This is a genomic window from Streptomyces sp. NPDC090499 (assembly GCF_044769305.1).
In the GTDB taxonomy this organism is placed as follows: Bacteria; Actinomycetota; Actinomycetes; order Streptomycetales; family Streptomycetaceae; genus Streptomyces.
On the sequence record NZ_JBIVXP010000016.1, the window covers coordinates 1 to 56595 of the forward strand.

The 56595-nt window shown below is 72.0% G+C and carries 49 protein-coding genes and 2 pseudogenes (1 of these 51 only partly in view); 27 read left to right on the forward strand and 24 right to left on the reverse strand.

Translation table 11 applies throughout. From position 1 onward, the window contains the following. The first annotated feature begins 149 nt into the window (after positions 1–149). The gene (locus ACIQVL_RS38980; protein ID WP_403477734.1) at positions 150–1043 is read left to right on the forward strand and encodes a GNAT family N-acetyltransferase; all 894 of its coding nucleotides are present in this window, start codon (positions 150–152) and stop codon (positions 1041–1043) included. 151 nt (positions 1044–1194) lie between these two features. Here ACIQVL_RS38980 and ACIQVL_RS38985 read toward each other — a convergent pair whose 3' ends face one another. The 4 genes from ACIQVL_RS38985 to ACIQVL_RS39000 all read right to left on the reverse strand — a co-directional run bounded on the left by ACIQVL_RS38985 (position 1195) and on the right by ACIQVL_RS39000 (position 4358). Beyond that, positions 1195–2082: a Gfo/Idh/MocA family protein gene (locus tag ACIQVL_RS38985; RefSeq protein ID WP_403477735.1), complete on the reverse strand. Its 888-nt coding sequence runs from the start codon at positions 2080–2082 to the stop codon at positions 1195–1197. 47 nt (positions 2083–2129) lie between these two features. Then, positions 2130–3113 (reverse strand): ATP-grasp ribosomal peptide maturase, encoded by a 984-nt coding sequence (tgmB, locus tag ACIQVL_RS38990; RefSeq protein WP_403441433.1) that lies wholly within the window; start codon positions 3111–3113, stop codon positions 2130–2132. Between the two features lie 15 nt (positions 3114–3128). Further along, positions 3129–3320, reverse strand: a complete 192-nt coding sequence (tgmA, locus tag ACIQVL_RS38995; protein ID WP_089102565.1) for a putative ATP-grasp-modified RiPP — start codon at positions 3318–3320, stop codon at positions 3129–3131. A 165-nt stretch (positions 3321–3485) separates the two neighbouring features. Next, complete coding sequence (locus ACIQVL_RS39000; RefSeq protein ID WP_403441436.1) at positions 3486–4358, reverse strand: fructosamine kinase family protein; 873 nt, start codon at positions 4356–4358, stop codon at positions 3486–3488. A 304-nt stretch (positions 4359–4662) separates the two neighbouring features. On the opposite strand from ACIQVL_RS39000, the gene ACIQVL_RS39005 reads away from it, so the two are divergent. The 4 genes from ACIQVL_RS39005 (at position 4663) to ACIQVL_RS39020 (ending at position 8351) form a co-directional block, all read left to right on the forward strand. Further along, a complete protein-coding gene (locus ACIQVL_RS39005) occupies positions 4663–5379 on the forward strand; it encodes a tRNA-dependent cyclodipeptide synthase (protein ID WP_403477736.1) in 717 nt (238 codons plus the stop codon). Between the two features lie 107 nt (positions 5380–5486). Next, positions 5487–6875, forward strand: a complete 1389-nt coding sequence (locus tag ACIQVL_RS39010; protein WP_403477737.1) for a glycoside hydrolase family 43 protein — start codon at positions 5487–5489, stop codon at positions 6873–6875. A gap of 235 nt (positions 6876–7110) precedes the next feature. Beyond that, entirely contained in the window at positions 7111–7548 is a 438-nt protein-coding gene (locus ACIQVL_RS39015; RefSeq protein WP_403477738.1) for a hypothetical protein, read from the forward strand. A 107-nt stretch (positions 7549–7655) separates the two neighbouring features. Further along, positions 7656–8351 carry a class F sortase gene (locus ACIQVL_RS39020; protein WP_403477739.1) on the forward strand — a complete coding sequence of 232 codons (696 nt, stop codon included), beginning with the start codon at positions 7656–7658 and terminating at the stop codon, positions 8349–8351. A 57-nt stretch (positions 8352–8408) separates the two neighbouring features. Here ACIQVL_RS39020 and ACIQVL_RS39025 read toward each other — a convergent pair whose 3' ends face one another. The 6 genes from ACIQVL_RS39025 to ACIQVL_RS39050 all read right to left on the reverse strand — a co-directional run bounded on the left by ACIQVL_RS39025 (position 8409) and on the right by ACIQVL_RS39050 (position 15032). Next, a complete protein-coding gene (locus tag ACIQVL_RS39025) occupies positions 8409–9416 on the reverse strand; it encodes a LacI family DNA-binding transcriptional regulator (protein ID WP_403477740.1) in 1008 nt (335 codons plus the stop codon). Positions 9417–9418: 2 nt separating this feature from the next. Further along, positions 9419–10720: an alpha-galactosidase gene (locus ACIQVL_RS39030; protein WP_403441452.1), complete on the reverse strand. Its 1302-nt coding sequence runs from the start codon at positions 10718–10720 to the stop codon at positions 9419–9421. 17 nt (positions 10721–10737) lie between these two features. Further along, positions 10738–12273 carry an alpha-N-arabinofuranosidase gene (locus tag ACIQVL_RS39035; protein WP_403477741.1) on the reverse strand — a complete coding sequence of 512 codons (1536 nt, stop codon included), beginning with the start codon at positions 12271–12273 and terminating at the stop codon, positions 10738–10740. Positions 12274–12437: 164 nt separating this feature from the next. Continuing rightward, positions 12438–13883, reverse strand: a complete 1446-nt coding sequence (locus tag ACIQVL_RS39040) for a glyceraldehyde-3-phosphate dehydrogenase (RefSeq protein WP_403441458.1) — start codon at positions 13881–13883, stop codon at positions 12438–12440. A 471-nt stretch (positions 13884–14354) separates the two neighbouring features. Further along, entirely contained in the window at positions 14355–14669 is a 315-nt protein-coding gene (locus ACIQVL_RS39045; protein WP_403477742.1) for a hypothetical protein, read from the reverse strand. Between the two features lie 174 nt (positions 14670–14843). Then, the gene (locus tag ACIQVL_RS39050; RefSeq protein ID WP_403477743.1) at positions 14844–15032 is read right to left on the reverse strand and encodes a hypothetical protein; all 189 of its coding nucleotides are present in this window, start codon (positions 15030–15032) and stop codon (positions 14844–14846) included. Between the two features lie 163 nt (positions 15033–15195). Between ACIQVL_RS39050 and ACIQVL_RS39055 the strand changes: the two genes are divergently transcribed. The 5 genes from ACIQVL_RS39055 to ACIQVL_RS39075 are packed head-to-tail and all read left to right on the forward strand — an operon-like array spanning position 15196 to position 20561. Next, positions 15196–16398, forward strand: coding sequence for an exo-beta-N-acetylmuramidase NamZ domain-containing protein (locus ACIQVL_RS39055; protein ID WP_403477744.1), 1203 nt, complete (start codon positions 15196–15198; stop codon positions 16396–16398). Between the two features lie 53 nt (positions 16399–16451). Continuing rightward, positions 16452–17441, forward strand: a complete 990-nt coding sequence (locus ACIQVL_RS39060; RefSeq protein ID WP_403441468.1) for a GNAT family N-acetyltransferase — start codon at positions 16452–16454, stop codon at positions 17439–17441. After that, a complete protein-coding gene (locus ACIQVL_RS39065; protein WP_403477745.1) occupies positions 17438–18739 on the forward strand; it encodes an ABC transporter substrate-binding protein in 1302 nt (433 codons plus the stop codon). The genes ACIQVL_RS39060 and ACIQVL_RS39065 overlap by 4 nt, the downstream gene beginning before the upstream one ends. Beyond that, positions 18733–19695: a carbohydrate ABC transporter permease gene (locus tag ACIQVL_RS39070; RefSeq protein ID WP_403477746.1), complete on the forward strand. Its 963-nt coding sequence runs from the start codon at positions 18733–18735 to the stop codon at positions 19693–19695. Before ACIQVL_RS39065 ends, ACIQVL_RS39070 begins: the two co-directional genes overlap by 7 nt. Then, complete coding sequence (locus ACIQVL_RS39075) at positions 19692–20561, forward strand: carbohydrate ABC transporter permease (RefSeq protein ID WP_403441475.1); 870 nt, start codon at positions 19692–19694, stop codon at positions 20559–20561. The genes ACIQVL_RS39070 and ACIQVL_RS39075 overlap by 4 nt, the downstream gene beginning before the upstream one ends. A gap of 45 nt (positions 20562–20606) precedes the next feature. Here the strand turns inward: ACIQVL_RS39075 and ACIQVL_RS39080 are convergent, their stop codons facing one another. From ACIQVL_RS39080 to ACIQVL_RS39090, 3 genes are all read right to left on the reverse strand, one after another. Next, positions 20607–21983 carry an alpha/beta hydrolase-fold protein gene (locus ACIQVL_RS39080; RefSeq protein ID WP_403477747.1) on the reverse strand — a complete coding sequence of 459 codons (1377 nt, stop codon included), beginning with the start codon at positions 21981–21983 and terminating at the stop codon, positions 20607–20609. A gap of 51 nt (positions 21984–22034) precedes the next feature. Continuing rightward, on the reverse strand, positions 22035–23414 hold the full coding sequence (locus ACIQVL_RS39085; RefSeq protein WP_403477748.1) for a hypothetical protein: 1380 nt from the start codon (positions 23412–23414) through the stop codon (positions 22035–22037). A 1022-nt stretch (positions 23415–24436) separates the two neighbouring features. Beyond that, positions 24437–25042, reverse strand: a complete 606-nt coding sequence (locus ACIQVL_RS39090) for a GPP34 family phosphoprotein (protein WP_403441483.1) — start codon at positions 25040–25042, stop codon at positions 24437–24439. 288 nt (positions 25043–25330) lie between these two features. Here ACIQVL_RS39090 and ACIQVL_RS39095 point away from each other — a divergent pair, with 288 nt between their 5' ends. After that, positions 25331–26185 (forward strand): PaaX family transcriptional regulator C-terminal domain-containing protein, encoded by an 855-nt coding sequence (locus ACIQVL_RS39095; RefSeq protein WP_403441485.1) that lies wholly within the window; start codon positions 25331–25333, stop codon positions 26183–26185. 10 nt (positions 26186–26195) lie between these two features. Here the strand turns inward: ACIQVL_RS39095 and ACIQVL_RS39100 are convergent, their stop codons facing one another. Further along, the gene (locus ACIQVL_RS39100; RefSeq protein WP_403477749.1) at positions 26196–26609 is read right to left on the reverse strand and encodes a RidA family protein; all 414 of its coding nucleotides are present in this window, start codon (positions 26607–26609) and stop codon (positions 26196–26198) included. Between the two features lie 140 nt (positions 26610–26749). Between ACIQVL_RS39100 and ACIQVL_RS39105 the strand changes: the two genes are divergently transcribed. From ACIQVL_RS39105 to ACIQVL_RS39120, 4 genes are read left to right on the forward strand one after another with little or no spacing between them, the layout of a single operon-like run. Beyond that, positions 26750–27232 (forward strand): cupin domain-containing protein, encoded by a 483-nt coding sequence (locus ACIQVL_RS39105; RefSeq protein ID WP_403441490.1) that lies wholly within the window; start codon positions 26750–26752, stop codon positions 27230–27232. Next, positions 27229–28155, forward strand: a complete 927-nt coding sequence (locus ACIQVL_RS39110; RefSeq protein WP_403441491.1) for an acyl-CoA thioesterase — start codon at positions 27229–27231, stop codon at positions 28153–28155. The genes ACIQVL_RS39105 and ACIQVL_RS39110 overlap by 4 nt, the downstream gene beginning before the upstream one ends. A gap of 46 nt (positions 28156–28201) precedes the next feature. Continuing rightward, positions 28202–29908, forward strand: a complete 1707-nt coding sequence (locus tag ACIQVL_RS39115; protein ID WP_403477750.1) for an AMP-binding protein — start codon at positions 28202–28204, stop codon at positions 29906–29908. Positions 29909–29919: 11 nt separating this feature from the next. After that, positions 29920–32304: a bifunctional salicylyl-CoA 5-hydroxylase/oxidoreductase gene (locus tag ACIQVL_RS39120; protein WP_403477751.1), complete on the forward strand. Its 2385-nt coding sequence runs from the start codon at positions 29920–29922 to the stop codon at positions 32302–32304. A gap of 2 nt (positions 32305–32306) precedes the next feature. Here ACIQVL_RS39120 and ACIQVL_RS39125 read toward each other — a convergent pair whose 3' ends face one another. Both ACIQVL_RS39125 and ACIQVL_RS39130 read right to left on the reverse strand, forming a co-directional pair. Further along, positions 32307–33794, reverse strand: coding sequence for a sensor histidine kinase (locus ACIQVL_RS39125; RefSeq protein ID WP_403441498.1), 1488 nt, complete (start codon positions 33792–33794; stop codon positions 32307–32309). Next, positions 33791–34516, reverse strand: a complete 726-nt coding sequence (locus ACIQVL_RS39130; protein WP_403477752.1) for a response regulator transcription factor — start codon at positions 34514–34516, stop codon at positions 33791–33793. Before ACIQVL_RS39130 ends, ACIQVL_RS39125 begins: the two co-directional genes overlap by 4 nt. A gap of 393 nt (positions 34517–34909) precedes the next feature. Between ACIQVL_RS39130 and ACIQVL_RS39135 the strand changes: the two genes are divergently transcribed. Beyond that, the gene (locus ACIQVL_RS39135; protein ID WP_403441502.1) at positions 34910–35434 is read left to right on the forward strand and encodes a transglycosylase SLT domain-containing protein; all 525 of its coding nucleotides are present in this window, start codon (positions 34910–34912) and stop codon (positions 35432–35434) included. Here the strand turns inward: ACIQVL_RS39135 and ACIQVL_RS39140 are convergent. Then, on the reverse strand, positions 35418–36035 hold the full coding sequence (locus ACIQVL_RS39140) for a TetR/AcrR family transcriptional regulator (protein WP_403441505.1): 618 nt from the start codon (positions 36033–36035) through the stop codon (positions 35418–35420). The two genes, ACIQVL_RS39135 and ACIQVL_RS39140, sit on opposite strands and share 17 nt — an antisense overlap. Before the next feature lie 89 nt (positions 36036–36124). On the opposite strand from ACIQVL_RS39140, the gene ACIQVL_RS39145 reads away from it, so the two are divergent. Further along, entirely contained in the window at positions 36125–36781 is a 657-nt protein-coding gene (locus ACIQVL_RS39145) for an O-methyltransferase (RefSeq protein WP_403441507.1), read from the forward strand. Between the two features lie 12 nt (positions 36782–36793). Here ACIQVL_RS39145 and ACIQVL_RS39150 read toward each other — a convergent pair whose 3' ends face one another. Then, on the reverse strand, positions 36794–38245 hold the full coding sequence (locus ACIQVL_RS39150; protein ID WP_403441510.1) for a purine-cytosine permease family protein: 1452 nt from the start codon (positions 38243–38245) through the stop codon (positions 36794–36796). A 265-nt stretch (positions 38246–38510) separates the two neighbouring features. On the opposite strand from ACIQVL_RS39150, the gene ACIQVL_RS39155 reads away from it, so the two are divergent. Continuing rightward, on the forward strand, positions 38511–39314 hold the full coding sequence (locus tag ACIQVL_RS39155; protein ID WP_403477753.1) for a serine hydrolase: 804 nt from the start codon (positions 38511–38513) through the stop codon (positions 39312–39314). Positions 39315–39409: 95 nt separating this feature from the next. Then, the gene (locus ACIQVL_RS39160; protein ID WP_403441515.1) at positions 39410–40588 is read left to right on the forward strand and encodes an AI-2E family transporter; all 1179 of its coding nucleotides are present in this window, start codon (positions 39410–39412) and stop codon (positions 40586–40588) included. A gap of 15 nt (positions 40589–40603) precedes the next feature. Here ACIQVL_RS39160 and ACIQVL_RS39165 read toward each other — a convergent pair whose 3' ends face one another. After that, a complete protein-coding gene (locus tag ACIQVL_RS39165; protein ID WP_403477754.1) occupies positions 40604–42898 on the reverse strand; it encodes a nitrate- and nitrite sensing domain-containing protein in 2295 nt (764 codons plus the stop codon). A 262-nt stretch (positions 42899–43160) separates the two neighbouring features. Between ACIQVL_RS39165 and ACIQVL_RS39170 the strand changes: the two are divergent. Next, positions 43161–43400, forward strand: a pseudogene (locus ACIQVL_RS39170) (formyltransferase family protein); the annotation flags it as partial. A gap of 18 nt (positions 43401–43418) precedes the next feature. Here ACIQVL_RS39170 and ACIQVL_RS39175 read toward each other — a convergent pair. After that, a complete protein-coding gene (locus ACIQVL_RS39175) occupies positions 43419–43826 on the reverse strand; it encodes a nuclear transport factor 2 family protein (RefSeq protein WP_403477755.1) in 408 nt (135 codons plus the stop codon). Positions 43827–44028: 202 nt separating this feature from the next. On the opposite strand from ACIQVL_RS39175, the pseudogene ACIQVL_RS39180 reads away from it, so the two are divergent. Then, positions 44029–45688, forward strand: a pseudogene (locus tag ACIQVL_RS39180) (FAD-dependent monooxygenase). Here the strand turns inward: ACIQVL_RS39180 and ACIQVL_RS39185 are convergent. Continuing rightward, complete coding sequence (locus ACIQVL_RS39185) at positions 45667–46152, reverse strand: DUF5990 family protein (protein WP_403477868.1); 486 nt, start codon at positions 46150–46152, stop codon at positions 45667–45669. The pseudogene ACIQVL_RS39180 and the gene ACIQVL_RS39185 overlap by 22 nt on opposite strands. A 135-nt stretch (positions 46153–46287) precedes the next feature. Next, positions 46288–47625, reverse strand: coding sequence for a jacalin-like lectin (locus tag ACIQVL_RS39190; RefSeq protein WP_403441525.1), 1338 nt, complete (start codon positions 47623–47625; stop codon positions 46288–46290). 496 nt (positions 47626–48121) lie between these two features. Here ACIQVL_RS39190 and ACIQVL_RS39195 point away from each other — a divergent pair, with 496 nt between their 5' ends. Further along, a complete protein-coding gene (locus tag ACIQVL_RS39195; protein WP_403477756.1) occupies positions 48122–48793 on the forward strand; it encodes a lamin tail domain-containing protein in 672 nt (223 codons plus the stop codon). A 79-nt stretch (positions 48794–48872) separates the two neighbouring features. Here ACIQVL_RS39195 and ACIQVL_RS39200 read toward each other — a convergent pair whose 3' ends face one another. Next, complete coding sequence (locus ACIQVL_RS39200) at positions 48873–49829, reverse strand: ScbA/BarX family gamma-butyrolactone biosynthesis protein (RefSeq protein WP_403477757.1); 957 nt, start codon at positions 49827–49829, stop codon at positions 48873–48875. 394 nt (positions 49830–50223) lie between these two features. Between ACIQVL_RS39200 and ACIQVL_RS39205 the strand changes: the two genes are divergently transcribed. The 3 genes from ACIQVL_RS39205 to ACIQVL_RS39215 all read left to right on the forward strand — a co-directional run bounded on the left by ACIQVL_RS39205 (position 50224) and on the right by ACIQVL_RS39215 (position 52790). After that, on the forward strand, positions 50224–50958 hold the full coding sequence (locus ACIQVL_RS39205) for an HAD family phosphatase (RefSeq protein WP_403477758.1): 735 nt from the start codon (positions 50224–50226) through the stop codon (positions 50956–50958). A gap of 284 nt (positions 50959–51242) precedes the next feature. Beyond that, entirely contained in the window at positions 51243–51908 is a 666-nt protein-coding gene (locus ACIQVL_RS39210; RefSeq protein ID WP_403441536.1) for a ScbR family autoregulator-binding transcription factor, read from the forward strand. Between the two features lie 225 nt (positions 51909–52133). Next, positions 52134–52790 carry a ScbR family autoregulator-binding transcription factor gene (locus tag ACIQVL_RS39215; protein WP_403441539.1) on the forward strand — a complete coding sequence of 219 codons (657 nt, stop codon included), beginning with the start codon at positions 52134–52136 and terminating at the stop codon, positions 52788–52790. A 200-nt stretch (positions 52791–52990) separates the two neighbouring features. Here the strand turns inward: ACIQVL_RS39215 and ACIQVL_RS39220 are convergent, their stop codons facing one another. After that, positions 52991–54262, reverse strand: coding sequence for an FAD-dependent oxidoreductase (locus tag ACIQVL_RS39220; protein WP_403441542.1), 1272 nt, complete (start codon positions 54260–54262; stop codon positions 52991–52993). A gap of 542 nt (positions 54263–54804) precedes the next feature. Between ACIQVL_RS39220 and ACIQVL_RS39225 the strand changes: the two genes are divergently transcribed. Then, on the forward strand, positions 54805–55776 hold the full coding sequence (locus ACIQVL_RS39225) for a DMT family transporter (RefSeq protein WP_403477759.1): 972 nt from the start codon (positions 54805–54807) through the stop codon (positions 55774–55776). Positions 55777–56082: 306 nt separating this feature from the next. Beyond that, on the forward strand, positions 56083–56595 hold the 5' portion of the coding sequence (locus ACIQVL_RS39230; protein ID WP_403477869.1) for a BTAD domain-containing putative transcriptional regulator. Its footprint extends 345 nt past the window's final position; 513 of the gene's 858 nt are visible here — the first part of the coding sequence; its start codon is at positions 56083–56085; its stop codon lies beyond the right edge, outside the window.

Below are 56595 nucleotides of genomic sequence, written 5' to 3' on the forward strand. Positions count from 1 at the left end.
GGCCTGACCAGAAGACCAGAAGACCAGACGCCCGGCGGCCCACAGCCACCCGGCACCCAGCCCTGCCCACGATCGCCCTGACCTGCACCTATTTAGGCGTCAGAGCTGACCCGGGAGCGCTCCGCGCAGCACGCATCCCGGAGGAATCCGTGACCGATCCGGTCATCCGTACGCTCGACCACAGCACCGCCCATGTCTTCGACACCCTGGCCGACCCGCTGCGCCTGCGGGAGAAGCACCGGCACACCCTGTTCCGCCCCGACTGGAAGCGCGTCGCCCTGCGCGACGGACGCGTGGTCGCCCGGGCCGCCTGGTGGGGCGCTCCCGGGGCCGACGAGCCGCTCGTGATCAACTGGTTCGACGTGGCCGAGGGCGAGGAGGAGGCCGGCGCCGAGCTGCTGCGCGGCGCGCCCTGGCCGGTCGAGGAACTGGAGCTCGACCTGCCCACGGGCTGGCGCGACGACCCCGCCCTGCGCGCCGCCGCCGAGACCCGCTTCGGCGCCGCCCGCAAGGCCGGCTTCGAGCTCCTGGTGGAGCGGTACAACTACCGCTGGACCCCCGAGTGCGGCCTGCCCGAACGGCCCGGCCGCCTCGTCTTCACCCCCGAACCCGACGACCGGGTGTTCTTCGACGCCCTGCGCCGCATCCACTCCGTCACCCTCGACGCCCACGCCCGCCGCGCCATCGAGCAGGGGGGAGTGGACCGGGCCGCCCAGGAGGAGATGGACTTCTTCCACTGGATGCCCTCGCCCCGCGAGTGGTGGCAGACCGCCCGCACCCCCGAAGGCGAACCGGTCGGCATCCACATTCCCGGGCACAACCCGGCGGGCCCCTGCGTCGGTTTCATCGGCGTCCTGCCCGAGCAACGCGGCCACGGCTACGCCTACGACCTGCTCGTGGAGTGCACGCACTTCCTCGCCGGCCACGGCGCCGACTTCATCGCCGCCGCCACCGACCAGGGCAACACCCCCATGGCCGCCCACTTCGCCAGGGCCGGATACCCCGTCGTCCGGGAGCGGGTGAACTTCTTGGCGACCCGCTGACGGCCAAAGGGGCCGTGTGACACGTGCGGCCGCGCAGTTCCCCGCGCCCCTTTCAGGGGCCTCGGTGCGAGCGCCCCTTCAGGGGCGCGGGGAACTGCGCCAGCAACCACGACGGCGCCGCGGCCGAAGCACGGCCTCTCCGGCGGAGCGCCTAGCCGACGTCCTTGCCCAGCACGGTCTCCGCCTCCGCGAGGATCTCGGTGACCCGCAGGCCGAAGGCCGCGTCGCACGGGTGCCCCCGCCCCGTGCGCGCGGCCGTGAGCAGGGCGTCGGCGGCCCGCATCAGCGCGGGAACCGCTCCCTCCGCACTCCTCGGAAGGAGCGTGACCCCCGCCTCGCCCCGCAGCTCCACATCGGCCCCGGCCGCCGCCGACGGCGCGGTGAGGCTCAGCGTCACCGTGCTCGACGCCCCGCCCGCATGGTCGAGGACGAGATGAACGGTGTCCGCGGGGCCGTGCACGGCGGCCGCCACCCGCCGTACGTCGCCCAGCACCGGCAGCAGCACGGACAGGGCGTGCGGACCCACGTCCCACAGCGCGCCCTTCTCCCGCCGCCACGGCGAGTCCGCGAAGGGGCTCTCACCGGTGAACAGCGAACCCAGCCACTGCGCCCGGGCCGTGAACCACCCCGGCGTGGCGGCCTGTTCCCCGATCCACGCCTCCGGCTCCTGCTGGAACCGGGTGGTGAAGAACACCACGGAGGCGACCCGGGCCCGCTCGGCCGCCTCCACCACCGCCCGCCCCTCGGCGACGCCGAGCGCGAGCGGCTTGTCCAGCAGCAGGTGCCGGCCGGCCGCCGCGGCCCGCACGGCCAGCTCCGCCTGGACGAGCGGCGGCAGCGCCACGGCCACCGCTTCCACGTCGCCGAGCAGCGCGTCCACGTCGTCGTAGGCCCGGACGCCGTACTCCCCGGCCAGCTCCGCGGCTGCCTCGGAGCGGCGGCCCCACACTCCGGCGAAGTCCAGCGAACCGTGCCCCGCCAGCGCGGGGGCGTACGCCGCCCGTGCCCAGGGCCCGGTGCCCAGCAGTCCGATGCGCATCTCGCGTTCCTTTCTCCGTACCCGGTTCCACATCGTCGCCCAGCCGGTCAAGGCGTCGTGCTCCGCCCCCGGTCGGCGTACGACCGGCACCGGTCGCTGCCGTGCGCCAGCCACCCGGCGATGGCCTCGGCGATCGGCTGGCCGGTGTCCATCTCGACGAACCCGAACTGACCCGACTGGTTGCACTCCAAAAACCACCAGATGCCGTCGGCGTCCTCCGCGAAGTCGAAGGCGCCGTAGGCCAGCTCGGCGTCCTTCATGTACGTGTGGACCGCCTCGGCGACCCGCGGCGGCACCTGCGCCTCCTGCCAGAGGGAGTCGGACGGCGCGAACCGGACGTCCACGTCGTCGGGACGGGCGTCCGGGCTCACCGGCTTGCGGGCGGCCAGCAGCCGGTCGCCGACCACCGTGAGCCGGATGTCGGCCCGCTTGGCGACCCGCCGCTGCAACAGCGTCGGGCCGAACGCCACCGCCGCGAAGTCGGCGTCCGGCGCCACCCGGCTGGTCGGCACGGCCCGCGGCGGCTCCTGCGGATGCGCGCCCGACACCGGCTTCACCACGAGGTCCGGGAACCGCTCCGCGAACTCCCTGGCCGCCTGCGGAAACGTGGTGATCAGCGTCGCGGGCACGGCGAGCCCGCTCTGCTGGGCCAGCCGCAGCTGCCACGGCTTGTGGCGGGCCCGGCGGGCCGCGTCCGGATGGTTCATCCAGCGCGCCTCGGTCCCGCGCAGCATGCCGTACAGCGCCTGCGCGGACTCCTCGGTCAGCCAGGCCGACGGCTGCGCCGCCCGGGCGGCCGCCGCCCCCGGCCTGCGCACCCAGATGGAGCGCAGACCGTTCACGCTCACCAGGCGTCCGTTCACGGACAGATGCCCTCGGCTGACGCCCTGCACATACTCGCCCGAAAGGGCCACACCACTGGTCAGATCGGCAGGATCGAGGCGGACGACGGGCACTCCGGCCTCGTGCAGCCGGAGGACCACCATGTCCGCCGTCACGTCCTCGTCACTGGTCAGGATGAGCACGGTCATCGTGAGGATCCGCGATCAGTCGTCGAAGTGCGTCTTGGAGCCCGCGGTGGAGGTCGTGGTCCCCAGGGCTCTGAGCGTTGCGTGATCGGTGGCTGCGATCCGGCCATCGTGGAGAACGTTCAACTGCAGTCCGGAGTCATACGCGTACGGAGTGGTGACGTCCAACTGCACTGCGGGGCGTGCGTAGTTGAGCGCGAACGGTTGCATGGTCTCTCCCTGTTTCGTTCTTCCATGCACTTATACGATTCGAACGCGTGGTTGGTTTCCTTACTCTGCGTAATCTCAGGCCGAATTAAGAGCTTGTTAAGGGGGAACCGGCGAATCGCTCCTGCACGTGGCCGATTTCACATTCCCGTCCGGCACATGACGGCGTCACATGTCCGCGAAATTCCGGGATGTCGCCAAAGCCTGTTCGGCATAGCTCCGTCCGAAGAGCACCGCATGCACCAGCAGCGGGAACAGCTGGTGCAGGCCGGTCCGCCGGGCCCAGCCGTCGGTCAGCGGGGCCGCCTCCTGATAACTCGCCAGGATCCGGTCCAGATACGGGCAGCCGAACAGGCGGAGCATCGCCAGATCGGTCTCGCGGTGCCCGCCGTGCGCGGCCGGGTCGATCAGCCGGACCCTGCCGTCGGCGCCCCACAGGACATTGCCGCTCCACAGGTCGCCGTGCAGCCGGGCCGGCGGCTCGGGCGGCCCCGCGAGCTCCGGCAGCCGCTCGCAGACCCGCTCGATCACGGCTGCCTCGCCGGGCCGCAGGATCCCCCGGTCGGCCGCCGCGCGCAGGTACGGCAGCACCCGGTGCTCGGCGTACCAGCGCGGCCAGTCGGTGCCGGGCTCGTTGCGCATCGGGGCGAGACCGATCCAGGCGTCGCGCGGACCGCCCGGCGGGGCCGCCCCGAAGGCCGGGGCACCCGCCGCGTGCAGGGCGGCCAGCGCCCGGCCGAAGCCCGCCGCCGCTGCGGCGTCCGGACGGCCGGTGCGGATCAGTCCGGTCACCAGCCACCGCTCGTCGTGCCCGAGCACCTCCGGCACCGGCACCGTCCGGGCGGCGGCCAGCCAGCGCAGCCCGGCCACCTCGGCCCGTACCGCCCCGGGGCCGTCACCGCGCTTGACCACGACCGCGGAACCGCCCGCGAGCGTCACCTCCGCCAGGCCGCCCGGCCCTGCGCGCTCACCGGAGACCGGCCGCCCGGTGAGACGGGCGGCCACCGCTCCCGGACCCTCGCCGCCGCCGACCACGGCCACCAGGGTACGGTCCGGGCGGGGTCACGAGTCCCAGGTGGTCTGGTCGGCGGCGCAGTTCCACCCCGAGCCGCGCAGCGCGCACCGCACCTCGCAGATGCGGGTGCTCGGCAGGTGCGTCCGCATCCGCACCCCGAAAGTGCCCTTCTTGCCCGAGGGGCCCCACCTGCGCCACGACGGGTTCCGGCCAACATCCGGCAGTCACCGCCTCCGCCGCCCCGGCGCGGGCTGGCTTGAGCCTCGCCGCATCGCCACAACCAGGGCACAGGGCCCGGTCGGGACGCGCGCGCGGCGGAGGGTATCCCCCTTGACCGCGGCATCCGTGCTGATGGCCGACGCCTTCGAGATCCGGCCCTGCACCTCCCACTGCCGCGTCATACACGACGAGGGTGCGCACGCGGTGATCGGCGTGTCGGTGGGCAACAGCTACTTCTCCGCACGGCGCCTGCACGGCCTCGCCCGGTGGGGCCTGGCGCACTTCGACCGAGTCGACTTCGTCTACACCGACCTGTACGTGGCCGAGATGTACGAGGCCTTCGGCTATCCCCCCGGCGAGGCCCGCCGCAAGGCGGTGAAGAGCGTGCGCGGGGTGCGCGCCAAGGTCCGCAGTGCCGTCGCGGAGACCGATCCGGGCGGCGCCCGGCTGCGCTGGCAGCCGATGTCCCACTTCCGTGCAAACGCCGAGTACCAGGAGATCCACCGGCGGCTGCGGCGGCAGCCGGGCGAGGACGACGGCTTCCGTACCGTCTGCGACGACCTGGTCGGCCGCTATCTCGCCGCGCGCGGGGAGGCGGCCGGCGCGCGGCAGCGCGCGATGTGCCTGGAGTACATATGCGCGGAACTCCCGCTCTTCCTGGACACCCCGGCCATCCTCCGGGTCCCGTCCTCACTCGTCTGCTACCACCAGCGGCTGCCGATCGCGGAGTTGCTGTACGGCAGGGGCGCGGGCCCGCGTGCCTCCCGCAACCAGGGACACGCGATCGTCACCCCCGCGGCACCGCCGCACACAGTGAATTCCCAGTAACTCCCTTGTTGCACAAGCATTGACGCGCCCCACGCCCCCCTCTAGTTTCTGATCGGTTTCCCGAACCGTGTCCGAAATCCCGGACATCCCCCTCGTCTGGAGCGCACATGAACGGCACCCCCCTGTCGCGCCGCCACTTCCTCGGTGCGGCCGCGACCGTCCCCCTCGCCGCCACCGGCGCCCTCGCCCTCGGCGCCGGAAGCGCACAGGCCGCCACCGACTCGGCCTACGTGATGTGCTACTTCACCGAGTCCCCGGACATGCTGGCCGCCAACTACGGCCTGCACCTGGCCGTCAGCACCGACGGCCTCCAGTGGACCCCGCTCAACCAGAACGACCCCGTCGCCACCCCCACCGCGGGCTCCCTCGGCCTGCGCGACCCGTTCATCCTGCGCAAGCAGGACGGCACCTTCGTGGTCCTCGCCACCGACCTCTACGGCACCGACTGGTCCTACGTCAGCCAGTACATCCACGTCTGGGACTCCACCGACCTGCGCACCTTCACCGGCTACCGGCGGATGAAGCTGCACGACATGGACACCCACGCCTGGGCCCCCGAGGCCTTCTGGGACGCGGGACGCGGCACGTACGGCGTCATCTACTCCGCCGTCAACGACAGCGGCCACAACGTCATCATGATCAACTACACCGGTGACTTCGTGACCGCCGGCGACCCGCAGGTCTTCTTCGACCCCGGCTACGACGTCATCGACGGCGACCTCGCCGTCGGCGTCAGCGGCGTCAACTACCTGTACTTCAAGAAGAACTCGACGCTCGTCGGCGCCCGCTCCAGCACACTGGACCCGGGCAGCTTCACCGAGTTCTCCACGGCCGTCTCGCACAACGGCACCGAGGCCCCGACCCTGGTCAAGTCCCTCACCTCCAGCTCCACCTGGTACCTGTGGGGAGACACCTGGGACCCCAACGGCGTCTTCTACGCCTGGCAGACCGGCGCCCTGTCCGCCGGCACCTGGACCGCCCTCGACCAGAAGACCTACACCCAGCCGCTCAACTCCAAGCACTGCGGCATCCGGCCCATCACCGCGACGGAGTACGGCAACCTCGTCGCCAAGTGGGGCACCCCCACCTGGAACCGGCTGAAGTCCTACAACTACCCGGCCAGATACGTCCGGCACAGCGACTTCGTCGGCCGGATCGACGAGTACGCCTTCGACCCGTACACCGACGGCATGTGGAAGCTGGTCCCCGGCCTCGCCGACAGCACCGGCGTGTCCTTCCAGTCGGTGAACTACCCGACCCGCTACCTGCGCCACTACGACTACCAGCTGCGCCTCGACGAGAACGACAGCACCACGACGTTCGCCCAGGACGCCACGTTCTACCGGACGGCCGGCCTGGCCGACGCCTCCTGGTCCTCGTTCCGCTCGTACAACTACCCGACCCGCTACATCCGCCACTCCGACTTCGTGCTGCGCATCGACCCCGTCTCCACGAGCACGGACCAGGCCGACGCCACCTTCTACGTCGGCTACTGACACCGGGCCGGGCCCGTCGTGCGGCGACACGCCGACGACGGGCCCGGCACCGCCCGAATGGCGGTGCCCCCGGCCGGGGGATTGGCCCAGCCGGGGGGTGTTGGGCGTGTCGTGACCACGGATGGGCCGCCTGGATGGTGCGCGCCGCGGGGCTGACTGACGGTGGTTCATGTCGGGACCGGGTCGTTACAGCTGATGGAGTATCGGCGCCCGGCCACGGCGGAAGGACATCGAGATGCGTTCTGCCCGCATGATCCTCGCGACGACGGCCGTCACCGCGGCCCTCGCGCTCTCCGCCCCAGCAGCCCAGGCCGCGGGCTCGGGGGACCGGGACGACGGAGGTCGCGACGACTCTTCCTACAGCAGCAACGACAGCAGGTTCGACCCCGATTCCTACAAGGACCAGGACGACGAGGACGAGGGAGGCAAGCAGGACCAGGGGGGCAAGCAGGACCAGGGGGGCAAGCAGGACCAGGGCGGCAGAGGGAAGGACCAGGGCGGTTCCTCGTGGGGCGACGACGAGGAGAGCGACCGGCCGCACGGCGGTATGCACACCGGCGGTGGCGCCCTCGCCTCGCCCGGCGTCACCGCGGGCGGGCTGGCCGTGCTCGGTGTGGCGGCCACCGGTGCCTACGCGCTGCGGCGCAGGAGAGTCCCCGGGTCCGCGTCCTGATGGGCCCACGCACGCGGGGCCGGGTGCCGTCGGCGCTCCACACTCCGACGGCACCGCGCCCCTGTGTCCCGCCCTCCCGCTGCCGTGACCCAGAAAGGTGACCTCCGATGGCAGCTGGCCCCGCCACCCAGACCCCCGAAGCCCCCGCGGACCCCGCCGGTCCCGATGACCGGGACGGCTCAGGCGGACCCCCGTCCGGGGGGCGACTGCCCGTGTGGTGCATCGCCGCCCTGCTCGTCGCCGTGGCCTTGATCGGCGGACACACGGGCGGCTCCGGCACCACCGGCACCACCAGGGCCGAGAGCACGGACGCCGTCCCCTCGGCCGATCCGCGCCGGACCGGCGAGGCGCTGTCCCGGTCCACGCCGATCCGCCTGCTGATCCCGAAGATCGCCGTCGACGCCCCCTTCACCGCCCTCACCATCGGCGCCACGGGCCAGCTCGAACCCCCGCCGGCCGCCAACACCAACCTCGTCGGCTGGTACTCCAGGGGCGCGGCGCCCGGCGAGGCGGGCACCTCGATCATCGCGGGGCACGTCGACACCGTGACCTCGGCGGCCGTCTTCGCCAGGCTGGACGAACTGGAGCGCGGCGACCGCTTCACGGTGGACCGGGCCGACGGCACGGAAGCGGACTTCGTCGTCGATGACGCCGAGACCTTCGCGAAGGACGACTTCCCCAGCGACCGCGTCTACGCGGACACCCGCCGTCCCGAGGTGCGCCTGATCACCTGCGCCGGAGACTACGACCACGACGTCAGGGACTACACGGAGAACCTGGTGGTCTTCGCCCACCTGGTCTGACACCTGGTCTGACGCATGGCCTGACACCTGGTCCGGCACCGCACCGGTACGGCCGGGTCAGCCACCCGTGGACTCGCGCACCACCAGCCGGAACGGACCGGCGAACTCCTCCCGCCGCGGTCCCGTCCCGCCCCGGTCGATGCGGGCCGCCAGCAGCGCGACCGCGCGCTCGGCCATCAGGTCGTGGTCCGGGTCCACGGTGGACAGGGACGGGACGAGGTACGCGCTCTCGTCGACGTTGTCGAACCCGATGACCTTGACCTGCTCCGGCACCCGGATCCCGGCGTCGGCGAGAGCGCGCAGCACGCCCATCGCGACCGTGTCCGTCACGCAGAACACCCCGTCGAAGCCGAGCCCGTCCGCCATCCGCGCACGGACACCGCGGGCGGCCTCCTGCATGGTGAGCGACTCGGCCGTGACCACCAGTTCCGGGTCGGCCGGCAGCCCCGCGGCCGTCAGCGCCCGCAGATAACCGGTGTGCCGCAGGCTCGACACGTCGGCCTCGGCGCCCAGCCGCCCGCACACGACGGCGATCCGGCGGCAGCCCCGCTCGACGAGATGGCGGGTCGCGGCCTCGGCGGCGGCCTCGTTCGGCATGGCGACGTGGTCGACGGGTCCGCCGAAGATCCGCTCGCCGAGGATCACCACCGGGTGGTCCACGTCGAGCGCCCCGACATCGGCCGGACCCATGCCGACCGTGCTGAGGATGAGGCCGTCGTAGAGCCGGGTGCGGGACTGGGAGAGGGCGGCCAGTTCGCTCTCCCGGCGGGCGCCGGTCTGCTCGATGCTCACCCGCAGGCCGTGCCGGCCGGCCGCCGCGATGACGGAGGCGGCCAGCCGGCCGTAGTAGGGGCGGTTGATCTCGGGGACGGCCAGGCCGATGGTCCCGGTACGGCCCTTGCGCAGGTTGCGGGCGGCCACGTTGACCCGATAGCCGAGCCGGTCCATCGCCTCCAGCACCCGCTCCCGGGTGGCGGGGCGGACGTTGGGGTGTCCGTTCATCACGTTGGAGACGGTCATCGCCGACACCCCGGCCGCCTTCGCCACGTCCTGGATCGTCGCCACACTCACTCCCGCCGGCCGTCCTCGGCAAGACGATAGAGGGCGGCACCGTGGGCGGGCAGCACCGCGGTCAGGTGCCGGCCGTCGTGGGCGGTCCCGGTGCCGGTCCACAACTCCCGGACGCGGTCGCGGGAGGTGGCTCCGACCGACCCCAGCGGCACCTCGACGCGCCGCTCCTCGTCCGCGAGCGAGAACACCGCCGCGTACCGGGTGTGCCCGTCGGTGTCCCGCGCGGTCCACAGCACCAGGTCCCGCTCCCGCAGCACCTCCTGGTTGCCGGTGCTGTGCCACAGGACGTCGAGCGCCTCGTCGTTGGTGAGCAGTGCGATCGTCTCGGGCGCGGAGGTGGGCAGGTCGCCGCCCATCATCAGCGGGGAGCGGGAGATCAGCCAGAGGGTGAGGAGGCTTACCTGTTCGGGGCGGGTGAGGCGGGACTGGCGGTCCGCGCCGCGCTCGGCACGGATCCCGATGTGGCCGAGCGGCAGCATGTCGGCGTCCGCCCAGCCCCGCTCGCCCTGCCAGGGGGCCCAGCGGGCCATCCGTGCGAACTGCGCCTCGACGTCCTCCCAGCGGTCCCACAGGTCGTCGCAGACCCGCCACATGGTGGCGTGCTCCCTGAGGTGGTCCAGACGGGCGAGGGACATGTCGGTGCCGGGGGAGAGGCTGAGTTCGATGGGCCGTCCGCTGCGCTCGATCGCCCGCGCGTAGGCGGCGATCTCCCGCTCGTGGTACGGGAAGAGCATGTCGTCGGCCTTGACGAAGTCCACGCCCCAGACGGCGAACTGGGCGACCTGGGAGTCGTAGTAGGCCTGGGCGCCCGGGTGGTCGTGGTCCAGGCCGAAGTTGTCCGAGTTCCAGGGGCACACGGAACCGGTGTCGGCCACGTCCGCCGCCGTGAACTCCGTGCCGAGCACGGGCAGTCCGGCCTCGACCGCGCGGCGCGGGATGCCCCGCATGATGTGCAGCCCGAACCGCAGGCCCATGGCGTGCACGCGCGCGGCCAGCGGCCCGAACCCCGCCCCGTCCGCGGCGGAGGGGAACCTGTTGGGCGCGGGGAGCTGCCGGCCGTGGCCGTCGAGGACGAGCGGGGCGTCCGGGTTGTAGCCGTGGGCGCGGGCGGTGGGCTCGTACCACTGGATGTCGACGACGACGGTGTCCCAGCCGTGCGGGAGCAGGTGCTCGCGCATGAACCCGGCGTTGGCGAGGACCTCCTCCTCGGTGACGGTGGTGCCGTAGCAGTCCCAGCTGTTCCAGCCCATGGGCGGGCGCAGGTGGCGGGAGGGCAGCGGGCGTGCGGGTCGGGTCATGTGCGCGCTCCTGCGGGTCAGCGCCGGTCCAGGGGGGCCTGGACGGTGACGAACGAGTGGGGCGGGAGGGTGAGCCGCAGTCCGCCGGCGGTCACGGCCACGCCGTCGAACGCCCGGGGCGAGACGGCCGTCGCCGCTTCGGGGGTGTTGTGGGCCTGGAGCCTGTCGGCCGTGAGGATCCGGGCGGACGGCTCGCCGAGGGCGCCGCCGCGCAGGTCGAGGACGATCTCGGCCGGTTCCTCGGCGTCCAGGTTGCTCAGCGAGATCAGCACGGTGCCGTCCTTGACGCTGGCCGAGGCGGACACCGTCTCCAGCTCCGCGTCCCCGACCGTGCGCCGGGTGCCCTCGCCGCGCAGGTGCACCGGGAGCGAGGTGGCGTCCTGGTGGCCCTTGTTCATCTCGAAGACGTGGTAGGTCGGGGTCAGGACCAGGGCGTCGCCGTCGGTGAGGAGCATGGCCTGCAGGACGTTGACGGTCTGGGCGATGTTGGCCATGTGCAGGCGGGCCGCGTGCCGGTGGAAGCTGTCGAGGTGGGTGCTCGCGACCAGTGCGTCGCGCAGGGTGTTCTGCTGGAAGAGGAAGCCGGGGTCGGTGCCGGGTTCCACGTCCCACCAGGTGCCCCACTCGTCCAGGACCAGGCCGACGGTGCGCCCCGGGTCGTAGACGTCCATGACGGTGGAGTGGCCGGTGAGGATGCGGTCGATGCGGCTGGCCGACAGCATCGTCCGGTAGTAGTCGTCGGTGTCGAACCCGGTCGCGCTGCCCTTGGCCTCCCAGGGGCCGGAGAGCGTGTAGTGGTGGACGGAGATGCCCTGGAAGAAGGTCTTCGGGGTGGCCTCGCAGCCGAAGCAGCTGATCTGCTGCATCAGGGTCTCGGTCCACTTGTAGTCGGCGTCGGAGGCGCCGGAGGCGATCCGGTAGAGCTTGTTGTCGCCGTGGTCGCGGCAGTAGGTGGCGTACTGGCGGGCCAGGTCGGCGGAGTACTCGGCGCGCATGTTGCCGCCGCAGCCCCAGGTCTCGTTGCCGATCCCCCAGTACTTCACGCGCCACGGCTCCTCGCGGCCGTTCTCCTTGCGCAGCCGCACCATCGGGCTGTCGCCGTCCCGGGTGAGGTACTCCACCCACTCGCTCATCTCACGGACGGTGCCGGAGCCGACGTTGCCGCTGATGTAGGGCTCGGCGCCGAGGAGTTCGCACAGGGCCATGAACTCGTGGGTGCCGAAGTGGTTGTTCTCCTCGACGTTGCCCCAGTGCGTGTTGACCATCCGGGGCCGCGCCTCGCGCGGGCCGACGCCGTCCCGCCAGTGGTACTCGTCGGCGAAACAGCCGCCCGGCCAGCGCAGGTTGGGGATGTCCAGGGCGCGCAGGGCGGCCACCACGTCGAGGCGGATGCCGCCCTCGTTGGGGACGGGGGAGTCCTCGCCGACCCAGAAGCCGCCGTAGACGCAGCGGCCGAGGTGTTCGGCGAAGTGGCCGTAGAGGTGGCGGCTGATCGTCGGGCCCTCGATGTCGAGGTTGATGATCGCGGTGGCGGTGGCGGTGGCGGTGGGCACGCGGGCACTCCTGTCCGAGTGATTCGTTCGATATACGGGACAGAGTTCGTGAGATCGGTTGTATCGATAAAAAGTTGCCATCGAGCCGTGATCGCGTCAAGAGCGCGAACAGCCCGGTCCCCTGCGGGTGCAGGGGACCGGGCTGCCGGAAGGTGCGGGGTGGGTCAGACCGCCGGGGACGGGAACGTCGGGTACTCCACGCCCGAGACGTGCTGGACGACCCGGACCACCTGGCAGGAGTAGCCGAACTCGTTGTCGTACCAGAGGTAGAGGATCGCGTTGTCGCCCTCCACCTTCAGTGCGCCGGCGTCGACGATCGACGCGTGGCGCGAGCCGATGAAGTCGCTGGAGACCGCGTCCGGGGCGGTGATGAAGTCGATCTGGCGCTTCAGCGGCGAGGTCAGCGACACCTCGCGGAGGTAGTCCAGGACCTCCTCGCGGGAGGCCTCGCGGGCCAGCTGGAGGTTGAGGATCGCGATCGACACGTCCGGCACCGGGACCCGGATCGAGCTGCCGGTGATGCGCGCCTTGAGGTCCGGCAGCGCCTTCGCCACGGCGGAGGCGGCGCCCGTCTCGGTGATCACCATGTTGAGCGGCGCGGACCGGCCGCGGCGCTCGGACTTGTGGTAGTTGTCCAGCAGGTTCTGGTCGTTGGTGAACGAGTGCACCGTCTCGACGTGCCCGCGCAGCACCCCGTACTCGTCGGCCATGGCCTTCAGCGGCGGCACGATCGCGTTGGTCGTGCAGGAGGCGCAGGACAGGATCTGCTCGTCCGGCTTGACGGTGTCGTGGTTGACGCCGTGCACGATGTTCGGGACGTCGCCCTTGCCCGGCGCGGTCAGGACGACCTTCTCGATACCCGGACGCAGGTGCTTGGACAGGCCCTCGCGGTCCCGCCACCTGCCCGTGTTGTCGATGAGGATGGCGTCCCGGATGCCGTACTCGGTGTAGTCCACGGCGCTCGGGTCGTCGGCGTAGATCACCTTGATCTCGTTGCCGTTGGCGAGGATCGTGCTGCTCTCCTCGTCCACGGTGATCGTGCCCTGGAACTGGCCGTGGATGGAGTCGCGGCGCAGCAGCGAGGCGCGCTTGACGATGTCCTCGCCGCCCGCGCCGCGCACCACGATGGCCCGCAGCCTGAGGCCGTTGCCCGAGCCGGCCTTCTCGATGAGCAGCCGGGCGACCAGGCGGCCGATGCGGCCGAAGCCGTACAGGACGACGTCCCGCGGCTCGCGCTGCTCGATCTTGTTGGCGCCGGTGGCCCCGGCGACCGCCTCCGCGGTGAACGCCTCGACGCTCAGGCCCCGGTCGTCGGCCTTGTGGGTCGCCGCGAGCATGCCGATGTCGATCTGGGAGGGGCCGAGGTCGAGGGCGGTGAGCGCCTGCAGGAACGGCATCGTCTCGGTGACCGACAGCTCGGCTCCGTCGATCTGGCGGGCGAAGCGGTGGGTCTTGAGGATGCTGACCACCGACTTGTTCACCAGGGAGCGGCTGTGGAGGAGGACCGTCACGTCCCGCTCCCGGTGCAGCTTCCCGATGAGCGGGATCATCGACTCCGCGATCTCCTCGCGGTTCTTCCAGTTGGTGAACGAGTCGTCGTTGACAGTCACAGACCTGAATCTCTCGATCGAGCTGGGTGGCGCTCATATGCTAAACCGCCCGGTGAATGATCGATCAAGGGGGTCAGGGTGTGATGCGGGTCGCGAAGTTCTGAACCCGGGCGGAAGACCGCGAGAAGCCTGCGTGCCGTGTTGGACCGTCGCGGGCCGCTGCCGAAGGCCGGAGCGTGAGCACGTCCTCCGTCCCGCGGCCCGGGTCCCCCGCGCGGACCGGTCCGCCTGTCCGGTGGTACGCCTCGCGGGCGCAGCGGTGCTGTTCGCGCCGGGGTTCGGCACCCTCGGGGCGGCGGCCAGGCGGGGGGACGGCCCTGATCGGCCCGGACGGCGGCGCGCCCTGGACGTCGTCACCGGCGTGGTGCTGTGCGGTCCGGGCGCGGCGGTGGCCGGGGAGTCCGGCCGGAACCGGCGGCGCCGATCACCACGACGTGATCGGCGCCATCGGAGGGCTGAACGGAGCGCGGCCTAGCGGGGGTTGAAGACCACGCTGGCGAAGCGGACGCTGCCGGACGCCGAGTGGCCGGGCGCGATCCGGTGTTCGGTGCCCTTGCACTTCGCCTTGCTGTAGACGGCGAGCGCCTTCTTCGTGGCGTTCTGCGGCCCGCGCGCCTCCTGTGCCATGTCGAGGCACTTGCGGTCCGGCGGGTTCTGGATGGCGTACGCCTTGCCCTTCGGCCCCACCCAGACGAACGTCCCGTCGGCGGCGGACGCCGGTCCCATGGTGATGACGGTGAGGGCGAGCCCGCCGAGAGCGACGGCGAGCGGACGGAGGAGGCGCATGGTGAAGTCCTTCGGGAACGGCGAAAACGGTGACCAACGGGGCCTCGGGTGCACCGAGGCCCGGCGCCATCACACACCGTCACCACGGCGGGATGCCCGAGCGACACGGGAACGTCCCACGTCCGAGGGACGTCCGCCGGCGTGTCGTGACGCCGGGTCCGGCCGGCCCGGGGCTCACACGAACGCCACGACCAGGGCGATCGCGACGGTGAGCGCCGACAGTCCGACCATCGCGGTCCGCCAGGCGAAGGTCGGCGGCGGGCCCGGGGGAGCCGGGTCGGGGACGTCCTCGCCCAGGTGGGGACTGTCCAGCCAGTAGGCGTCCGACAGTTGGGCGAAGGGAGGGGAGTCGCTGAGGCCCATGCCTGTTCCAACGTCCGCGGCGCGCACCGGAGTCGGCGGAACCGGCGGCGTCACACCATCGGGGCAATCCGGTTCCCCGCGATTCCATGCCGGATTTACGTGACATAAGAGTAAATTCCTGACCGTTGCTTGAGGGAGATCTCACCGGCGGACGGGGCAAGGGATGAGCACGGACGACCGCGGCACCGTGACGACCGGCATCGCACGGCTGCACGCGGCGCCCGCACTCGCCGGGCCCGGCCGCTTCGGGCTGGTGACCAACCACACCGGGGTCCTGCCGGACCTGCGCCCGGCCGCACCCGCCCTGCTCGAAGCCGGTGCGCCGCTCGTCGCCCTGTTCGGTCCCGAACACGGACTGCACGGGACCGGTCAGGCCGGCGAGAGCGAGGCCGCCCGGACCGACCCCGGCACCGGCCTGCCGGTCCACGACACCTACCGGTGCGACGGCGAGCGGCTCGACAAAATGCTGATCGACAGCGGCGTCGACGCCCTGGTGTACGACCTCCAGGACATCGGGACCCGGTGCTACACCTACGTGTGGACCATGTTCGACCTGATGGTCTCGGCGGCCCGCACCGGCATCCGTTTCGTGGTCGCCGACCGGCCCAACCCGCTCGGCGGACTCGTCAGCGAGGGCCCGCTGCTCGACCCGGCGTGGGCCAGCCTCGTCGGACGCGCCCCGGTCCCCGTCCGGCACGGCCTCACCTGCGGCGAACTCGCCCGGCATCTGAACACGTCGGCCGTGCCCCGAGCCGCGGGCCGCGCGGCCGACCTCACGGTGATCGAGGCCCTCGGCTGGCGGCGCGCCCTGGACGCCGACAGCACCGGCCTGCCCTGGATCGCCCCCTCCCCGAACATGCCGACGCCCGCCACCGCCACCGTGTACCCCGGCACCAGCCTCTTCGAGGGCACGAACCTCTCGGAGGGCCGCGGCACCACCCAGCCCTTCGAAATCGTCGGCGCCCCCTACCTCGACGCCCGGTTCGCCCCCGCCCTCGCCGAACTCGCCCTGCCCGGCGTGCACTTCCGCGACCTGCGGTTCGTGCCCGCCTTCCACAGGCACGCCGGACGGCGACTACGCGGGGTCCAGCTCCACATCACCGACCGCGCGGCGTTCGCCCCCGTCCGCACCGCCGTCGCGATGCTCGCCGTGCTCCGGCGGCTGTACCCGGACGACTTCGCCTGGCACACCACGGCCACCGACGGCGGCGCCGAGGGGACCGGCCACCGGCACTTCGTCGACCTGCTGTGGGGATCCGACCGGCTGCGGCGCGCCGTCGACGCGGGCGTCGACCCGCTGACCCTGTGCGAGCCGCCGGCCCCGCCCGGCCGGTGGGCCGGCGACGACGTGCTGCTCTACCCCTGAGACCCGCCGTGCCCTCCCCGGCAGCTGCCCCCGCTCGGAAGGACCCCCCGTCGATGACCGACCTCACGACTCGCACGACGACGACCAGGACCGGGATCCGCGACTTCCGCGCGGGCGACGGACCGCAGGTCGTCGCGGCGTGGCGGCGGAGCGCACCGGCCGACCCCGTCACCGCGGACCGCTTCCGCTCCCTGGTGCTGCTCGACCCCAACTTCGACCCGGCGGGGCTGCGGATCGCCGTCGACGGCGAGCGGGTCGTCGGCGCCGCCTACGCGGTGCGCCGGCTGACCCCGATCGCGGGCACCGACCTGGAGCCGGAGCAGGGCTGGATCCCGTTCTTCTTCGTCGACCCGGACGCCCGCGGGCAGGGCCTCGGCCGCCGGCTGCTGACCGAGGCCCTCGACTGGCTGGGCACCCACGGCCGGACGCGGGTGGACTTCTCCGCGTACACCCCGAACTACGTCTTTCCGGGACTGGACGCCGAGGCCTACCCGGAGGCGGCGGGGCTCCTGGACTCCCTGGGATTTCGCACCCTGTACGAGGCGGCGGCGATGGACCGCGTCCTGGTCGGCTACCGTCTCCCGGACGAGGTCGCCCTCCGCGTGGGCGAGCTGGCCGCGCGGGGCTACCGGTTCGGCACCCCTGCCGACGACGACCTGGTGGACCTCCTCGCCCTCGCCGGGGGCCACTTCGGGCCGGACTGGGCGGCCACGATCCGGGCGTGCCTGACCGCGGGCACACCGCTCGACCGGATCGTCGTGGCCCGCGATCCCGGGGGCCGGATGGTCGGCTGGGCCATGCACGGCGCCTTCGACTCGGTGGACGAGCGGTTCGGGCCGATCGGCGTGCTGGAGGAGATGCGCGGCACCGGACTCGGCGAGGTCCTGCTGCACCTCGTCCTGGAGCGGATGCGGGCGCTCAGGGCGCACTCCGCGTGGTTCCTGTGGACCGGCGCGCAGTCCCCGGCGGGTCACCTCTACCGCAAGAGCGGCTTCACCACGACCCGGGTGTTCAAGGTGCTGCGCAGGGAGGCCGCCCGGTGACACCGTCACTGAGCCGGCGCCACTTCGCGCTCGCGCTGCCCTCGGCGCTTCTGGTCTCCGGCTGCGCGGCTCCGCACCGGGGCACCGGGCGGCCCGGCGACCCCGTCGTCCTCACCCTGCTCTCCCACTACGCGAGCGGGGAGCTCAAGAAGGCTCTGCAGGGGCCGGTGGACGAGTGGAACGCCCTGCACGACCGGGTCAAGGTGCGGACGAAGGCCGTCGAGTTCACCGACCTGCTGACCACCTTCATGGTCCGGCAGGCGGCGGGCCAGGGCACGGACATCCTGCACCCGTACTGCCTGTGGAACGGCCAGCTCGTCCGCGCCGGGGTACTGCGGCCCGCGCCGCCCGAGCACGCCGAGGAGATCGGCCGCGGCTACGGCGCCGCCGCGGCCGGCTCCGCATCGGTCGAGGGCAGGATCTACGGCTACCCCACCGAGATGCAGACCTACGCCCTCTACTACAACAGGCGGCTGCTGCGCGAGGCCGGCGTCCACGGCCCGCCGCGCACCTGGCCGGAGCTGGAGGACGCCGCCTACCGGACCGCCCGGCGGGACCGGTACGGCAACACGCTGGTCCAGGGGTTCGGCCTGTCGGCCTTCGACGACTCCACGACCGTCGGCCAGACCCTCGCCCTGCTCAACGCCGCGGGCGGGCGGTTCGTCTCGGCCGACGGCAGGCGCACCGCCATCGACTCGCCGGCCGGGCGGACCGTGTTCGAGCTGGAGCGCCGCCTCGTCGACAAGGGCGCGAGCGCCCCCGGCGTCAACGTCTACCAGGCGTTCGCCTCCGGACAGGTCGCCATGGTCATCAGCGCCGGCTGGTGGACCGCGAACCTGAAAGCCCTGATGGGCCCGGCCTACCACGACGTCGGCGTCGCTCCCGTGCCCCTCCCCGAGGCGGACGGGAGGCGCGCCACCCTCGCCACCGCCTTCATGCTCGGCGTCAACAGCGCCAGCCGGCACCCGGACGAGGCCTGGGAGTTCCTGCGCTGGCTCAACACCGAGAAGGTGCGCAGGACGACCCGGATGAGCGCGCTGCAGGCGTCGGTCGGCTCCCTGACCGGCCGCGCCGACGACATGCGCAGGCTACTCGGCGCGGGCGGCGACCCGAACCTGCGTCCGTTCCTGGACGCGCTGGCGTACGCCGTACCCGAACCGAACGTGCCCGGCGCGCAGCGGGCCAAGTCGCTGCTGCGCAAGAACATCGAGGCGCTGTGGACCGGTCAGCAGACGGTCGACGAGGCCCTGCGCGCCACCCGCCGCCAGGTCGACCAGGAGGTGGCGCGGTCATGGTGAACGCCACCCTGGCACCGGAGCCCACCGAACGGGCGGCGCACGGCGCGTCCGCCGCCGTCGGAGTCCGGGTCCAGGCCCGCAACCGGCGCCGCCAGGCCGTCGTCGCCTACCTCTTCCTGGCGCCGACGCTGCTGTTCTACGCCGTCTTCCTCGCCCTGCCGCTCGGCTTCGCGGTGCTCCTGTCGACGTCCCGCTGGGCCGGCTTCGACCTCGGCGACATCGACCCGGTCGGCCTGGACAACTTCGCCGGCCTGTTCGCCGACGGCTCGGCGTTCCTGACGCCGATCCTCACCAACACGCTGCTCTTCGCCCTCGGCACCGTGGCCCTCGCACTCGCCGGCTCGGTGCTCGTCGCCACCTGCATCGACAAGCTGCGGTTCCAGGGGCTGTGGCGCACCCTCTACTTCCTGCCGATCGTCACGACCGTCGTCGCCGTCGGCAACGTCTGGAAGTACATGTACCAGCCGGGCGGCCTCGTCAACGGCGTCCTCAACGCCGTCGGGCTCGGTTCGGTGGCGTTCCTCCAGGACCCGGACACCGCGCTGCCCGCGGTGGTGGTCGTCCAGGCCTGGGCCTCCGTCGGCTCGGCGATCCTGGTCCTGACCGCCGGGCTGAAGGCCGTCCCCGAGTCGTACTACGAGGCCGCCGCGCTCGACGGCGCCGGGCCCGTGACCGTCTTCTGGCGGATCACGCTGCCGCTGCTGCGGCCGTCCCTGCTGTTCGTGTGCGTCACCCAGTTCCTCACCGGCCTGCAGTCCTTCGCGCTGATCATCGTGATGACCAGGGGCGGCCCCGGGGACGCCACCGACGTGGCCGCCCTGGAGATGTACCGGCAGGCCTTCTCCTACGGCGACTGGGGCACCGCGAGCGCCGCCGCCTTCGTGCTGTTCGCGGTGGTCCTCGCCGTCACACTGGTCCAGTTGTGGCTCTTCCGGCGCAAGGGGGAGGACGCGTGATCCGCCGTCGTTTCCCGTGGCTGTCGTACCTGGTGGTGGTCACCGGCGCGGTGCTCACCGTGGTGCCGTTCGCCGACATGCTGATGACGTCCTTCAAGGGACCGGACGAGGCAGGCACGCTGCCCTACCGGTTCCTGCCGAAGGCGTTCGACCTGTCCAACTACCGGGCGGCGATCCACCAGCTCGACCTGCCGGTGCTCTTCCGCAACAGCGTCGTCGCCACCGCCACGATCACCGGTTCGGTGCTGCTCACGTCGTCGCTCGCGGGCTACGCGCTCGCCAAACTCCGCTTCCCCGGGCGGGACTTCGTCTTCCGGCTCGTGCTGTCGACGATGATGTTCCCGCCGTTCCTCTTCTTCATCCCGCACTTCCTGATCCTGGTGCACTGGCCGCTGGCCGGCGGCAACGACCTGCTCGGCCGCGGCGGCTCGGGACTGACCGTCAGCATCGTGGCGCTTGCCATGCCGTTCCTCGTCAGCAGCTTCGGGATCTTCCTGACCCGCCAGTTCATGGTCTCCCTCCCGGACGAGGTCCTGGAGGCCGCGCGCATCGACGGGGCCGGCGAGTTCGCCGTGTGGTGGCGGATCGTCGTCCCGCAGACCAAGCCGGTCCTGGTCACCCTCGGCCTGCTCACCTTCGTGGACGCCTGGAACGAGTACATCTGGGCCCTGCTCGTCTCCACCGCCGACCCGGACGTGATGACCCTGCCCGTCGGCATCCAGTTCCTCCAGGACTACGTCGACCCGACGCGCACCCTGCCCATCGTCATGGCCGGCCTGGTCCTGAGCGTCCTGCCGGTCCTCGTCCTCTTCCTGCTGCTGCAGAAGTACTACATCAGGGGCGTCATGCTCAGCGGCCTCAAGTGAGGGCCCCGCGTCCGGTGCGGACGCGGGGCCCCGCCGGCCCCGGTGTCACAGGGACTGCCTCATGAGCCAGTCCCGGATGCCGGGGATCGAGTAGGCGATCTGCCAGGTCCCCATGTGTGCGTTGGAGGCACCCGTCGTGGCGGTCACCGTCCCCGTCAGGAAGGTCGCGTAGTTCACCGGCGCCCGCTGCTTCTCCAGAGCGCGTACGTCCGCGGCGAACTGCGCGGCGCCGGAGCCCGCGTCCCACACCGCGGTGCCGACCTCGGTGCCCTCGGCCTCGATGACCGCGGTGATGGCGTTCTCGCCGGGAAAGGCCTTGGTGTCGTCCTGCGCGACGAGGATCCAGAGCTTCTGGCCGGCCAGCGGCGCGGCCTGGCCGGCCGGCCACTGCCCGGCGACGATGTAGCCGGCCGCGAAGAGGTCCGGGTACCGGATCATCAGCCCGAGCGAGAGCATCGCGCCCATCGACTGTCCGGTGGTGTAGCGCCGCCGGGTGTCGATGCCGTACTGCTCCGTCACCGCCGCCACCAGGTGGGCGGTGGTCTCGAAGAGCGAGGTCGGCACGTAGTTGTCGTCGATCACGACCTCGCCGTACTCGGGAGCCAGCACGAACGACTCGTGCCTCGCCTGGTCCTCGGGGCCGGCCCAGCAGACCGCGCCGAGGCCCTGCACCAGGGGGCCGACGGTGTCGACGTTGACGACGCTCGCGTCGTGCATGAACAGCACCAGCGGGTACTTCCTGCGCGGGTCGTAGCGCTTCGGCACGAACAGGTTGTACTTGAGGCTCCGCCCGGTCTCCGGGTCCTCGAAGACGAACTGCCGGAAGTCGTCGACGACCGGACTCACCACCGCACCGGTGGCCACCGGCGTGCCGTCCGGGGCATAGTGCCTGCCACGCACGGTGGTCACGGTGCCGGTCTGGGTCACGGTGGCCTTCGCGGGCACGATCGGGCCGCCCGGCGTGGTGTCGCCGGCCGTCGGACCGCCGCCCCCGGTGCCGCCGCCCGGACTGCCCGTCGGACTGGGCGTGGGGCTGCTGGACGCGCCGACGGCGTCCTTTCCCCACAGCAGGGCGGCCGGGTCGTCCGGCGAGAGTTCGACGATGACGTACCGGCCGTTCTCGCCCCGGTCGGCGACCTCGGTGGTCCGGTTCGCGTAGACCCTGGTGACGGTGCGGTCGGTGACCGCGAACGCCGACGTGGAGAGGGACGAACCGTCGATGTCACGGTCGTACTCGACCGCCACCGCTGTCAGCTTCTGACCTTCGCCGTACACCTTGGTGATCGCCGTGGCGCCGACGATGTGCCGGCTCTCCGACGGCGGCCGGTCCGTGCCCGCGGCAGCCGCGGCCGCGGCGCCGCCGAGCACGGCCGCGGTGCCGAGCCCGGCGGACCCGGCGATGAGCGCACGCCTGGTGACCAAGACAAACTCCTCTGTCGGTAGGGGTGTGTGGGGGTGGTGGTGTGTGGGGGATCAGCCGCGCAGGGAACGCAGCAGGTCGCCGACCCTGGCCGCGACCGTCTCGGCGGCGCCCTGGGCGTAGGAGGAGTCCATCGCCTCGTAGGTGATGCGGGCGTAACTCCGGGCCTCGGCCATGTTCTTCGAGCCGCCTTCGAGCATCGACATGACCGCCGTGTACGGGAAAGGCGAGTGCCTCTTGATACCCAGCGCGGTGTCGGTGGACAGTTCCGGCTCGACGCCGACGAACACGCCGTCACCGACCTGGAGGACCCAGACCGGGACGTCGGCGGTGCCGGTCGGTGTGAAGTCGTACGACGTGGTGGGCTCCGTCGGATGGCCCATCGGCACCGTCCTGACCGAGACGGTGTCGGTCAGCAGACGCAGCGCGGCCCGCGCGTGCGACTCGGACGTCCTGATGGTCTCGCTGACCCGGACGGCCTCGGTGCCCAGGCGCTCGCCCTGCACGGTCAACAGGATCCAGCCCGCGTCCCGGGCGTCGGCCTGCGACCAGTTCCGGTCCTTGTCGATGGTGTAGCGCTTCGACCTGAACGCAGGGGACTGGTCGCCGCACGAGCCGACCAGGAAGAATCCGACGGCGTCACCGCCGTACTGCTGCTCGACGTGGCCCACCGCCGCGCCGGCCAGGTCGGCGGTGACCGGCAGGCCCCCGTCGGCCATGACCGACTCCATCATGACCGAGGACTGCACGCTGTAGTTCATGAGCACGGCGATCGGGTCGCCGTCGGCGTCGTCGAAGCGGGTGACGCCCACGCTCTTGTCCGACGGCCCCGACTCACCGGTGCCCAGCCACCAGCCGTCGGCCGTGTGCACGTCCCGGTTGACGTTGACGTCGCAGGTGCCGGTGGCGTGGCCGACCCGCGCGGGCCGCAGCCCGCGCACCGCCGCCGTCACCGCGGACGAGGCCGCCGCGGTGATGTTCCGCACGTACTGGGCGGCCCCGGCACCGCTCGTGCTCGCCTGCACGTGCGGGGCGGAGAAGGTGTGCGTCACGGTCACCACGATGTCGCCGGCCGCCACCGAGGCGGTGCTGGAGACGACCGACCGGATCTGCGCGATCGCCTCCGCGCTGATCGACGTCAGGTCCAGCACCACGAGGGCGACGCGGGCCGAGCCGCTCTCCAGCAGGAGGACGCGCACGTACAGGTCGTCGTGGACGGTGGTGAAACCGTCCAGTGGCAGCAGGGAGGCGGGGATCGCGATGGCGGACCGGCCGGCACCCGCCTTCAGCGAGGCCGTGGATGCCCGGGCCGTGCCCGCGCCGCCCGCGAGCGACGCGGCCGCCACGGTGGCGGCGACGGAGCCGTTCAGAAACGCCCGCCGGTGCAGCCGGCCGCCCGGCCGCACCGCGGGATCCTCGTTGATCGGCGTCAAAATTCGCTCCTTCCAGTGGGAACAACCGGCCGCCCGTATTCGGCCTCCGGGAAACGGCGGGCGATTGATCAGTGGCTCTGTCGAATACGCGCGGCATCGCGCACAGAAATAGGGCGGGAATGCCGTGTCGACGCGCCGCGATCGTGGCATCGGCATAACGGGTCGTCAACGGCGACGACGCGGAACCTAAGATTGCATGCGGCGGCGCCATGGCATCGGCCCAGCGTGTCGCAGGAAATCGCAATTCCTGTCGGATTCCTGAGTATCTGTGATCGGCCTGTGTTTTCACGTGCTGAGGCCGGAGCAATTCCCGGAGACGGTTTATGCGCGGTATCCGGGAGGCGGGAAACGGCACGGGCAGGACACGGCCGTGCGACCGGGGGCGCCGCACCGGCGGGTGGCACACACCGCGTGGCCGGTTCGGTGCGCGCGATGCTCCGGGGCGACGGCACCACGCGTCGGCAGGCGCGCACGGACTTTATGCTCGTGCGCAGCCGCGCGCCCCCCGAGGGCGGCGCGTCGGCCTCGTATGTCGGCACATTCGGTACAGGGGACCCCCACCGTGCGCCCCGCCCAACTCCCCGCCGGTCTGGCCGCCTTCACCGGACGGTGTCACGAACACGCCCGTATTCAGGCGTTGTTGCCTGGCGCCGACGAACCGGCGTCGGCAGGACCACCCTCGCCGTGCACCGGGCGCACAGCGTCGCCGACCGTTTCCCCGACGGACAGCTCTGTGTGAACCTGCGCGGCTTCCACCGACCGGCTCGGTCATGAGCACCGCCGAGGCGATACGGTCCTTCCTCGACGCGTTCGGCATCCCCGCCCAGCGCATCCCCGCCGGCCGGCGGGTACCCGTCGTCCTCGACAATGCGCGGGACACCGAGCACGCCCGGCCCCTACTGCTCGGCACGCCCGGCTCCATGGCCGTCGTCACCAGCCGCAACCAGCTCTACGGCCTGGTCGCCGACGCCCGTGGGGCGGTGCTCACGGGCGCTGCGGGCGACGCCGCACGGCTGTCACCGTCACAGGCCGCGCCACACGTTGTCGAAAGCCGCGTCCTCGATCTCCCTGCGCTGGCGTACGGCGGCCAGCTCCGTCACGGCGTCGTCCACGGCGGCCACCACCGTCACGATCGGGTCGGGGACCGAACTCGCGAGGTCCTTGGCCGCCTCGTCCCGGATCCCCACCGCGGCCGCCAGGGCGGCGAGCACGGGCTCGCCCGTCGCCCAGCGCTCGTGCGCCTGCGCGCGCTCGGGCGAGTCGGCGGCCTCCGTCCGCCCGGTCGGCAGCGACAGCCAGCGCCGCCGCTGCTGGGCGACGGTCCCGTCCGCCTCCAGGGCGTCCAGGTAGGCGGCGCCCAGGCCGCGCCCCCGTCGCCACAGCCAGTCCTCGACCGACTCGTACGGCGTCTCCCGCCGCAGCGCCGCCGCCGCCTCGTCGAGGAGCCGGTCGGCCGTCGCGCCCGCCGGTGCGGGCACGATGAGCTCGCCGTCGAGCGTGACCGCCCCGGCGTCGAAGAGATCGACCAGTTCGGCTCCCGCGAGCGCCAGCGAGAGGTCACCCTGCTCGACGGGCCGTGCGGCGGCGTCGTACACGGTGACGAGGAACAGGTCCCGGGGTGTGGTCATGACGGACTCCCCAACAGAGACGGCGAAGGCACCAGAGGTATCTGAAGCACTAGTGGTACCAGAGGTACCCGGAGGTGTCAGAGACAACGACGGCGCCGCCGTATTCGATGCCCGGTCGGACGCTGCCGCCGGTGGCGTCCCACCACCCTGTGCCGTCGGCGGGCACCCCGCAGCGCGGCGGACGCGGGGGGTCCCCGCGGCGGTGGCCCGCGGCGCCGCTGCGGCTCCCGGACGCGCGGTAGGCTGCTGCGCGATCAGAAGGGTGAATCCGGGCGGAGGCGGGTGGGCATGACAGCACACGTCGAGCCGTCGTCCGCCGTCGGCGCGGGCGGCCGGGACAGCCGGCTGGGCCCGCTGATCATCAGCCTCTTCGCGCTGTACGCGCGCGGCGAGCACAACTGGCTGTCCGTCGCCTCCGTGATACGCCTGATGGCCGACCTCGGCGTGGAGGGACAGGCCGTACGCTCGGCGGTCTCCCGGCTGAAGCGGCGCGGGGTGCTGCGCGGAGAGCGCCACGAGGGTGCCGCCGGGTACGCCGTCCCCGCGGGCACGCTGGAGGTGCTCGAGGACGGCGACGTGCGCATCTTCGAACGGAACCGGGCCGCGGCCGGCGACGGCTGGCTCGTCGTCGTGTTCTCCGTGCCCGAGTCCGAACGCGACAAGCGCCACGCCCTGCGCGCCGCCCTGACCCGCCTCGGCTTCGGCACTGCGGCCCCCGGCGTGTGGGTGGCGCCCGGCATCCTGGCGGACGAGACGCGCCGCACCCTGCAGCGCCTCGGGCTGACGCCGTACGTGGACATCTTCACCGGCGACCACTTCGCCTTCGGTGACCTGTCGGCGAAGGTCCGTGAGTGGTGGGACCTCGACGAGCTCAGCGCGCTCTACGCGGACTTCCTGGAGCGGTACCGGCCGGTGCGCGAGCGTGCCGCGGCGGGCTCGATCGCGGACCGGGAGGCGTTCGGGATCTATCTGCCGATGCTCACCGAGTGGCGCCGCCTCCCGTACCGCGACCCCGGGCTGCCGCTGTCCCTGCTGCCGCCGGGCTGGATGGGGGAAACCGCCGGCGCGCTCTTCGAGGAACTGGACAGGACCCTCCGGGAGCCGGCCCGCGCGCACGCCCTGGCGGTCATACACACCCGGTAGAGCCCCCGGCCTACGGCTGCACCAGCCGTTCTTCCGGGATCACCGCCACGCCGAGGATCTCGATCATCGCCTCCGGCTGCCAGAGCGCGGTGCAGCCGATGCCCGCCATCGCCGGGTACACCGGCCCCGCCAGCTCCCGCCACACCTTGCCGATCTCCTTGCCGTGGGCCTGGTAGTCGGGGATGTCGGTGAGGTAGATCGTCACGTTCACCAGGTCCGCCGGCTCGCCCCCGGCCGCCCGCAGGGTGGTCAGCACGTTGCCGAACGCCTGACGGAACTGCTCGACGATCCCACCCGGAACGATCTTCATGTCGGCGTCCAGCGCGGTCTGACCGCCCAGGTACAGCGTGTTCCCGGCGAGGGTTCCGTGCGAGTAGCCGCTCGGGGCGGGCAGGGCGGGCGGGTTCACGGCGACGGGAGTCATCGGGCCTCCGGTTCGGTGGTGTCCGGCGCCGGCCGCACGGCCGGTCGTATTGACAATAAATGACGACCGTGAAAAATACGAGATAGAGCACGCGGTCCGGTTCCGGACCCCGGCGAGCCCACGGAAACGGAGTCGATTCCATGGAGCCTGACCTCGGCAAGCACCGGCTTGAGGGCGACAACGCGATGTACCGGCTGCCCAGCGGCATCGTCGCCCCGGTCGTGACCCGGGCCGGCCAGGAGGACGTCAACACCGCAGACTCGGGCGGCGCCGTCCGCGTGTCGGGCGTCAGCGCCCGGCACACCCCGGCGCGCCGGCTGTGGTACGGCAAGGTCCGCAACGAGCCCGGCTACCGCTCGGTCTCCCACCACCACGGCGAGGCCGAGACCGGCGGCTACGTCCTGTCGGGGCGGGCCCGGATCTACTTCGGCGAGAAGTTCGAGGACTACCTCGACATGGAGGAGGGCGACTGGGTCTTCGTCCCGCCGTTCATGCCGCACGTCGAGTGCAACCTGTCCAGGACGAAGCCGCTGGTGTGGATGACCACCAGGACCCCGGAGAACATCGTGGTGAACCTGCCGGACGTGGCCGACACCGACCTGCGCGACTGGCTGAACCGATGACCGCCGCCCCGGGAAGCCCGTCCGGCGAGCCCGCCCCGGCCTCCGCGATCGTCACCGCGGCCCTCACCCTCAAGCCCGCCCCGCCCGAGCACTTCGACCTCGCCTTCACCGCCACCACCCAGCCCTGCCCCTGGCCCAAGGCCTACGGCGGCGACCTCGTCGCCCAGGCCGCCGCAGCGGCGATGCGCTCGGTGACCGACGGCAAGACGCTGCACTCCATGCACAGTTACTTCCTGCGCCCGGCCGACATCGGCGCCGAGGTCCGCTACGAGGTCGAGGTGCTGCGCGACGGCCGCGGCTACAGCACCCGCCAGGTGCGCGGCTACCAGAACGGCAAGGTCCTCTACGTCTGCCTCGCCAACTTCGCGGCGGGGGAGCCGGGTTCGTCCTTCCACACCGAGTTCGCCGAGGATGTTCCCGGCCCCGAGACGCTGCCCGGTTCGGCCGCGTACCTCGCCGGGCGCACCGGCGGCACCATGACCGCGGAATCCAAGGCCTACTGGAGCGGCGGCCGCGGCTTCGACATGCGCCACGTGCCCGGCCCCGTCTACCTCACGGTCGACGGCGCACGACTGCCCCACCAGGCCGTCTGGGTACGGCCGTTCGACGCGCTCCGCCCCGTCGAGGGACTCACCGACGCCCAGCGCGACCTCGCCGCCCTCGCCTACGTCTGCGACTACACCATCCTCGAACCCGTCCTGCGCGTCCTCGGCCTCGCCTGGGCCGACCCCGGCCTGGTCACCGCCAGCCTCGACCACGCCATGTGGTTCCACCGTCCCGCACCGGTCGGCGACTGGCTGCTCTACGCCCAGGAAGCGGTGGCCGCCGACGCGGGCCGCGGACTGGGCAGCGGCCGCTTCTTCACCCGCGACCACCGCCACCTGGCCACCGTGGTCCAGGAGGGCATGATCCGCCCCGCCTGAGCCGCCCGCCGCACACCACCGGCGGGCTCCCGGAAGGAACCCCGCGTTGGCTCTTCCGCTCTCACCCACCTCGCACCTGGACACCTTCGCCAGGGACCACCTGCCGCCCGCCGGACAGTGGCCCACCATCGAGTTCACCACCCCCGAACTGGCCTACCCGTCCCGCCTCAACGCGGCCGGCGAACTCATCGACGCGGCCGTCGAGCGGTACGGCCCCGACCGCCCCGCCCTGCGCACCCCGGCCGGGGAACTGTGGACGTACGGCGAACTGCGCACCCGCGCCAACCAGGTCGCCCAGGTGCTCACCGCCGACCTGGACCTGGTGCCGGGGCAGCGCGTGCTGCTGCGCGCGCCCAACACCCCGTGGACGGTGGCCTGCTGGCTCGGTGTCCTGAAGGCCGGCGGGGTGGTGGTCACCACGATGGCCGCGCTGCGCGCCCGGGAGATCGTCCCGATCGCCGAACGCACCCGGCCCGCGCTCGCCCTCGTGGACCACCGCTGCACCGACGAGGTCCGCGGCGCACTGCCCGGCCTGACGGTGGTCGAGTACGGCGGGACCGGCGACGGCGACCTGGTGGCCCGGTGCGCCGCGAAATCGGGCGAGTTCACGAACGTCGACACGGCCGCCGACGACGTGGCCCTGCTCGGCCCGACCTCGGGCAGCACCGGCGTCCCGAAGATCACCATGCACTTCCACCGGGACATCCTGTCCATCGACAACACCTTCGGACGGCACGTCCTGCGGCTGCGGCCGGACGACCTGGTCGCCTGCACCGCGCCGTTCGCCTTCACCTTCGGCCTCGGCATGCTCGTCGTCTTCCCGCTGCGGGCCGGCGCCTGCGCCCTGCTCACCGAGACGGCGACGCCGCCCCAGCTCGCCGACCTCGTCGAGAAGCACGGCGTGACCGTCCTCGCCACCGCGCCCACCGCCTACAAGGCGATCGTGCGCGACGGCAGGGAGGGCCGGTTGAGCCGACTGCGGGCCGGGGTGTCGGCCGGTGAGCACATACCGCTCACCATCTGGGAGGAGCTGCGCGACCGCATCGGCCTGAAGGTCATCGACGGCATCGGCGCGACCGAGCTGCTGCACATCTTCATCTCGGCCGCCGGCGACGACATCAGGCCCGGCGCCACCGGCCGCCCGGTGCCCGGCTACCGGGCCGCCGTCCTCGGCCTCGACGGCGAGGAGCTCGGCCCGGGGCAGCCGGGGCGGCTCGGCGTCATCGGCCCGGTGGGCTGCCGATATCTCGACGACAAGCGGCAGCAGGACTACGTCGTGAACGGCTGGAACGTCACCGGCGACATCTTCCACCGCGACGAGGACGGCTATTTCCACTACCACGCCCGCAGCGACAACATGATCGTCTCCTCCGGGTACAACATCGGCGGACCCGAGGTGGAGGCGGCCGTCGACACCCACCCGGACGTCGTCGAGTCGGCGGTGGTGGCCCGGCCCGACCCGGAGCGCGGCTCGGTCGTCTGCGCCTTCGTCGTGCTGCGCGAGGGCGTCACCGGGGACGCCGCCAAGGCCAAGGAGATCCAGGACCACGTCAAGCAGGTCCTGGCGCCCTACAAGTACCCGCGGGACGTGCGCTTCCGCGACTCCCTGCCGCGCAACACCAGCGGCAAGCTCCAGCGGTTCGCGCTCCGCCGGCTCATCGAGCAGGAGCAGGCCGTCGAGCAGGAGCAGGCCGTCGAACGCGAGCAGGCCGTCGAACCCGATCAGGCCGCCGAGCCGGTCGCCGAGCAGTGAGAGGAACTCCGGTGAAAATCGCGATCATCGGCGGTGGCCCGGGCGGGCTCTACCTCGCGGCGTTGATGAAGCAGCTGGACCCCGCCCACGAGATCACCGTGTGGGAGCGCAACGCCCCCGACGACACGTTCGGCTTCGGCGTGGTCTTCTCCGACGAGACGCTCGGCGGCATCGAGAACGCCGACACCGTCTTCGCCGAGGCCATGGCCCGCCGCTTCGCCCGCTGGACGGACATCGACATCCACTACCGGGGCGCGAGCCACACCGTCGGCGGGCAGGGCTTCGCCGCCATGAGCCGCAAGGAACTCCTGCGCCTCCTCCAGGAGCGCTGCCGCGCACTGGGCGTCACCCTGCACTTCTCCACCCTCGCCCCCGGGGCGGCGGAGCTGTGCGCCTCGCACGACCTCGTCGTCGGCGCGGACGGCGTCAACTCCGCCGTGCGCACGGCCCGTGCCGACGCCTTCGGACCCTCGCTCGACCGGCGGCACAGCAAGTACATGTGGCTGGGCACGGACCGGGTCTTCGAGGCCTTCCAGTTCTTCGTCAAGGAGACCGAGTGGGGGGTGATGCAGGTGCACGGCTACCCCTACTCCGACGCCGGCTCGACGTTCATCGTGGAGATGCACGAGGACGTCTGGCGCCGGGCCGGCTTCGACGCCACCGAGGACACGGTGTTCGCGCCGGGCGCCTCCGACGAGCAGGCCGTGTCCCGGATCCGTGAGCTGTTCGCCGCCGAACTCGACGGGCACCGGGTGTTCGCGAACAACTCCAGGTGGCTGAACTTCACGACCGTGCGCAACGAACGGTGGCACCACGGGAACCTGGTCCTGATCGGCGACGCCGCCCACACCGCCCACTTCTCCATCGGCTCCGGCACCAAACTGGCCATGGAGGACGCCCTCGCCCTCGCCGCCTGCCTGCACGAACACCCGGACACGGAGAGCGCCTTGAGCGCCTACGAGAGCGAGCGGCGGCCGGTCGTCGAGTCCACCCAGCGGGCCGCGCAGGCCTCGCTGGAGTGGTTCGAGAACATCGGCATGTACGCCCGCCAGGAACCCACCCAGTTCTGTTTCAACCTCCTCACCCGCTCCCGCCGCATCACCTACGACAACCTGCGCACCCGCGACGCCGAGTTCGCCGACCGCGTCGACACCGCCTTCGCCGCGGCCCAGGGGGCGAGCAGCCGGGCCCCCGCCATGTTCCAGCCGTTCCGCATCGGCCGACTGGACCTGAAGAACCGGGTGATCGTCTCCCCGATGGACATGTACTCCGCCGTCGACGGGGTCCCCGGCGACTTCCACCTCGTCCACCTCGGCTCGAAGGCCATGGGCGGGGCCGGCCTGGTGATGACCGAGATGGTCTGCGTCTCGCCCGAGGGCCGGATCACCCCCGGCTGCACCGGCCTGTGGAACGACGCGCAGCGCGACTCCTGGACCCGCGTCGTGGACTTCGTGCACACGAACAGCACCGCCCGCATCGGCCTCCAGCTCGGCCACTCCGGCCGCAAGGGCTCGACCCGCCTGATGTGGGAGGGCATGGACGAACCGCTCCCGGACGGCAACTGGGAGACCGTCGGCCCCTCCCCGCTGCCCTACGGCCCCGGCTCACCCGCTCCGCGCGAACTCACCCGCGCCGGCCTGGACCGGATCAGGGCCGAGTTCACGGCCGCAGCCCGGCGCGGCGCCGACGCCGGCTTCGACCTCCTCGAACTCCACTGCGCCCACGGCTACCTGCTCTCCTCGTTCCTCTCCCCGGTCGCCAACCACCGGTCGGACGAGTACGGCGGATCGACGGAGAACCGGCTCCGCTTCCCGCTGGAGGTCTTCGACGCCGTGCGCGCCGCCTGGCCCGCCGACCGCCCCGTGATCGTGCGGATCTCCGCCACCGACTGGATGCCGGACGGCAACACCGGGCACGACGCCGTCGAGATCGCCCGCGCCTTCGTCGCCCACGGCGCCGACGCCATCGACGTCTCCACCGGCCAGGTCACCAAGGACGAGAAGCCCGCCTACGGCCGCTCCTACCAGACCCCCTTCGCCGACCGCATCCGGCACGAGGTCGCCGCCGCCACCGGAGCGGCCGTGATCGCCGTCGGTGCCATCGCCTCCTACGACGACGTCAACTCGATCCTCCTCGCCGGCCGCGCCGACCTGTGCGCCCTCGGCCGTACCCACCTGTACGACCCGCACTGGACCCTGCACGCCGCCGCCGAGCAGGAGTACGCGGGCGCGGCCGCCGAGTGGCCGGTGCAGTTCCGGGCCGGTCGGCGCAAGCCGCCCACCGCACGCACCGACGCCGTCCGCCCCCGCCTGTCGCTGCTGCGGGCCGGGCAGGACGGGGAGAGCGTCCACCTGCGGTGGAAGCCCGCGGGGCAGGAGCTGCCGGCGGTGCGCTGACGTCAGGCGGAGCCGGCGGCACGGCTCCTCGACGCGGCGAGCGGCAGGGTGACGGTGAACCGGGTGTCGCCGGGCGAGCTGGCCACCTCGACTCTGCCGCCGTGCGCCTGGGTGATCGCCGCCGCGATGGCCAGCCCGAGACCCGCCCCGCCCGCGGCACCGGGGGCACGGGAGCGGGAGGCGTCACCGCGGGTGAAGCGGTCGAAGACGGTCGGCAGGAGGTCACCCGGAATACCCGGCCCGTCGTCGTGCACGCGGATCGCGCAGTGCCCGTCCGCCGCCGCCACCGTGACGGTGATCCGGGTCCCGGCGGGGGTGTGCGTCCGGGCGTTGGCCAGCAGGTTGGCCACCACCTGGTGCAGCCGGGACGGGTCGCCGGTCACGGTGGCGGGCGTGTGGAGGCGCAGCGCCAGCTGCCAGTGGTGACCCGGCCCCGCCGCCCGGGCGTCCCACACCGCGTCCCCGACCAGGGTCGCCAGGTTCACCTCCGCGGCCTCCAGCGGCCTGCCCTCCTCGAGACGGGCGAGCAGCAGCAGGTCCTCGACCAGTCCCGTCATCCGCGCCGACTGGTCGGAGACCCGGCGCCAGGCCAGCTCCGGTGCGATCTTCCCGGTGTCCACGCCCATCAGCATCAGCTCGGCATACCCGGCGATCGAGGCGAGCGGCGTGCGCAGCTCGTGGCCGGCGTCGGCGAGGAAGCGCCGCATGTGCTCCTCGGCTCGCTGGCGCTCGGAGAGGGACCACTCCACGTGGTCGATCAGCCGGTTCAGCGCGGCGCCGACCTGACCGGCCTCGGTGCCCGGATCGGTGTCCGGCGCCGGCACCCGGGTGAGCACGGTCACCTCGCCGCGGTCGAGGGGTGCGCGCGAGACCTCGACGGCGGTGGCGGCGACCCGGCGCAGCGGCCGCAGCTGGCGCCGGACCGCCACGGCCGACACGGAACCCGCCAGCACCAGTCCGACCCCGGCGATGCAGGCCTCGATCACGACCAGGGAGTCGATCATGTGCCGTACGCCGTCCACGGGGAGCCCGGCCAGCATGGCGGTGCCGCCCTCGGTGACCGCCGTCAGCCGGTAGGTGCCCAGGCCCGGAATCGTCCGGGTGCGCAGGGTCCCGTCCGCGGGGATGCCGCTCAGGGCGGCGCACTGGGCCGTGGTCAGGGTGCGCGGGCCCGCGTCGGTCACCACCTCCGCGGTGGCGATCCTCCCGCCGGTCATGAGCGCGGCCAGGGTGCCGGTGTGCTGGCCGCGCTCGTTGAGGAAGCCGAGGCCGGCGCCGGGCGGCGCGTGCTCCCGGCCGCCCTGGCTGTGCTCGGCGGCGTCGGTGACCCGCTGGTCCAGGTCCCTGATCAGGTAGTAGCGCTGGACGAGCACGGTGGCCACGGCCATCGCCGTGCACACGGCGGCCAGGGTGAGGGAGTGGACGACGACCATCCGGACCCGCAGCGAGCGCCCGCGCAGCCGGACGAGGGCCCGCCCGGCGGCCGTCATCCCTCGTCGTCCGCCGTCCTGATGACGTACCCGGCGCCCCGCACGGTGTGGATCATCGGCCGGCGGTCCTTGTCGATCTTCGCGCGCAGACCGCAGACGTACACCTCCACCAGGTTCCCGCCGCCGTCGAACGAGCTGTTCCACACGTGGTCCAGGATCCGCGTCTTGCTGAGCACCTGGCGGGGGTGGTCCATCAGGAACCGCAGCAGGTCGAACTCCTTCGCGGTGAGCGTGACCGGCATGCCGCCCCGGTGCACCTCGCGGGTCCGCTCGCCCAGCACCAGGTCGCCGAGCACCCGCACCCCCTCCTCCGCGGCCGCCTCGCCGGCCCCGGAGCGGCGCAGCAGCGCGCGCAGCCGGAGTATCACCTCCTCCAGGGAGAAGGGCTTGGTCACGTAGTCGTCGGCGCCGGTGGCGAGCCCGTCGAGCCGGTGCTCCACCCCGTCCCGGGCGGTCAGCATCAGCACCGGCAGCCTGGCGTTCTCGTACCGCAGCCGGCGCAGCACCTGGATCCCGTCGAGATCGGGGAGCATGCCGTCCAGCACGACGGCATGCGGTCCCGAGGCGCGGGCGGTGCGCAGCGCGCCGTACCCGTCGCGCGCCACGAACGGCTGCCAGCCCGCCGTGCTGACGGCGACCGAGAGCAGGTCGGTGAGCTCGGGCTCGTCGTCGACGATCAGCACCCGGATCGCGCCCGGCTTCGGTGTGGGGGTGACAGACATGGGCGGATGCTCTCGCGGCGGCCTGTACGGAACCTGTGGAGGCCGCCGATCCCGTGCCGCGGACCCCCGAAAGGGCCCCGGACGCGTGACACCCCCCATAGGAGCCAGATCACATCCTATCGAGCATCGTAGGAACGGAATGCCCTGAACTGCCCAGAAGGCATATATAAGCGGGCATTGCGGTCATTGTTTCCTAAGTCGGGTAGTACGTCACATCATTGCCACCCGCTCCGGCTGCCGCTAACCATTGCTGTCGTCGCCGGGAGACGGGCGACGGGCCGAGCGGATCCCCGCCGGACCCGCCCACCTCCCGCCGGTAGTACGGGCTCCGCCCACCGCCGCCGCGCACCGCGGCCGGCGCCGACGCCGTCCCCCACCGGAGAGTTGCTCTCAATGACCACGATCAACCGCACCCGCATCGCCCGACTTCGCACCCTCGGCCTGACCGGCCTCGTCACCACGGGTGCCGCGGCCGCCGCCCTCACCCTGATGCCGGCGAACGCACAGGCTGCCGAGATGACGCAGGCGCACACCAAGACCGCGGTCACGGCCACCTCCGGCGACAGCAGCCGCACCGCCTCCCAGAAGGGCGGCTACGCCAACAACCTCGACGGCTGGATCAAGCAGTCCCTGCAGATCATGAAGTCCAAGGGCATCCCGGGCAGCTATGACGGCCTCAAGCGCAACATCATGCGCGAGTCCGGCGGCAACCCGAGCGCCCAGAACAACTGGGACGTCAACGCCAAGAAGGGCACCCCCTCCAAGGGCCTGCTCCAGGTCATCGACCCCACCTTCAACGCGTACCACGTGTCCGGCACGGCCGGCAGCGTCACCGACCCGGTCGCCAACATCACCGCCGCCGCCAACTACGCCGCGCACCGGTACGGCTCCATCGACAACGTCAACTCCGCGTACTGACCGGTCCGTCGTGCCGCAGCAGGAACGCGTCGACGAGGGTGTCCACGAACCCCTCGTCCACCGGACCGGCGGACACCAGAACGCGGTAGTAGAGCGGACCCACCAGCTGGTCCGCCTCCGCGTCCGGATCGAGCCCGGCGGGCAGCCGACCCGCCGCCAGGGCCCGTTCGAGCAGGACGACGTCGCGGTGGCGCTGGACCGCCAGGCAGCGAGAGCGGAACTCGCGGGCGAACGCCGGATCGTGCTGGGCCTGGGCGATCAGAGCCCGGTAGACGGCGCCGGCGTGGGACGTGCCCAGGAACACGGCGAGCCGGCGCAGGTAGGTGCGCAGATCGGCAGCGAGGTCCCCGGAGTCGGGCGGGGTCAGGTCCTCGTCCGCGTCCTGGAGGAAGGCGTCCATCAGGACGTCGGTCTTCGTCCGCCACCAGCGATAGACCGTCTGCTTGGCCACTCCCGCCCGCGCGGCGATGCCCTCCATGGTGACGCCCGCGAAGCCCTTCTCGACGAGCAGGTCGTCGGCCGCCTCCAGCACCGCCAGCCGGGCCTCCTGGCTCCGGCCGTGCCGGTTGCCGTGATGCCGCCGCTCCGGACCGGGTGTCATGTCGTCCCATCCTTCCGCACCGGTGCCCGCTCCGCGAGGCGCCTGAAAATCTCTAGAACTGACGCAACGTTGCGTCTACTCTAGCGCCCATGACGCATACTGACACGCTCGCCGACCTCCGGGTCGAGACCGCCCTGCGCCGGATGTTCGAGCAGGCCGAGCAGGACGACGCCGTCGCGTCCCGGGTCGACTGGGGAGCAGGCACGGCGTCGATGTCCCCACAGCAACACGCCGACGCGGCCGCGGAGATCTACATGCCGATCTCGGCCGCGGGCGGCGAACTCCTCTACAGCCTGGTCCGAGCCGTCCGCCCGGCCACGGTGGTCGAGTTCGGCATGTCGTACGGGATCTCCACCCTCTATCTCGCGGCGGCGGTCCGGGACAACGGCGCCGGGCGCGTCGTCACCACGGAGCTCAGCGAGGAGAAGATCGCCGCCGCGCGCCGCACCTTCGCCGAGACCGGCCTGGACGACGTGATCACCGTGCTGGCGGGCGACGCCCGGGACAGCCTCGCCGGCCTCGACGCCCCGGCCGACTTCGTGCTCCTCGACGGCTGGAAGAACCTCTGCCTGCCCGTGCTGAAACTACTGGAGCCGCGCCTGGCGCCCGGCACCCTCGTCGTGGCCGACGACTCCTCCTTCGCGAGCATGCAGCCGTACCTGGCCCACGTCCGCGACCCGGCCAACGGCTACCGCAGCGTCGCCTTCCCCGTCGAGGACGGCATGGAGATCAGCTGCCGCCTGTGACGGTGCCGGCAGCTACGGCTCGCGGTGCTCGTGAGCCGCCTGCTCCAGGGCGGCGGCCTCCGCCTCGGCGATGCGGGTCTCCTCCTCGACGTCGATCGAGCGGGTCAGCCACCAGTACAGCAGCGCCGACACCGGCAACCCGACGAACAGGGAGATGTCGGCGCCGTCGAGGGCCTTCGCGGCGGGACCGACATAGAGCGTGCCGACCGAGAAGAACGGAATCATGACGGCGAACCCGACCAGGTACGAGACGATCCCCTGCCAGCCCCAGCGGCCGTAGATGCCGTTCGGCTTGAAGATCTCGGCGATCGCGTAGTGGCCGCGGCGCACCACGTAGTAGTCCATCAGGTTCACGGACGTCCACGGGATGAACAGATAGAGCACCAGCAGCAGGAAGTTGTTGAAGTTCGTCAGGAAGTTCGACGTCGCCGCCAGCGCGCCGATCAGGGAGAGCACCGCGGTCACCACGAGGGTGACCAGTCGCACGCCCAGGGTCGGCCGCACCCGTTTGAACGAGTCGATGGCGCTGATCAGCGTCAGGGAACCGCCGTACATGTTCAGCGCGGTGACCGAGATCAGGCCCAGTGCGGAGAACAGCAGCACGATCGCGCCGAAGCCGTCGAAGACCTTGTCGCCGGCGGCGTTGATCGAAGGGATCGTGTCGAAGCCGGCACCCGCCCAGCCGGCCAGCAGAGTCCCGAGCACCATCAGCCAGATGCCGCCGAGCGCCGAGCCGAAGTAGGTCCAGTAGAACGTCTTGCGGACGGTGACGTCCGGCGGCAGGTAGCGCGAGTAGTCCGAGACGTAGATGGCCCAGCTGATCTGGTAGCCGGCGACCACGCCGAACTGCGCCAGGAACGGGGTGGCCTTGAAGGCGCCGAGGTCGAAGGAGCCCGCCGGGTAGTGCAGCGTGACCAGGACCCCGACCGTGAAGATCCCGAAGACGACCAGGAACGTGTAGGTCAGGAACCGCTCGGCCTTGTGGATGACGTCGTACCCCACCAGCGCCACGACCAGCCCGATCGCTGTGACCACGACCACCCACAGCTTCACCCCGCCGTGGATCGTGGTGTTCAGGGCCTGACCGGCCAGGATCGTGTTGAACACGTTGAAGCCCGCGTACTGCACGTACGCGAACAGCCACACCAGCAGCGCCCCGACATAGCCGAACTGCGGGCGCGACTGGATCATCTGCGGCAGTCCCAGCTGCGGCCCCTGCGCCGAGTGGAACGCCATGAAGAACGTGCCGATCAGCGTCCCCGCGACGATCGCCAGCAGCGACCAGATCAGGTTGCCGCCCTCCGTGATGCTGATCAGCCCCACGGCCAGGGTGGCGATCTGGGCGTTGGACATGAACCACAGCGGACCCAGATGCCAGAGCTTGCCGTGCCGCTCGTCCAGCGGCACGTAGTCGATGGACCGGACCTCCAGACCGCTCACCCGCGGTTCCGCCGATGTGCTCATGGCACCTCCCAGGGGCCAGGCCCGTCACTGTGACCTCATTCTTCCCCCGGACCGATACGGATGAGGCATGCGGAATTCGCGTTCCGTACACCGGAAGGTCCGCCTGCGTGAGGTGCTGTCGCCCTCCTCACAGTCAGCTCTGTTGCCCTGCTCACAATCCGCCCCGAACCGGTCCCGTCGTGGCGGCGGTCATGTCGCAGGACGGACATTTTGTCTACGTTCGCAGCTCTGTGCCCCTCCGACCCGAACTGCGAAGGTTCCCGCCATGCTCAACCGAACCCTGTCCGTCGTGGCCACGGTGGTGACCCTGCTCGCCGGAGCCGCGCCGGCTGCCATGGCGGCCGAGGCCGGATCCGGCACCACCGACTTCCGCACCGCCGTCCGGGCACCGGACACGGCCCGGGTGACCGCCGCCGTCCTCGACCTCGACCGCACCGGCGGGACACCCGCCGTCTACGGCGACGACACCCCGTACGACACGGCGAGCATCGTCAAGGTCGACATCCTCGCCGCCATGCTCCTGCACGCACGGGACCACCGGCGCGACCTGACCGCACGGGAGAACGCCGAGGCGCAGGTGATGATCCGCAACAGCGACAACACCGCGGCCACGGCCCTGTGGCGGGCCATCGGCCAGGCCCCCGGCCTGGCGTCGGCCAACAAGCGGCTCGGACTCGTCTCCACCCGGGGCGGCCCCGGCGGCCTGTGGGGACTCACCCGGACCACCGCGACCGATCAGATACGACTGCTCGGCGCGGTCTTCGGCACCGGCCCCACCCCCCTGGACGCGGCGTCCCGCAACCGCATCGGCACCCTGATGACCCAGATCTCCACCGGACAGTCCTGGGGCGTCTCCGCCGCCGCCGACTCGGGGTGGGCACTGAAGAACGGCTGGCTCATGCGCACCACGACCGGCCGGTGGGACATCAACAGCATCGGGCGCATCACGACCGGCGGCCACCACTACCTCGTCGCGGTCCTCTCCAACGGGAACGCGTCCATGCCGGCCGGCGTGAACCTGGTGGAACGAGCCGTCCGCACCGCCGTCTCCGAGACGGCGGCCCGCTGATTCCGCTGACCCCCTTGGCCCACCGCAACCCGCCCTTCGCCCGAAATGCCCCTAACGTGCATGAGAGGTGACGGAAGCCGGCAACGGGAGGCACGGTGGCGGGTGCGGGCGGGCCGACGGCCGGACGGGGCCGCGCACGCCGGCCCCGCCGCGCGGCACCGGACAGCACGACCGCACACGCGATCCGGATCCCGAAACGGGCCCGCGGCCTGCGCGGCTCCGCCTCCGCCGGCGCGGTCGTCGTGCCCGCCCTGCGGATCGCCGCCGCCTACGCCTGGCGGCTCATCGCGGTCGGCATCGTCGTCTACGGCGTCTTCGTCGTCCTCGGCCGCTTCCAGCTGATCGCCGTCGCCGTGTTCCTGGCCCTGGTCGTCACCTCGGTGCTGCGCCCGCTCGCCGACCTGCTGGCCCGGTGGCTGCCGAGGCCGCTGGCCGTGGCGCTGAGCCTGGTCGGCAGCATCTGCCTGTTCTTCGGCCTGCTGGCCCTGGTGGGCAACGCGGTCGCGCAGGAGTCGGCGACGCTGGCCGACGAGTTCCGCGGCGGTATCCACCGCATCGAGGTCTGGCTGCAGCGCCCGCCCTTCCGGCTCGGCCCGGGCGCCCTGTCGCATCTCCAGCAGCAGATCGTCGACTACATCCAGGCCCACCGCTCGAATCTGGCGAGCCGGGCGCTCAGCGGCTTCGGCACCCTCGTCGAAGTGGTCACCGGTGGCGCGCTCGCGCTCTTCACCGCCGTCTTCTTCATCCACTCCGGCGAACGGCTGTGGGCCTGGACGAGCAGCGAACTGCTGCCCGACGGCGCCCGCGACGCCTGGGACCGGGCGGGGCGCGCGGCCTGGCGGACCTTCGCCGGATACACCCGCGGCATCATCATCGTGGCCGCCGTCAACGCCGTCCTCGTCGGCATCGCCCTGCTCGTCCTGCGGGTGCCGCTCGCCCTGCCGCTCACCCTGCTGGAGTTCTTCGCCGCGTTCGTGCCGCTGATCGGCTCACCGGTCGCGCTGAGCGTGGCCACGGTGGTGGCGCTGGCCGGGCGGGGCCCGATCACGGCCGTGGCCGTCCTGGTGCTCATCGTCGTCATCGGCCAGCTGGAGGGGCACGTGCTGCATCCGCTGGTGATGAGCTGGGCGGTGCGGCTGCACCCCCTCGTCGTCGCCGTGTCCGTCATCGCGGGCAGCATCGTCGCGGGGGTGATCGGCGCCGTCGTGGCCGTGCCGTTCATCTCCGTCGTCTGGGCGGTGGTGCGGGCCCTGCGCCCGGTACGGCCGCCCTGACCCGGTGCCGGGGGCTCAGGCGTCCTTGGCGGGGCGACGACCGCGCTTCGCCGCGCGCCGGGAACGACCGGACGGCGCGGCGGGTCCGGCGGACCCGGGATCGGCGGAGGCGGCCGCGGCGGGGGTAGCGGGCGCGGCAGGCGGGGCGGTGGTGGCGGACGTGCCGGACGCTGCCGCGGGGCCGGGGGCCGGCACGCCGTCCTCCCACGCCTCGTGCGCGCCGAACGGATCCGCCGGCCCGGCCGCGAGCAGCGCGGCCAGGCCCGGAGCAGCCTGTGCCCTGACGGCCGCGAGCGCCAGCGTGTCGGCGTCCGACTCGGCACCGCTGCGCCAGGTGACGGTGCCCGGGAGCATGACGAGGGAGGTCGTACCGGACTCCCCGGCGGCCGGCCGCAGCTGGACCCGGATGCCGTGCCGGTCGGCGAGCCTGCCCACCACGAACAGGCCCATGTACTGGTAGACGTCGGCGTCGGCGGTCGGCGGGTTCGCCAGCTTGTGGTTGATCAGCGCGAAGTCCTCGGGCCGCAGGCCGATGCCCTGGTCGTGGATCTCGACCATGACCCGGGTGTCCGGCAGCCGGGTCGCCGTGACCCGGACCGTCGAGCGCGGCGAGGAGAACGAGGTGGCGTTCTCCAGCAGTTCGGCGAGCAGATGCACCAGGTCGGTGACGGCACGGCCGTGGACCTCGGCCTCCGGGATGCCCGCGAACTCGATCCGCTCGTACTGCTCCACCTCGGAGGCCGCGGCCCGGATGACGTCGACCAGCGGGAGCGGGTGGTCCCACTGCTGGGTGGGGCGCTCGCCGCCCAGGACCAGCAGGTTCTCGCCGTTTCGGCGCACCCGCGTGGCCAGGTGGTCGAGCCTGAACAGGTTCGCCAGCTGCTCGGGGTCGGCCTCGCGCTCCTCCAGGTCGGTGATCAGGGCGAGCTGGCGCTCGATCAGCGACTGGTTGCGGCGGGACAGGTTGGTGAAGATCGTGTTGACGTTGCCGCGCAGCAGGGCCTGTTCGGCGGCCAGCCGGACCGCCTCGCGGTGGACGTGGTCGAAGGCGCGGGCGACCTCGCCTATCTCGTCGGTGGTGGTGATCGGGATCGGCCCGACCTCGGTGTCCACCTGTCCGGGCACGGCCTGCGACAGCTGGGTGATCACCGCCGGCAGCCGCCGCTCGGCGATCTCGATCGCCGAGGCGCTGAGCCTGCGCATGCCGCGGCTCATCGAGCGGGCCACCCAGGCGGCGAGGAGAACGGCCGCGAGTACCGCGCCGAGCGCGACGGAGCCGTTGGTGATCGCGTCCCGCCTGGCGTCGGATGCGACGCTCCGGGCTCCGGCCAGGGCGGTGTCGGTGAGATGCACCTCGACACCCCGGTAGGCGTCGAAGGCGAGCGCGGACGCGGCGAAGAAGGACGCGGCCGTGATGCCCTCGGCGGCCAGTTCGTCGGTCGTGCTCCCGCCGGCGATCTCGCTGATCATCTTCGACAGGGCCGGCGGTGTCACGAAGGCCTGCCCGGCCGCCTTGGCCTTCCGGGCGGCCTCGGCGGTCTGCTGCGCCCCCTTCTGCTGCGCGTCCGTCAGCGCCGTCCGCAGCCGGGTCATGTCCCCGGCGGTACCGGCGCCCGCGTACTCCTGGAGGCCGACCTGCTCCAGGTAGGCGTAGGAGCTGAACGAGCCGAGCTGGTTCTGCAGTTCGCCCTCGCCGAGGGCGGCGCGGTTCTCCACCAGCAGGTGCGTACCGATACTGCGGACCAGCGACTCCGCCGCCTGGGTGAGGGAGATGGCGTACAGCGTGCGCCCGAAGCTCGCCTGGTTGTTGCTGCCGAAGCCGAGCTCGTTCGAGAGCTCCATCAGCGGGTGCTGGACGGCGTGGTAGCTCTCCTCCGTCTGCACCCCGGACGACGTGGCCGAGAACGCGTTGGCCCGCACCGCCGCCAGCTGTTTCTCGCCGGCCCGTACCAGCTCGATCCGCCGGGTGAGGCCCGCGGTCCTGGGCGCCCTCGCCACGGCCGCGTCGAACGCCTTCGCGTCGGCGTCGGTGACCTTGCGGGCCGCCACCACGGCGGGCGCGTCCCGCTTGCCCTGCAGGAGCGGGATGACCGACACGTCGCGCTCGTTGATCGCGTCACTGGCGTAGGCGTTCGCCGCCTGCACCAACTCCGCCACGCGCACCGCGTCGTTGGCGTCCTGCAGTGTGTCGATCGAGTTCTTCACCCGGACGCCGCCGAGGCCGAGGGCGACGAGCACCGGGATGAGCAGGATGGCCTGGAGGCGTCTCGCGACGCGCCAATTGCCGGTCAGAGGTCTGGACTTGGACAAGATCGTCCCATTTCACAACAGGGATGGCGTGCAGGGCTGTGCGCAGCCCGACGTTCTGTGGCCAAGTTCTAACACCCAGCGATCGGGATCGACCGGTGTTTTGGTGAAGCGGTTTCTCCGAAATGGTACAAAGCTCAATCAAAACCATCGATGGTCAACGCACCGACCGTGAGGCGGGTGACCTGCGCTCTCCAGCTTTTCTGCGAACGGGACGGAGAGCGCTTGCTGATGGTGCTGTGCGTAGGCGGCGCGCGCAACCAAAGCAAAGGCCAAGGAGCGGGGCGTGAAGCTGGTCGGGGCCACCGCGCACTACGTCACCGAGGACCTCGACGAGGGCCCGATCATCGAGCAGGACGTCGTCCGCGTCACCCACGCCCACACCGCCGCCGACCTCACCCGCCGGGGCGCCGACGTGGAGCGGGCGGTGCTCTCCCGGGCCGTGCTGCGGCACGCCGAGGACCGGGTGATCCGCGACGGCAACCACACCATCGTCTTCGCGTAGGCCCGGGGCCGACAGGGGTCAGGCCGGGCCCGTCGTCTGCGGGTTGGTGAACATCGGATTCCCCGCCACGGTGTCCTGCGCGTCGACCTCGTCCTGCAGGACGTCCCAGTGCTCGACCACCAGGCCGTCCTCGAAACGGAAGATGTCGACCCCGAGGAGCGGCTTGCCGGGACCGCCCGAGTACCGGCCGTGCACCATGACCAGGTCACCCTCGGCGATGATCGCGCCCGGCTCGTAGCGGGTGCCGTCGGGCAGCCCGGCGATGAAACCGCGCAGTCCGGCCCTGGCCGGCGGGATGAAGGGGTTGTGCTGGACGTAGTCCGGGTGCACGTACCGGTCCAGCGAGGCGAAGTCCTTGGAGCCGAACGCAGTCGTCAGGAACTCCAGCACGACGGCCTTGTTGCGCTCGGTGCGGTTCTCACTCATCGCGATCACTCCGTGGGCTCTCCGGCCGATCGGTGCACCTCCACGCTATGCCGGGTCCGGCACGTCAGCGATCGCGAGAGCCTGCGGGCGCCGCCCGCAGCGGCGGCGGTCCCGGCGACGGGATCTCCGGCCCGGCGGATCCGCCCCGTCACTCCGGCGGCGACGGCGTCCCGGCTCGCCGCCCGCCCGTTCCGGGGTGACCATGGGGGGACGGAACCGGTCCGGGGTTACCCGCTGGGAGACACCCGTGACGCACACAACCGACGTCCTGATCGTGGGCGCCGGCCCGGTCGGGCTGAGCGCCGCCGCAGAACTCCTCCGGCACGGCGCGGACTGCCGCCTCGTCGACCGGCTCCCGGCCCGGCTGCCGTACGCCAAGGCCGTCGGCATCCAGCCGCGCACCATCGAGCTCTGGGACCGGATGGGCCTGGCCCGCGCCGTCGTCGAGCAGGCCGTGCCGCTGCGCGGGCAGCTGAGCTACGCCGACGGCGAGGAGACCGGCCGGGTGGAGCTGACGCTGCCGCCCGAGGTGCCGTACGGCTTCGCCGCACTGCCGCAGTACGAGGTCGAGCGGATCATCGAGGAGTACCTGAACGGGCTCGGCACGGCCGTCGAGCGCGGCACCGAGCTGCTCTCCTTCGCCCAGGACGCGGACGGCGTCACCGCCCGGCTGCGCAGCGCCTCGGGTGCGGAGGAGGAACTGCGGGTCCGCTACCTGGTCGGCTGCGACGGTGCGCACAGCACGGTCCGCAAAGGTCTCGGCCTCGACTTCGCGGGCGGGGCCTTCACCGAGGAGTACCTGCTCGGCGACGTGGTGGCCGACTGGGACCTGCCGGCCGGCTACGCCATCCGGTCCGAGCACCGCGACGCAGACGGCGCCACGGACGGCCTGCTGGTCTGCATCCCGCTGCCCGGACCGGGCCGGTACCGCATGTCGATGCGGGTCCCTCCGGAACACCCGGAACTCTCCGGACTCCCGTCCGAGAACGCGGACGGCGCCGACGCAGTGGCCCACGGCCTGCTCGGCGGACGGCGGCTGCCCGAACTGCCCGACCTCCAGGCCGTCGTGGACCGCCTGGCGCCCCGGCCCGTGACCCTCTCCCAGCTGCGCTGGTCCTCGGTCTTCCGGATCAGCCACCGCATCGTCGACCGCTACGGCGAGGGCCGCGTCTTCGTCGCGGGCGACGCCGCCCACATCCATCCGCCCGTCGGCGCCCAGGGCATGAACACCGGCATCCAGGACGCCTGCAACCTCGCCTGGAAACTCGCCCTCGTCGTGCGCGGCGAAGCCGGCCCCGCCCTGCTCACCAGTTACGACGCCGAACGCCGCCCGGTCGGCGAGGAGGTCGTCGGCCGCACCGTACGCCGCACACTGCACGGCACGGCGGCCGACGCCGACGATCCCCGGACCGTCCTGCTCCGCGAGGCCCAGCTCCTCGTCGGCTACCGGGACGGCCCCCTCGCCACCGCTCCCTCCGGCTCCGCCGACGTCCCGCAGCCCGGCGACCGCGCCCCGGACTGCGCCGGTCTCACCACCCCGGTCGCCGCGTACCCGCTGCGCCTGCTGGACATCCTGCGGGACCGCCCGGACCACGTGGTGCTGCTCTACGCGGCGGACCCCACCGACGTGATCAAGGCCGTCCTCGCCCCCGGCTGGGACGTCCTGGCCATCCGCACGGAGGACGGCACCCATGTGCCCCTCGTCCCCGAGTACCTGGACACGGCCGGTGAGTTCGCCCGGCTCTACCCGCCCGGACGGTCCCACCGGCTTCGTCGTCCGCCCCGACGGCCACCTCGGCGCCCGCTTCCCCCTCACGGACACCGAGACCGCGCTCGCCGACTACCGCGAGGCACTGGGCTGAGGACCGTTCCCGGCACTCCACGTGACGGCCGGCGGTACGACCCGTGCGCACAGCGGCATGCTCCGGGCGTCGGTCAGCCCGAGCCGGCCGACCAGCAGCCCGTCCCGCGCCGCCGCCTCGGCCACCGCGCCGGGGACGGCACCGAGCATCAGTTTGGCCCGGCGGAACATCGTGAAGGCGCCCTGGGCGTCCACGGTCCCCCAGGAGAGGTAGACGAACCGGCCGCCGGGACCGCCCTGGACGTAGGGCCCCGTGATGTCGACACCGGTGAGCGAGACCGCCGCCGTGCACGGCAGGGTCCAGGTCGCGGAGGCGGCGTCGCCGGGCTGCGGGTCGAGCAGCTCGGCGGGGCGGTTGCGGCGCTGTACCGCGACATGGATGTCGCCGTAGCGGGAGAAACCGCTGTCTTCCGGCGCCGGGCAGGAGCGGCCGGGCAGATCGGTCCCGTCGATGCGGACGTCCATGGAAGCCATGCGGCCATCATCGCCGATGTGCCGCTCGCCCCGACCGGGGCGAGCGGCACATCGGCCGGTGGACGTCATGAGCAGACGTCGTGAACGGTCCACCGGTCCACCGGCACATCGGCCGGCCGCGCGCGGTCAGCGCTGCGTGTAGATGAAGCCGACCTTGTCCAGCTCGTCGCCGGAGCGTCCGTGGAAGCCGGCGATCTGCCAGCCCGACGGGGCGGTGCGGGTCACGCAGTCCGAGGTCGTCGCGCCACCGGCGAGGGTGCGGCCCAGGTTGGTGGTGAACTTCGCGTAGAAGATGCGCGTGGTGTTGTTGTACTTGCCCTCGCACAGGTAGGCCGTCGTCACGTACTCGCTGCTGCCCAGGGTCAGCGAGGACGCCGTGCCGCCGGTGCCGCCGTGGGTCAGCGTCGTGCCGTCGGCGAGGGTGACGCCGACCTGGTCGACCCGGGAGCCGGAGCGCAGCGAGATGCTGGTGGCGCGGGCACCGGCGGCCACCTTGTCGATGTCCTGGTAGTAGTCGCCGTGCGGGCCGCCGAACTGGTCGCTCAGCTGGAAGTTCGCGTTCTGGGACCAGGAGAAGCCGACCGTGATCGGGTCGTGGTCGGAGAGCATCAGCCCGTCGTCCGTCAGGAACTTGGCGTGCTCGTTGTTGTACGAGGTCGCGTTCAGGTTCACCAGCTTGCTGCTGCGGTAGAGGACCTTGTCGACGACCTCGCAGGTGTTGGGCACGGTCGCCCCCGACTGGTCGCAGACCAGCGCGTCGCTGCCCTTGGCGGGCGCGCTGCCGCCGCGGATCAGCTGCACCCAGGCGTCGGTGAGCCCGTTGTTCGCGGCGAATTCCGCGATCGTGTCGGCGGAGCGGGTGTAACGGGTGTTGGTGTCACCCATCACCACCACCGCGTTGCCGGCCGAGTGCGTGCCGATGAAGGACGTCAGCTGGCTGAGGTTGTCCGCCCGGGAGGCCTCGTCGCCGTCGTTGGTGCCCGCGTTGGTGTGCAGGTTGTAGAAGTCGACGTAGACGCCCTCGGCGAGCCGCTCGCGCATGAAGGTGAAGCCCTTCGGCGTGAGGCAGTCGCCCGAGTCGAGCTGGCAGGAGTTCCAGCCGACGCGCTCGAAGTCGTCCCCGTCCCATGCGTAGTTGGAGACGGTGTTGAGCCCGCTGCCGATACCCGCGCCGCCGCTGGTCGCGGTGCGGTAGGGGTGCGTGTCGGTGGCGTACAGGTAGGCGTGGTAGTTGAAGTCCTCCTGGACGTTGACGATGTCGTACGGCGCGATGCGCTTGCCGATCTCCGTGGTGCTGGTGTCGCGCGGGGTGGGTGCGCTCGACAGGCCTTCCGGAAGCCCGGCGACGTTGTACGTCAGCACGCTGAACGTGCCCGAGCCGGCCGCCGCGGCCGGGGTGGCCGTCGCCGTGAGCCCGCCGAGAGCGGCGACCGCGGCCGCCAGACAGGCAACAAGTCTGCGCATGGGGGTGTCTCCTACGGGGAGGGGGTGCGCTGAGGGGTGTGGGCATGCCGATGAGGCACGCCAAAACGTAGCGGTAAACGCTTTCTCCCGAACCCCCCTTGTTACTAACCAGTTTGGAAATTCCTCGTGACGCGCGAAAGATCGGCTTCTCGCCGTGCGGCCGATCGGGCGCTGACTGTTACTCACTTTCGGGTGACCCGGGGGCTGGTCACCTGTCGGTCCGGTGGTGGCCGAGGCCGGTGCCTGCGGGGCGGAAGAGGGTGAAGAGGCGGCAAATCCGCCCATTCAACTAGTAAATGGACGTTACATCCGAGAGTCATGGGAAAGCGAAGGATCCGTAATAGGCGCTGTGTGGCGCCCGGTCCGGGCCCGGCCGGGGCGCAGGGTGTGGCTGCGCGGCCGACCGGTCGCCGTCTCGCTCCACACACCCCTCGCGGCCTGCGGCTTCGTGCCGCACGCGGCCGGGGTGTGCTCGAACCCCGTGAAGGGGGACCACGTGTCCGTTTCCGTCTCCGCGACCGCCCGCCGTCTCGGCTCCGCCGCCGCCGTCGCGGCCGCCCTGGTGGCCGCCACGGCCCTGCCGGCCGTCGCCCGCCCCGCGGTGCCGCACCGCGACGCGGTCGTCATCAGCGCCGTACAGCACGACCTGCGGGGCCGCGCGGTCTACCCGGGCCGCGCCCTGAACCGGGAGTGGGTGGACGTCACCAACACCTCGCGCCGGGACGTCGACCTCCGCGGCTGGTCGCTGTCGGACGACGCGGGCAACACCTACACCTTCCGCCACTACCGGCTGGCGGGCGGTGCCACCGTCCGCGTCCACACCGGGGAGGGCCGGGACACCCGCACGGACCTGTACCAGGACCGCCGATCCTCCGTGTGGAACCGCGACGCCGACACCGCCACCCTGCGCAACGACCATGGACGTTACGTCGACTCCGCCTCCTGGGGCCTGCACCACCGGCGTCCCATGGACGAGCGGCATGCCGTCGAGCACCGTCCGATGGAGGAGCGGCATGCCGTCGAGTACCGTCCGATGGAGGAGCGGCATGCCGTCGAGTACCGTCCGATGGAGGAGCGGCATGCCGTCGAGCACCGTCCGATGGAGGAGCGGCACGCCGTCGCCCGCCCGGCCGTGGAGGACCGGCACGCCTTCAGCCACCGCCGTTGACCGGTGACCGGTGACACGTCCGCCGCCGGGCCCCTCGAAGGAGCCCGGCGGCGGACGTGTGTCACAGCGGCGCCCCGTATCAGGCCCGGAGGACCGGCCCGCTCACCGTGGACGTGAAGACCACCTCGCCGTCCTGCACGCCGACGACGTCGACGGTCGCCGTGCCGTCGTCCCCGGCACTCACCCCCGTGACGTCGATCCAGCAGGGGCTGTCGATTTCGACATAGCGGACGAACGACGAGGACGTGCTCGCCGGGATCAGCGCACGGGGCGCCAGCCGGGCGCAGGCGGCCTGCCGGGCGCCCTCCATCAGGACCATGCCGGGCAGGTGGTCGCCGCCGTGGTCGAACAGGATCGGGTGGTCCAGGTCCGGGGTGAGCAGCCAGCGGTCGGGCGCATCCGTGGCCGTCAGCACCACGTCGGCGGGGGAGGTGCGGCCCACGGCCGCGGGCGGCATCGGGCCGGCCGCGACGGCCGGGCCGGCCGGAGCCGCTTGTCTCGCGGGCCGGTTGGCGCGCAGCCGGGTGTAGACGGACGGCGTGACGACGGAGTACCGGCCCTCCCCGTGGGCGACGGGGACGCCGTCCCGGCGCAGGGTGAACCCGATGCCCATCCGGCGCGCGGAGGCCCGGCCGCGCGGCGCGGGGTCCGGGCAGGTCACGTCGAGGTGGAAGTCGGTGGGGCGGGAGGCGATCCGCAGCCGCTCCAGATCGGTGTGGCAACTGAGCGACCACAGCACGAAGTGGTGGCCGAGCGGCACACCGTGTTCCGCGTGCGTCACGAACATGCCGGCCTGCCGAAACGTCTCTGCGGCCTGGAGCGGGTCATGGCTCGAACCGTCGGCGCTGTTGAAGAACGTGTGGGCGCGGGGCCACTGTCCGGTGAGCGAGAACCGCAACCCGTCGTCCTGGGCGGTGCAGCCGGTGAGGAACACCTCGGCGAGGGACGCGCGGTGGACGTACTCCTTGGGGACCGTGGTGGTCAGCCGAGGCAGTACGGGCAGACCGACTCCGATCTCGCTGGCGGACAGACTCATCGATGACCCCCCGTCGGAAAGCTCTTCGTTGGCTTGAAGCTCTGTTCGACGCCTATAAGATACGGACCTACCGGTTTTCTCGGGTCGGCCACTAGGTAAAGGATTCACCAAGCGTGGTTCGACTCGATCCATGCATGACTCCGCTCAGTGGTGGTTTGGCCAAGTATTTTCGCGCTCAATCATGCCGGTGGACACGGCGAAAAACGGACTAACTGGCAGATGTCGACGACTTGTTGTCGATGACACCGAAGTCCGCATGACGCGAGGGAAACCACGCCGACGGTTTCTTTCGGTCAGATTCCGGGGAGTTGGACCAGCCGTCGCGGAACCTGACCCCGCCCCCGCCGGACGGCCCCTGCATGATGGTCGAACGGCCCGCGAGAGGGAGACCCCGATGGAACCACTGCGCACCCTGCGCCTCGCCGCCGTCAACATCGACGGCGTCCTCCTCGACGACAGCTTCAGTCCCGTCCTGCACCGGCTCGTCCTCAAGTACGGCGGCACGTACACCCGGGAGCTGGAGCAGCGGCTCTTCTCGCAGTCCCGGCTCGCGGCCGCGAAGGTGCTGCTGGAGGAGACCGGCGCCGGGGTGAGCGAGCAGGAGGCCATCGCCGACTACTTCGCCGAACGCGAGCACTACCTGCGTGACCACCCCGTCCGCACCCTCGACGGCGCCGAGGAACTCCTGCACCGGCTGCGCGGCCTGGGCCTGGACGTCATCTGCTACGGCGGCCTCGACGAGACCCACTTCCGCCGTCATCTCGGTGCCTGGGAGCACCTGTTCACCGCCCCGCACTACATCTGCACCAACGACTTCCGCCCCGGTATCCGGGAGATCGTCCGGGACCGCTTCGGCCTCGGCTACCACCAGGCCCTCTTCATCGACGACGTCGCCCGCTTCGCCGACCACGCCAAGGAGCTGGACGTGCCCTTCGTCGGCCGCCCCAGCACCTTCGAACACGGCTTCCAGCGCGAGCTGATGCGCGAACTCGGTGTCCGGCACATGGTCGGCCGCCTCGCCGAGATGGACGAGGAACGCCTGCGCACCCTCGACCGCGAGGCCGGCCTCGGCACCGTCTGGCAGGACGCGGACTCCCTCGCCGGTCCCGCTCCGGCGCAGGCCGGGTGACCCGGAGGACCCTCGGGGCCACCGTCGAGCGGTGCGGCCGTCTCGATGCCGCCGCCGTCGAGTACACTCCGCTGTCCCGTGCCGCCGGTCCGCAGGAGGCCCGGGTGGCCGCCGCCCGCCGTGGGGTGACCGGGCGGGCTTCGCCACGGGTGCCACACTTGCCGTGGACGGCGGCGCACCGCCCGGGACCGACCGGGAATCCGCCCCGCGCGGCCGAAGTGCCCGTCCCCGATTGGGGTAAGGTACGTCACGTCCGGTTTTGTTTTGACCGAGGAGGGGTCCCCATGGTGCGTCAGGAGCGTGCGATTCGGACCCGTCGTGCTGTTGTCGAGGCTGCTGCTGCGGTCTTCGCCGAGCGCGGGTACACGGCGGCGACGATCGCCGAGATCCTCGAACGGGCCGGAGTCACCAAGGGTGCCCTGTACTTCCACTTCGACTCCAAGGAAGCCCTCGCGCGGGGTGTGATCAACGCCCAGATCAGCGACGACTACTGGGTGCCGCGCGAGCTGAAGCTGCAGGAATGGGTGGACATCGGCATGACGCTGGCCCACCGCATCCCCAAGGAGGTCATTCTCCTCGCCGGGATAAGGCTCTCCGCCGACCTCCAGGGGCGCTCCCTGTTCGGCAGTGCCTGGCCCGCCTGGACCGAGCTGGTGACGGACAAGCTCGTGGAGGCCAAGGAGCGCGGCGAGGTGCTGCCGCACGTCGCACCGCGCGAGACCGCCGAGTGCTTCCTCGGGGCCTGGATCGGGACCCAGTTCATGTCCGAGGTGGTCTCCGACTGGACCGATCTCAACGACCGGATCTCCGTCCTCTACAACCACGTTCTGCCGGCCATAGCCACTCCCGCGGCCCTGATCCGGCTGGACACCGCGCCCGACCGGGGTGCCCGGGTGGTCGAGGAAGTCGAGCGCCGCCGGCAGGAAGAGCCCGTACCCACCGAGGCCTGACCAGCCTCGACCAAACCATCCGCCTGGTTTGTTGCCCACCGAAGCCGACCATTGCCGGTACCCCGGCGCCCGACCAGGACGGCAGGGACTGTCCGGCCGAGCCGCGGACGACGGCAAACCTATCAATCGTGCTGTTTGTTAAGGTTTTTCGAGTCGCAATGCCGCAGGCCCAGGGGGAATCGGACCGTTCAACTCCGGTTTCGCCCGGAATGACAGGGGGACGCGATGGTCAAGCAACTCCGGGCGGCCCGAACCCGGCAGGCCCTCGTTCTCGCCGCCGCCGAGTTCTTCGCCACCGACGGGTACGCGCTGTCCTCACTGCCCGCGATCAGCCGGCGGGCCGGAGTCAGCGCCGGAGCGCTGCACTTCCATTTTCCCAGCAAGGAAGCCCTCGCGGCCGAGGTGGAGAGTGCCGCCCGGCGGACCGTCGAGCAACTGGTCGCCGACCGGCGGCCGTCGACCGCCTCCGCGCTGCACCTGCTGGTCACGGTCACCCGGGAGGTCCTGGCCGCGGTCGCGGCCGACGTCGTGGTCCGTGCCGGGTTCAAGCTCGGCGTCGATCCCTCCCGGAAGAACGGCATGGGCTTCGGCCGCTGGTGGCGTGCCTGGGTGTGCGAGGAGCTGCTGCGGGCGCAGCACGCCGGGGAACTGGCCGACGGGGTGTCGCCGGACCGGGTGGCCGCGGTGATAGTCGCCGTGACGGTCGGCTTCGAAGTGCTCGGCGCGGAGGACCGCGACCGGATCTCGCCCCGGCACGTGGAGCAGTTCTGGTCCCTCGTGCTCCCCCAACTCGCCGTGCGCTGCGACCAGTTCGCGAGCATTGCGGTCCCCGACACCCGCCCCCGGGCGGAGAGTGCGCCCACCGGCCGGAGCCCGGTTTGACAAACCGTCCGCGCCGTTTTTGACTCGGCGCTTTCGACGTCCGGGAGTGCGAGCGGATCGCCGGCACCGGGTACGGCGGACCCGCTCGCCAGGATCGGCTGACGGGCCTGCCGGAACCGGGCGGCGGGCCTGCCGGAACCGGGCGGCGGGCCCGCCGGAACGGGGCCTACGGGCCCGTCAGGACCGGGCGAGGGGGTTCGTCAGGCGCCCCCGACGTGCCGGGCGATCCGTACGGCGGCGAACTCCGTGCCCGCCACGAACCGCATCATCGGCCCGAACATCGGCGCCGCGAGCGAGCCGGTGAAGTAGAGACCGGGCACCGACGACTCGAACGTCCCGCGCAGCGCCGGTGCCTTCGAACCCGGCACGCACGCCACGGCGTCCCGGACCGCGGGCGACAGGAACGGCAGCGCGGCCAGGTCCAGCCGGTAGCCGGTGGCCGCCAGCACGTGGTGGACCGCGAGGGACTCGCGCGCGCCCCCGGGGCCCGCGACGTCCAGGCGCACCTCCGGTCCCTGGACCACGGCGCCCGTGACCCGGCGCGAGGTGCGCACCGGTACGACGCCTTCCACCCGGTCCCGCAGCCACCAGCCGCCCGACGGGCCGAGCGCCCGCCGGAACAGCAGCAGCCGGGCCGCCGCGGGCAGCCACCGCACGCCACCCGGCGACGCGCAGACGCCGGCCAGGATCCAGCCCGTGCCGAGCGGCGAGGCCGGCTTGGTCACCCGCTCGGTCCAGGGCCGGGACAGCTCCGGCGTCATGCCCCACAGCACCGTCCGCTCACGCACCAGGACCTGCGCCTCGGCACCCGCCTCGTGCAGCAGCGCGGCGCTCTCCAGCGCGGACTGACCACCGCCGATCACGGCCACCCGCCGTCCTGCGTACACGGACAGGTCCGTGTGGTGGCTGGTGTGCGAGACCCACGCCCGCGGGCCCGGCCCCTCGGGCGCGAGCCGCCGCAACTCGTCCGGGACATGGGCGAGACCGTTCAACCCGGTCGCCACCACGACGGCCGAGGCCGTCATCTCCGTCCCGTCGTCCAGCCGGACGGCGAAGCCGGGCCCGGACGCCGCCCGCTCGACGGCCGTCACCCGGGCCGGCTCGACCTCACCGACGTACCGCTTCTGGAACCACTGCCCGTACCGGACGAAGACGTCGCACGGGATCGGTGTCAGCTCCGTCAGTTCCGGCTCGCTGTGCGCGCGCCGGAAGTCCGCCAGCCGGCCGCCGGGCTCGGGAGCCGACAGGTCGGTCGCGTCCGGCGTCGATTTCAGGTACATCCCGGTGGCCATGGCGTGCCGCCAACTGCCCATCACGTCACCGAACACGCGTACCGGCGCCCCCGCCGCCCGCAAGTGGGCGGCCACCGACAGCCCGTAGGGCCCGGCGCCGATCACCACGACGGGTGGCCGTCCGTGCCCGGTGACCGGCTGCTCCTGGGCAGGGCGCTGCCCCGGAAGCGACTGCGTCATGCATTCCTCCGCTGGTCTGCTCGCCGCCTTTCCCCTGGGCGGCGCGACACTGCGGGATGGCACGGTCCGGCGTGAAACGGCCGTGCTCGTCCCCCCTCCGCGGGTGAGTCTGTCCCACGGACGGGCGCCGGGAAACGATATCGGCGCACGTTGGCCAAAACTTGGTCGAACCATACGACAAGTGGCACTAGTCGGATCATCGACGTGCGACGGGCGGATGCCGGTGATCACGAGAGCGACAGGAATGATCGTCGCGCCGGCCGCGCCCGCGGCGGTGGGCGTCGCCGCGCCGACCATGGCCCCCACCCGAGATCGCCGGCCGGGGACCACGGCCGCCGGGTCCCGACGGCCGCCCCTGTACGATCGCCCCGTGAACACCTACTGGCACGTCGTTCTGCCGCCGCTCTGCGCCTGACGGGCGCACCCACCGACGGATCGAACCCGAGTTCCCGGCCCTGCCTTCGAGGCGGCCCGGAGCCGGTGTCGTGCGCCCGTATCGAAACCAGTCCGCAGACGGTATTCGACGACGGAAGTTCACGACCGTGCCCAACGACACCTCATCCCGCTCTTCCCGCGCGCAGGGCGGCGCCGCCGCCGCGCGCCCGCGTCCCCGCCGTACCGGCCCGTTCGCCGGGCCGCTCCCGATCCTCACGGCCGCCGTGCTGTGGGGTACCACCGGGACCGCCAGTTCCCTCGCCCCCGCCGGAGTCCCGGCCGCCGCAGTCGGCGCCGCCGGCCTGGCTCTCGGCGGCCTGCTCCTGTTCCTGACCGCCCCCGGCAGTCGCGTCCTGCCCAGGGTCTGCGAAGGCGGCGAACGCAGGCTGCTCGCCCTGGGCACCCTCGCGGTGGCCGGCTACCCGCTCACCTTCTACCCCGCCGTGGCGCGTACCGGCGTGGCCGCGGCCACCGTGATCGCGCTCGGCGGCGCGCCCGTCCTGGCCGGCCTCCTCGGCTGGCTCACCCGCCGGTCCCGGCCCTCGGCCCGCTGGGCCGCCGCGACCGCGGCGGCCGTCCTCGGCTGTACGGTGCTCGTCCTCGGTCCGGAACTCGCCGGTGACGGCACCCCCGTGGACGCCCTCGGCGTCCTGCTGGCGGGGCTCGCCGGTCTGTCGTACGCGGTGTACGCCCTGGTCGGCGGGCAGCTCATCGCCCGTGGACATGCCTCCGGCGCCGTGCTGGGTGTGATGTTCGGGGGAGCGGCACTGCTGGTGCTGCCGGTCGTGCTGTGGGGCGGGGGCGGCGGGCTGCTGACAGGGCGGGGAGCGGCCGTCGTCCTGTACCTGGGGGCGGTCACCAGCTTCCTGTGCTACCGCCTGTTCGGGCACGGCCTCGGCCACACCACCCCGCAGGTCGCGACGACCATGACGCTGGCCGAGCCGGCCGTGGCCGCGGTCCTGGGAGTCGCGGTCCTGGGCGAGCGCCTGCCGGGCGTCTCCTGGTGCGGACTGGCGGTCCTGGCCCTCGGCATCGTGCTGCTCGCGCTCCCCGCCGGCACCGGAGGGCAGGGCACCTGAGACACCTGACCCGACCCGCAGCGGTCAGGTAACCGACCGGATGGGCTGTTTTTAGCTGTCGCTGAGGGCGAGATTCCGCCTGATTCGGTGACCGATTCGAGGGGTCGGCCCGCCGGTGAACCAGCCCGCCGGTCGTTGAAACAGTGGCTCCAAGCTGCCGGTTCGGCGATCGGCGGAGGTGCGGTGAAGTCCTGTGACGGTTCGCCGGCGATTCACCGGAAGCGCTCGGGCCGGGAGTCTGTTGACAGACCGTCCATGCTGTTTTCTACTGGCGAAGTGTCAGACGAGAAGGCCAGGGAGACGCGTGTGGACATCGGGCTGCTGGGAGCACTGGACGTGCGGGAGAACGGGATCTCCGTCGTCCCGACCGCACCGAAGCCCCGCCGGCTGCTGGCTCTGCTGGCACTGCGCGCCGACCAGGTGGTGCCCGTCCCGACCCTGATCGAGGAACTCTGGGCGGGCACCCCGCCGCGCAGCGCCCGCACCACCCTGCAGACCTACGTGCTCCAGCTCAGGGAACTCATCGCGGCCGCGCTGCGCCGGGCCGCCGACTCCGAGGGCGGGGGCGCCCGGTCCGCGAAGGACGTGCTGACGACCCTGCCGGGCGGCTACCTGCTCGCCACCGGAGGCGGAGGCAGCGACATCCAGGAGTTCGAGCGGCTGTGCGAGCAGGGCTGTCGCGCCATGGACGACGGGAACCTCGCGGGTGCCTCGGGCACCCTGCGCCGGGCCCTGGACCTGTGGACCGGCCCACCCTTCGCCGACGTATCCACCGGGACCCACCTGGCCGTGGAGGCACGGCGACTGGAGGAGAGCCGG

What these genes read in the sequence shown, in the direction of transcription:
- ACIQVL_RS39055 (WP_403477744.1), top strand. Translation starts at nt 15,196, where the DNA reads ATGAGCACGGACGACCGCGGCACCGTGACGACCGGCATCGCACGGCTG.
- ACIQVL_RS39060 (WP_403441468.1), top strand. Translation starts at nt 16,452, where the DNA reads ATGACCGACCTCACGACTCGCACGACGACGACCAGGACCGGGATCCGC.
- ACIQVL_RS38985 (WP_403477735.1), bottom strand. Translation starts at nt 2,082, where the DNA reads ATGCGCATCGGACTGCTGGGCACCGGGCCCTGGGCACGGGCGGCGTAC.
- tgmA (WP_089102565.1), bottom strand. Translation starts at nt 3,320, where the DNA reads ATGCAACCGTTCGCGCTCAACTACGCACGCCCCGCAGTGCAGTTGGAC.
- ACIQVL_RS39010 (WP_403477737.1), top strand. Translation starts at nt 5,487, where the DNA reads ATGAACGGCACCCCCCTGTCGCGCCGCCACTTCCTCGGTGCGGCCGCG.
- ACIQVL_RS39185 (WP_403477868.1), bottom strand. Translation starts at nt 46,152, where the DNA reads ATGGACGTCCGCATCGACGGGACCGATCTGCCCGGCCGCTCCTGCCCG.
- ACIQVL_RS39150 (WP_403441510.1), bottom strand. Translation starts at nt 38,245, where the DNA reads ATGAGCACATCGGCGGAACCGCGGGTGAGCGGTCTGGAGGTCCGGTCC.
- ACIQVL_RS39050 (WP_403477743.1), bottom strand. Translation starts at nt 15,032, where the DNA reads ATGGGCCTCAGCGACTCCCCTCCCTTCGCCCAACTGTCGGACGCCTAC.
- ACIQVL_RS39125 (WP_403441498.1), bottom strand. Translation starts at nt 33,794, where the DNA reads ATGACGGCCGCCGGGCGGGCCCTCGTCCGGCTGCGCGGGCGCTCGCTG.
- ACIQVL_RS39135 (WP_403441502.1), top strand. Translation starts at nt 34,910, where the DNA reads ATGACCACGATCAACCGCACCCGCATCGCCCGACTTCGCACCCTCGGC.
- tgmB (WP_403441433.1), bottom strand. Translation starts at nt 3,113, where the DNA reads ATGACCGTGCTCATCCTGACCAGTGACGAGGACGTGACGGCGGACATG.
- ACIQVL_RS39090 (WP_403441483.1), bottom strand. Translation starts at nt 25,042, where the DNA reads ATGACCACACCCCGGGACCTGTTCCTCGTCACCGTGTACGACGCCGCC.
- ACIQVL_RS39105 (WP_403441490.1), top strand. Translation starts at nt 26,750, where the DNA reads ATGGAGCCTGACCTCGGCAAGCACCGGCTTGAGGGCGACAACGCGATG.
- ACIQVL_RS39210 (WP_403441536.1), top strand. Translation starts at nt 51,243, where the DNA reads ATGGTGCGTCAGGAGCGTGCGATTCGGACCCGTCGTGCTGTTGTCGAG.
- ACIQVL_RS39175 (WP_403477755.1), bottom strand. Translation starts at nt 43,826, where the DNA reads ATGAGTGAGAACCGCACCGAGCGCAACAAGGCCGTCGTGCTGGAGTTC.
- ACIQVL_RS39215 (WP_403441539.1), top strand. Translation starts at nt 52,134, where the DNA reads ATGGTCAAGCAACTCCGGGCGGCCCGAACCCGGCAGGCCCTCGTTCTC.
- ACIQVL_RS39145 (WP_403441507.1), top strand. Translation starts at nt 36,125, where the DNA reads ATGACGCATACTGACACGCTCGCCGACCTCCGGGTCGAGACCGCCCTG.
- ACIQVL_RS39020 (WP_403477739.1), top strand. Translation starts at nt 7,656, where the DNA reads ATGGCAGCTGGCCCCGCCACCCAGACCCCCGAAGCCCCCGCGGACCCC.
- ACIQVL_RS39155 (WP_403477753.1), top strand. Translation starts at nt 38,511, where the DNA reads ATGCTCAACCGAACCCTGTCCGTCGTGGCCACGGTGGTGACCCTGCTC.
- ACIQVL_RS39190 (WP_403441525.1), bottom strand. Translation starts at nt 47,625, where the DNA reads ATGCGCAGACTTGTTGCCTGTCTGGCGGCCGCGGTCGCCGCTCTCGGC.
- ACIQVL_RS39030 (WP_403441452.1), bottom strand. Translation starts at nt 10,720, where the DNA reads ATGACCCGACCCGCACGCCCGCTGCCCTCCCGCCACCTGCGCCCGCCC.
- ACIQVL_RS39130 (WP_403477752.1), bottom strand. Translation starts at nt 34,516, where the DNA reads ATGTCTGTCACCCCCACACCGAAGCCGGGCGCGATCCGGGTGCTGATC.
- ACIQVL_RS39110 (WP_403441491.1), top strand. Translation starts at nt 27,229, where the DNA reads ATGACCGCCGCCCCGGGAAGCCCGTCCGGCGAGCCCGCCCCGGCCTCC.
- ACIQVL_RS39095 (WP_403441485.1), top strand. Translation starts at nt 25,331, where the DNA reads ATGACAGCACACGTCGAGCCGTCGTCCGCCGTCGGCGCGGGCGGCCGG.
- ACIQVL_RS39100 (WP_403477749.1), bottom strand. Translation starts at nt 26,609, where the DNA reads ATGACTCCCGTCGCCGTGAACCCGCCCGCCCTGCCCGCCCCGAGCGGC.
- ACIQVL_RS39070 (WP_403477746.1), top strand. Translation starts at nt 18,733, where the DNA reads ATGGTGAACGCCACCCTGGCACCGGAGCCCACCGAACGGGCGGCGCAC.
- ACIQVL_RS39045 (WP_403477742.1), bottom strand. Translation starts at nt 14,669, where the DNA reads ATGCGCCTCCTCCGTCCGCTCGCCGTCGCTCTCGGCGGGCTCGCCCTC.
- ACIQVL_RS39015 (WP_403477738.1), top strand. Translation starts at nt 7,111, where the DNA reads ATGCGTTCTGCCCGCATGATCCTCGCGACGACGGCCGTCACCGCGGCC.
- ACIQVL_RS39200 (WP_403477757.1), bottom strand. Translation starts at nt 49,829, where the DNA reads ATGAGTCTGTCCGCCAGCGAGATCGGAGTCGGTCTGCCCGTACTGCCT.
- ACIQVL_RS39205 (WP_403477758.1), top strand. Translation starts at nt 50,224, where the DNA reads ATGGAACCACTGCGCACCCTGCGCCTCGCCGCCGTCAACATCGACGGC.
- ACIQVL_RS39220 (WP_403441542.1), bottom strand. Translation starts at nt 54,262, where the DNA reads ATGACGCAGTCGCTTCCGGGGCAGCGCCCTGCCCAGGAGCAGCCGGTC.
- ACIQVL_RS39140 (WP_403441505.1), bottom strand. Translation starts at nt 36,035, where the DNA reads ATGACACCCGGTCCGGAGCGGCGGCATCACGGCAACCGGCACGGCCGG.